General features: G+C 67.1%; 49 protein-coding genes and 1 riboswitch (1 of these 50 running past the window's edge). Of the genes, 18 read left to right on the top strand and 31 right to left on the bottom strand.

The window, feature by feature from the left end; genetic code table 11:
- A protein-coding gene (locus BUF17_RS22765) for a hypothetical protein (protein WP_139282622.1) crosses the window boundary here: on the bottom strand, positions 1–85 show its 5' portion. The gene continues 485 nt to the left of window position 1, outside the view; only the first 85 of its 570 coding nucleotides appear in the window; it begins with the start codon at positions 83–85; its stop codon lies off the left edge, out of view.
- Positions 85–825 (bottom strand): hypothetical protein, encoded by a 741-nt coding sequence (locus tag BUF17_RS20165; protein WP_073632122.1) that lies wholly within the window; start codon positions 823–825, stop codon positions 85–87. The genes BUF17_RS22765 and BUF17_RS20165 overlap by 1 nt, the downstream gene beginning before the upstream one ends.
- Before the next feature lie 430 nt (positions 826–1,255).
- On the opposite strand from BUF17_RS20165, the gene BUF17_RS20160 reads away from it, so the two are divergent.
- Complete coding sequence (locus BUF17_RS20160) at positions 1,256–2,767, top strand: MDR family MFS transporter (protein ID WP_073632120.1); 1,512 nt, start codon at positions 1,256–1,258, stop codon at positions 2,765–2,767.
- A gap of 32 nt (positions 2,768–2,799) precedes the next feature.
- Here BUF17_RS20160 and BUF17_RS20155 read toward each other — a convergent pair whose 3' ends face one another.
- From BUF17_RS20155 to BUF17_RS20110, 10 genes are all read right to left on the bottom strand, one after another.
- Positions 2,800–4,038 carry a threonine ammonia-lyase gene (locus BUF17_RS20155; protein WP_073632118.1) on the bottom strand — a complete coding sequence of 413 codons (1,239 nt, stop codon included), beginning with the start codon at positions 4,036–4,038 and terminating at the stop codon, positions 2,800–2,802.
- 173 nt (positions 4,039–4,211) lie between these two features.
- Positions 4,212–4,694 (bottom strand): 6,7-dimethyl-8-ribityllumazine synthase, encoded by a 483-nt coding sequence (locus tag BUF17_RS20150; RefSeq protein WP_073632116.1) that lies wholly within the window; start codon positions 4,692–4,694, stop codon positions 4,212–4,214.
- 83 nt (positions 4,695–4,777) lie between these two features.
- A riboswitch (FMN riboswitch) is annotated at positions 4,778–4,930 on the bottom strand.
- A 97-nt stretch (positions 4,931–5,027) separates the two neighbouring features.
- The gene (locus BUF17_RS20145; protein ID WP_073632114.1) at positions 5,028–6,500 is read right to left on the bottom strand and encodes an FGGY family carbohydrate kinase; all 1,473 of its coding nucleotides are present in this window, start codon (positions 6,498–6,500) and stop codon (positions 5,028–5,030) included.
- Positions 6,501–6,504: 4 nt separating this feature from the next.
- On the bottom strand, positions 6,505–7,458 hold the full coding sequence (locus tag BUF17_RS20140; RefSeq protein WP_073632112.1) for a transketolase family protein: 954 nt from the start codon (positions 7,456–7,458) through the stop codon (positions 6,505–6,507).
- Complete coding sequence (locus BUF17_RS20135) at positions 7,455–8,282, bottom strand: transketolase (protein ID WP_428977668.1); 828 nt, start codon at positions 8,280–8,282, stop codon at positions 7,455–7,457. Before BUF17_RS20135 ends, BUF17_RS20140 begins: the two co-directional genes overlap by 4 nt.
- Positions 8,283–8,737: 455 nt before the next feature.
- Positions 8,738–9,676 (bottom strand): D-ribose ABC transporter substrate-binding protein, encoded by a 939-nt coding sequence (locus BUF17_RS20130; protein ID WP_073632110.1) that lies wholly within the window; start codon positions 9,674–9,676, stop codon positions 8,738–8,740.
- A gap of 358 nt (positions 9,677–10,034) precedes the next feature.
- A complete protein-coding gene (locus tag BUF17_RS20125) occupies positions 10,035–10,886 on the bottom strand; it encodes a DeoR/GlpR family DNA-binding transcription regulator (RefSeq protein WP_210215481.1) in 852 nt (283 codons plus the stop codon).
- Positions 10,887–10,912: 26 nt separating this feature from the next.
- Positions 10,913–11,956 (bottom strand): ABC transporter permease, encoded by a 1,044-nt coding sequence (locus tag BUF17_RS20120; RefSeq protein WP_073632108.1) that lies wholly within the window; start codon positions 11,954–11,956, stop codon positions 10,913–10,915.
- 12 nt (positions 11,957–11,968) lie between these two features.
- A complete protein-coding gene (locus BUF17_RS20115; protein WP_073632106.1) occupies positions 11,969–13,507 on the bottom strand; it encodes a sugar ABC transporter ATP-binding protein in 1,539 nt (512 codons plus the stop codon).
- Complete coding sequence (locus tag BUF17_RS20110) at positions 13,504–14,127, bottom strand: DUF2291 family protein (RefSeq protein WP_073632104.1); 624 nt, start codon at positions 14,125–14,127, stop codon at positions 13,504–13,506. Before BUF17_RS20110 ends, BUF17_RS20115 begins: the two co-directional genes overlap by 4 nt.
- Positions 14,128–14,418: 291 nt before the next feature.
- Between BUF17_RS20110 and BUF17_RS20105 the strand changes: the two genes are divergently transcribed.
- Complete coding sequence (locus tag BUF17_RS20105; RefSeq protein WP_073632102.1) at positions 14,419–15,882, top strand: L-fucose/L-arabinose isomerase family protein; 1,464 nt, start codon at positions 14,419–14,421, stop codon at positions 15,880–15,882.
- Positions 15,883–16,000: 118 nt separating this feature from the next.
- Here BUF17_RS20105 and BUF17_RS20100 read toward each other — a convergent pair whose 3' ends face one another.
- The 5 genes from BUF17_RS20100 to BUF17_RS20080 all read right to left on the bottom strand — a co-directional run bounded on the left by BUF17_RS20100 (position 16,001) and on the right by BUF17_RS20080 (position 21,860).
- Positions 16,001–17,350, bottom strand: a complete 1,350-nt coding sequence (locus BUF17_RS20100) for an acetoin dehydrogenase dihydrolipoyllysine-residue acetyltransferase subunit (RefSeq protein WP_073632099.1) — start codon at positions 17,348–17,350, stop codon at positions 16,001–16,003.
- Positions 17,350–18,348, bottom strand: a complete 999-nt coding sequence (locus tag BUF17_RS20095) for an alpha-ketoacid dehydrogenase subunit beta (protein ID WP_073632097.1) — start codon at positions 18,346–18,348, stop codon at positions 17,350–17,352. The genes BUF17_RS20100 and BUF17_RS20095 overlap by 1 nt, the downstream gene beginning before the upstream one ends.
- 5 nt (positions 18,349–18,353) lie before the next feature.
- Positions 18,354–19,451: a thiamine pyrophosphate-dependent dehydrogenase E1 component subunit alpha gene (locus BUF17_RS20090; RefSeq protein WP_280163651.1), complete on the bottom strand. Its 1,098-nt coding sequence runs from the start codon at positions 19,449–19,451 to the stop codon at positions 18,354–18,356.
- Positions 19,452–19,598: 147 nt separating this feature from the next.
- Positions 19,599–20,924, bottom strand: coding sequence for an NAD(P)H-dependent oxidoreductase (locus tag BUF17_RS20085; protein WP_073632095.1), 1,326 nt, complete (start codon positions 20,922–20,924; stop codon positions 19,599–19,601).
- A gap of 156 nt (positions 20,925–21,080) precedes the next feature.
- Positions 21,081–21,860, bottom strand: a complete 780-nt coding sequence (locus tag BUF17_RS20080; RefSeq protein WP_073632092.1) for a hypothetical protein — start codon at positions 21,858–21,860, stop codon at positions 21,081–21,083.
- A gap of 328 nt (positions 21,861–22,188) precedes the next feature.
- On the opposite strand from BUF17_RS20080, the gene BUF17_RS20075 reads away from it, so the two are divergent.
- The 7 genes from BUF17_RS20075 (at position 22,189) to BUF17_RS20045 (ending at position 28,786) form a co-directional block, all read left to right on the top strand.
- Positions 22,189–22,650, top strand: a complete 462-nt coding sequence (locus tag BUF17_RS20075; protein ID WP_073632090.1) for a transcriptional regulator GutM — start codon at positions 22,189–22,191, stop codon at positions 22,648–22,650.
- A 70-nt stretch (positions 22,651–22,720) separates the two neighbouring features.
- Positions 22,721–23,530, top strand: a complete 810-nt coding sequence (gene srlA / locus BUF17_RS20070; protein ID WP_139282621.1) for a PTS glucitol/sorbitol transporter subunit IIC — start codon at positions 22,721–22,723, stop codon at positions 23,528–23,530.
- Between the two features lie 30 nt (positions 23,531–23,560).
- Positions 23,561–24,580 (top strand): PTS glucitol/sorbitol transporter subunit IIB, encoded by a 1,020-nt coding sequence (gene srlE / locus BUF17_RS20065; protein WP_073632087.1) that lies wholly within the window; start codon positions 23,561–23,563, stop codon positions 24,578–24,580.
- A 14-nt stretch (positions 24,581–24,594) separates the two neighbouring features.
- On the top strand, positions 24,595–24,975 hold the full coding sequence (locus BUF17_RS20060) for a PTS glucitol/sorbitol transporter subunit IIA (RefSeq protein ID WP_073632085.1): 381 nt from the start codon (positions 24,595–24,597) through the stop codon (positions 24,973–24,975).
- 317 nt (positions 24,976–25,292) lie between these two features.
- Entirely contained in the window at positions 25,293–27,263 is a 1,971-nt protein-coding gene (ptsP, locus tag BUF17_RS20055) for a phosphoenolpyruvate--protein phosphotransferase (protein WP_342186312.1), read from the top strand.
- 97 nt (positions 27,264–27,360) lie between these two features.
- On the top strand, positions 27,361–28,011 hold the full coding sequence (locus BUF17_RS20050) for an HAD family hydrolase (RefSeq protein WP_073632204.1): 651 nt from the start codon (positions 27,361–27,363) through the stop codon (positions 28,009–28,011).
- Between the two features lie 34 nt (positions 28,012–28,045).
- Positions 28,046–28,786, top strand: coding sequence for a hypothetical protein (locus BUF17_RS20045; protein ID WP_073632082.1), 741 nt, complete (start codon positions 28,046–28,048; stop codon positions 28,784–28,786).
- Between the two features lie 43 nt (positions 28,787–28,829).
- Here the strand turns inward: BUF17_RS20045 and BUF17_RS20040 are convergent, their stop codons facing one another.
- Complete coding sequence (locus BUF17_RS20040; protein ID WP_073632080.1) at positions 28,830–29,867, bottom strand: sugar-binding transcriptional regulator; 1,038 nt, start codon at positions 29,865–29,867, stop codon at positions 28,830–28,832.
- Positions 29,868–30,271: 404 nt separating this feature from the next.
- On the opposite strand from BUF17_RS20040, the gene BUF17_RS20035 reads away from it, so the two are divergent.
- From BUF17_RS20035 to BUF17_RS20020, 4 genes are all read left to right on the top strand, one after another.
- Entirely contained in the window at positions 30,272–32,125 is a 1,854-nt protein-coding gene (locus BUF17_RS20035; RefSeq protein WP_084565010.1) for a PHA/PHB synthase family protein, read from the top strand.
- A 233-nt stretch (positions 32,126–32,358) separates the two neighbouring features.
- Positions 32,359–33,123 (top strand): polysaccharide biosynthesis/export family protein, encoded by a 765-nt coding sequence (locus BUF17_RS20030; protein ID WP_175563762.1) that lies wholly within the window; start codon positions 32,359–32,361, stop codon positions 33,121–33,123.
- A gap of 47 nt (positions 33,124–33,170) precedes the next feature.
- Positions 33,171–35,483 (top strand): GumC family protein, encoded by a 2,313-nt coding sequence (locus BUF17_RS20025; protein ID WP_073632076.1) that lies wholly within the window; start codon positions 33,171–33,173, stop codon positions 35,481–35,483.
- On the top strand, positions 35,480–36,181 hold the full coding sequence (locus BUF17_RS20020) for a J domain-containing protein (RefSeq protein WP_073632074.1): 702 nt from the start codon (positions 35,480–35,482) through the stop codon (positions 36,179–36,181). Before BUF17_RS20025 ends, BUF17_RS20020 begins: the two co-directional genes overlap by 4 nt.
- Positions 36,182–36,237: 56 nt before the next feature.
- Here BUF17_RS20020 and BUF17_RS20015 read toward each other — a convergent pair whose 3' ends face one another.
- The 3 genes from BUF17_RS20015 to BUF17_RS20005 all read right to left on the bottom strand — a co-directional run bounded on the left by BUF17_RS20015 (position 36,238) and on the right by BUF17_RS20005 (position 39,626).
- Entirely contained in the window at positions 36,238–37,707 is a 1,470-nt protein-coding gene (locus BUF17_RS20015; protein WP_244530970.1) for an FAD/NAD(P)-binding protein, read from the bottom strand.
- Positions 37,708–38,114: 407 nt separating this feature from the next.
- A complete protein-coding gene (locus tag BUF17_RS20010; RefSeq protein ID WP_073632072.1) occupies positions 38,115–38,993 on the bottom strand; it encodes an oxidoreductase in 879 nt (292 codons plus the stop codon).
- Between the two features lie 63 nt (positions 38,994–39,056).
- Positions 39,057–39,626 carry a TetR/AcrR family transcriptional regulator gene (locus tag BUF17_RS20005; RefSeq protein ID WP_073632070.1) on the bottom strand — a complete coding sequence of 190 codons (570 nt, stop codon included), beginning with the start codon at positions 39,624–39,626 and terminating at the stop codon, positions 39,057–39,059.
- 173 nt (positions 39,627–39,799) lie between these two features.
- On the opposite strand from BUF17_RS20005, the gene BUF17_RS20000 reads away from it, so the two are divergent.
- From BUF17_RS20000 to BUF17_RS19990, 3 genes are all read left to right on the top strand, one after another.
- Positions 39,800–40,258, top strand: coding sequence for a MarR family winged helix-turn-helix transcriptional regulator (locus BUF17_RS20000; protein WP_244530969.1), 459 nt, complete (start codon positions 39,800–39,802; stop codon positions 40,256–40,258).
- Complete coding sequence (locus BUF17_RS19995) at positions 40,255–41,523, top strand: multidrug effflux MFS transporter (RefSeq protein ID WP_244530968.1); 1,269 nt, start codon at positions 40,255–40,257, stop codon at positions 41,521–41,523. Before BUF17_RS20000 ends, BUF17_RS19995 begins: the two co-directional genes overlap by 4 nt.
- Positions 41,524–41,604: 81 nt before the next feature.
- The gene (locus tag BUF17_RS19990; RefSeq protein WP_073632194.1) at positions 41,605–42,513 is read left to right on the top strand and encodes a ketopantoate reductase family protein; all 909 of its coding nucleotides are present in this window, start codon (positions 41,605–41,607) and stop codon (positions 42,511–42,513) included.
- A gap of 157 nt (positions 42,514–42,670) precedes the next feature.
- On the opposite strand, the gene BUF17_RS19985 is transcribed toward BUF17_RS19990, so the two are convergent.
- Entirely contained in the window at positions 42,671–43,567 is an 897-nt protein-coding gene (locus tag BUF17_RS19985) for an AraC family transcriptional regulator (protein WP_073632068.1), read from the bottom strand.
- A gap of 163 nt (positions 43,568–43,730) precedes the next feature.
- Here BUF17_RS19985 and BUF17_RS19980 point away from each other — a divergent pair, with 163 nt between their 5' ends.
- Positions 43,731–44,510 (top strand): SDR family NAD(P)-dependent oxidoreductase, encoded by a 780-nt coding sequence (locus BUF17_RS19980; RefSeq protein WP_073632066.1) that lies wholly within the window; start codon positions 43,731–43,733, stop codon positions 44,508–44,510.
- A 250-nt stretch (positions 44,511–44,760) separates the two neighbouring features.
- Here the strand turns inward: BUF17_RS19980 and BUF17_RS19975 are convergent, their stop codons facing one another.
- The 6 genes from BUF17_RS19975 to BUF17_RS19950 form a co-directional block, all read right to left on the bottom strand.
- Entirely contained in the window at positions 44,761–45,873 is a 1,113-nt protein-coding gene (locus BUF17_RS19975; protein ID WP_073632064.1) for a branched-chain amino acid aminotransferase, read from the bottom strand.
- A 384-nt stretch (positions 45,874–46,257) separates the two neighbouring features.
- A complete protein-coding gene (locus BUF17_RS19970; protein WP_073632062.1) occupies positions 46,258–47,370 on the bottom strand; it encodes an acetoin dehydrogenase dihydrolipoyllysine-residue acetyltransferase subunit in 1,113 nt (370 codons plus the stop codon).
- 13 nt (positions 47,371–47,383) lie between these two features.
- Complete coding sequence (locus tag BUF17_RS19965; RefSeq protein WP_073632061.1) at positions 47,384–48,403, bottom strand: alpha-ketoacid dehydrogenase subunit beta; 1,020 nt, start codon at positions 48,401–48,403, stop codon at positions 47,384–47,386.
- Positions 48,404–48,437: 34 nt separating this feature from the next.
- Positions 48,438–49,421: a thiamine pyrophosphate-dependent dehydrogenase E1 component subunit alpha gene (locus BUF17_RS19960; RefSeq protein WP_073632059.1), complete on the bottom strand. Its 984-nt coding sequence runs from the start codon at positions 49,419–49,421 to the stop codon at positions 48,438–48,440.
- A gap of 62 nt (positions 49,422–49,483) precedes the next feature.
- Positions 49,484–50,524, bottom strand: coding sequence for an ATP-NAD kinase family protein (locus BUF17_RS19955; protein ID WP_073632058.1), 1,041 nt, complete (start codon positions 50,522–50,524; stop codon positions 49,484–49,486).
- 186 nt (positions 50,525–50,710) lie between these two features.
- Positions 50,711–52,714, bottom strand: a complete 2,004-nt coding sequence (locus tag BUF17_RS19950) for a sigma-54-dependent Fis family transcriptional regulator (protein ID WP_073632056.1) — start codon at positions 52,712–52,714, stop codon at positions 50,711–50,713.
- Positions 52,715–52,838: 124 nt separating this feature from the next.
- On the opposite strand from BUF17_RS19950, the gene BUF17_RS19945 reads away from it, so the two are divergent.
- Positions 52,839–53,591, top strand: a complete 753-nt coding sequence (locus tag BUF17_RS19945) for an MBL fold metallo-hydrolase (RefSeq protein WP_073632053.1) — start codon at positions 52,839–52,841, stop codon at positions 53,589–53,591.
- Between the two features lie 72 nt (positions 53,592–53,663).
- Here the strand turns inward: BUF17_RS19945 and BUF17_RS19940 are convergent, their stop codons facing one another.
- The 3 genes from BUF17_RS19940 to BUF17_RS19930 all read right to left on the bottom strand — a co-directional run.
- The gene (locus BUF17_RS19940; protein WP_139282619.1) at positions 53,664–55,334 is read right to left on the bottom strand and encodes a methyl-accepting chemotaxis protein; all 1,671 of its coding nucleotides are present in this window, start codon (positions 55,332–55,334) and stop codon (positions 53,664–53,666) included.
- A gap of 164 nt (positions 55,335–55,498) precedes the next feature.
- Positions 55,499–56,350 (bottom strand): dimethylarginine dimethylaminohydrolase family protein, encoded by an 852-nt coding sequence (locus BUF17_RS19935; RefSeq protein ID WP_073632049.1) that lies wholly within the window; start codon positions 56,348–56,350, stop codon positions 55,499–55,501.
- A gap of 130 nt (positions 56,351–56,480) precedes the next feature.
- Positions 56,481–57,080: methyl-accepting chemotaxis protein (locus BUF17_RS19930; protein ID WP_244530967.1), on the bottom strand; the 600-nt coding region annotated here is incomplete at its 5' end.

Here is a 57,080-nt window from a genome sequence, read left to right as displayed (position 1 = left end):
AAACAGGATTCCCGTTCGAATCCCGTGGTGCGCTCGCATCCGGCGCGAGCAGCAACAGCAAAGTAGTCGCATCGAAGACGACCATTAGTGGACCTCGTCGTCTCCTCGCAGTTCCTGGAGCTCATCCCACGTGTCTCTGGTCCATTCAGCGCCGCGTATGGCCCGAAGTTCGCTGACCACACGATCCAAAGGCGTGGTGTCCAGAGGCTCGAAACTTTGGATCTCGAACACTTTCAAAGACCAGCTTCCATGCTCGTCCCGAGTCCAGGTTCCGACGCCGGCAAAGCGAAGGTCCGCGCCGAAAATGTGCTGGCCCAAGTGTTTCGCAATATCGCGGCTGGTAGAGCAGCGGTGGATGGTGTCGCCATCCTGAACTCTGACAGGCACCGTATTGTCCCTGCCACCAAGACTTATAACGACGCCGTCGATCGTTCCTGGTTGCTTGATCGGCGCAATAACGCGAGATTCCGGCGGGTACCTTCCGGAGAACTCAAGCAGCTCTCCACCTTGATTATCATCGAACAGGCCGCCAACGGCATTGTCGTCCTTGAGACGCTTATTGATGGATCGAAAAGCATCCATGTAAACGACGTCTGCGATGCCCTGGCGGACACGATCCACACGGCTCAAGACAGTTGGATAGGCTTCATAATCGACCTTATGGACGATCTCGGTGCTGCCTTCCTTCAACTCCACAAAATGCACGGCGCTTTGCTCGCCAAGCATCGCCGCCAGGTCGCTCATATATTGAGCGAGGCGTTCCATCGGGATGGTATCTGGCGTGTAGGCGCCGATCTTGAAGCGCAGTTTCAGCTTTTCGTCCATCTGCCTGAACCTGACCGGTGCGAACCTTGCGTTCGTGCCGCGATTGAGTTCGGATCGTTCGATCTTTGCCCGCAAAGCCGTTCAAAAATGGGTCGAACCGCACAAATCTGTGCAGCTATCGGCTGTAATGATGATCATAGCGGATTTCGAACGCCGCTGCAGGGCAGTAAGGCCCGTTATTTCCAACGTTCGGAACAGCCATTCGCTTCGTCGTGCTTGAGTACGAGCCCTTGAGTGTCTGCCCCCAAAAATTCCCCACCCCCTTGCAACGTTTTCCCGCGATCGGGCGTATAAGCATCCGACACGACGCACGAAGGTGCGGGCCGCCGGCCCGCCCGCTCCGGACGCGCCGGCGCCTCCCGAAGCCTTGATGTCCCGGCGTCCGTGAAATCCGCCCCGACGTCCGAAGCCGGCCCGATCCGATCCTCCGATGTCCCTGTCACGCAAGTCCGGAAAGACGGTCCGCTGGGTTGTGCTCGCGACCGTGATGCTGTCGATGTCCATGGTGGCGTTCGAGGCCACCATCGTCGCGACCGCGATGCCCCAGATCGTCGCCGATCTCGGCGGCCTGTCGCTCTACAGCTGGGTGTTCTCCTCCTATCTCCTCACCCAGACCGCGCTGACGGTGGTGTTCGGCAAGCTCGCCGATCTCTTTGGCCGCAAGCCGGTGGTGGTCACGGGCATCGCCATCTTCCTCCTTGGCTCGGTGCTGGCCGGGTTCGCGTGGTCGATGGTGTCGCTGGTGGCGTTCCGCCTGATCCAGGGCATCGGCGCCGGCGCGCTCCAGCCGGCGGCGATGACGGTGATCGCCGACCTCTATCCCGTCCGCGAGCGCGGCAAGATTCAGGGCTGGCTCGCCAGCGTCTGGGCGGTGTCGGCGGTGATCGGGCCACTGCTCGGCGGCATCATCGTCCACAATATGAACTGGGCGTGGATCTTCTGGATCAACGTGCCCATCGGCATCGCCGCGGTGCTGGGCTACACCCTGTTCCTGCACGAGGAGGTCGCGCTGAAACGCGGCTCGGTCGATCTCGCCGGCGCCATTCTCGCCGCGCTGTCCATCGGCGCGCTGATGCTGCTGTTGACGGAAGCGAGCAGCGCCGGCCTCGGCTTCGAACTCGGCGCGGCGGCGGTGTGCGTCGTCGCCTCCGTGCTGTTCGTGATGCAGGAGCGCCGGGCGCGCGACCCGATGATCTCGTTCGAGCTGTGGCGCTACCGCCCGCTCGCCTCGGCCAACGCGCTGACGCTGCTCGCCAACATGGCGCTGATGGGCCTCACCACCTTCCTGCCGATCTACGTGCAGGGCGTGCTCGGCCAATCCGCTCTCGTCGCCGGCTTCGCGCTGACCGCGGTGATGATCGGCTGGCCGGCCGGCGCCACCATCGCGGCGCGGATCAACCATCGCATCAGCGCGCGCCGGCTGACGCTGATCGGCAGCGTGCTGTTGCCCGCCGGCGCCGCCGTCTTCGTGCTGATGGGCGCCGGCAGTTCGGCGAAGCTCGCCGGCCTCGCCTCCATGGTCATGGGCTTCGGGATGGGCCTCATCAGCGTCACGTCGCTGCTTTTGATCCAGGGCAGCGTCGAGGCCCACGAGCGCGGCGCCGGCACCGCCTCCAACATGTTCGCCCGCAATCTCGGCAGCACGCTCGGCGCGGCGGTGCTGGGGGCGATCCTCAATTTCGGGCTGCTCAGGGATCCGAGCGGCGTCAAGGCGGACCAGCTTCGCGACCTGCTCGCCGGCACCGGCGCCTTGACGGTCACCGACGATACGGTGCGCGCGGCGCTCGGCCACGCCGTTCACCTCACCTTCGTGGCGATGTTCGTGATGACGCTCGGCTGCATCTTCATCGCGCTGTTCATCCCGCGCGCGCAGGCGGTGCGCCGCTCCGCCCCGTCCGCCGAGCTGCCCGCCCGCGAGGAGCGCGACCGCGGCGCGGCGTGAACCGGCCGGCCCGGCCCTCCGACACGGGCCGGTCAGAACTCCTCGCGCCGCACCAGGAAGTTCTCGGCCGTCATGTCCTGCATCATCAGGCCGAGATCGGCGGGATCGCGCAGCTCGATATCGACCGAGACCGCGCTTTCCTTGGCGCGGCTGGTGGCGGCGAAGCGCTCGTGGCGCAGCTCGTAGATGTTGCCGCCGTGGGCGGCGACGATGGTGGTGAGGCGGGCGAGCGAGCCCGGATTGTCCGGCAGCTCGGCGCGGATGCGCACCATCCGGCCGACGCGCGTCAGGTGGCGCTGCAGCACGGTCACGAGCACGCGGGTATCGATGTTGCCGCCGGAAAGGATCACGCCGACCGTGCGGCCGGCGAACAGTTCTGGCCGGGCCGTCATCGCCGCGATGCCGGCGGCGCCGGCGCCCTCGCACAGGGTCTTCTCCACGCCCAGCAGCAATGCCACGGCTTCCTCGATGGCATCCTCGCCCACGACCGCGATGTGGTCGACATGGGAGGCCACGATCCGCCGGGTGATCTGCCCGGGATCGCTGACCGCGATGCCCTCGGCGACCGACGAGCCGGAGGCCGCCGCGCCGTCGAACTGCCCGGCGGCGCGCGCCATGCCGGGAAAGATCGCCGATTGCACGCCGACGATGCGGATGTCGGGCTTCAGGGCGCGGGCGACCAGCGCCGCGCCGGCTATCAGCCCGCCGCCGCCGATGGGAATGGCCAGCGTGTCGATCGCGGGTTCCGCCTCCAGCATCTCCAGCGTCGCGGTGCCCTGGCCGGCGATCACGGCCGGGTCGTCGAACGGGTGCACCACGGTCAGGCCCTCGGCCTCGGCGCGGCGGTGCATCTCGGCGGCGGCCTCGGCGAAGGTGGCGCCGTGCAGGATCACGCGGGCGCCGTGCTCGCGCACGCGCTCCACCTTCACGTTCGGCGTCGTCAGCGGCATCACGATGGTGGCGGCGACGCCGGTGCGGGCGGCGTGGTAGGCGACGCCCTGGGCGTGGTTGCCGGCCGAGGCGGCGATCACGCCCCGGCTGCGCTCGTCCGCCGACAGCGTCAGAAGCTTGTTGAGCGCGCCGCGCTCCTTGAACGAGGCGGTGAACTGCAGGTTCTCGAACTTCAGCCACACCGTGGCGCCGAGCACCTTCGACAGCGTCCGCGATTGCAGGAACGGCGTTCGGGCGATCGAGCCCTCGATGCGGGCGGCGGCGGCGCGCACGTCGTCGAGGGTCGGCAGCGGCTCAGGCGGTCTTGCGGTGTGGTTCACGGAAAAGTCCTGTCACCCGGAAGCGGGACCGGTCGTCCCGGTCCGCCGCAGCATAGCGCCGCCAGGCCGATTTCTCCGCTGCGAATGCGCCTGCCGGTCGCCATGGCGGCGGGGAGGGGAAACCAGGCCGGCAACGCCGCGTGGCCTCACGCGGCATCGCCGGCAGGTGTCGCTCAGCCCACGGTCTCGTTCAGCGCCAGCACGGCGTGGCAGGCTTCGGCGAGTTCGCGGCCCTTCACCCGGAAGTGCTCGCGGAAGAACGTGCGGTGTTCCTCGTGCTCGTGGAAGCGGATCGGCGTCAGCACGGCGGAAAGCACCGGCACGCCGGTATCGAGCTGCACGCGCATCAGCCCGTCGATCACCGCGGTCGAGACGAATTCGTGGCGGTAGATGCCGCCATCGACGACGAAGCCGGACGCGGCGATGGCGCCGTAGCGGCCGGTCTTCGCGAGCCGCTGGGCCTGCAGCGGGATTTCGAACACGCCCGGCACCTCGACGATGTCGACGAGGTCCGCGGCGAGGCCCTTTTCCGCCAGCCCGTCGAGGAAGCCCTCGCGGGCGCGGTCGACGATGTCGCGATGCCAGCAGGCCTGCACGAAGGCGACGCGCTGCAGCGGAGAGGAGGTGGTGCGGCGGGTATCGAGTATCTGATTCATGGATGTCTCCAATGACAAGACCAGAATCAGGGCCGTCAAAAACCGGCTTTCACCCGCGTCGTGCGACGCCGGTGGCCGGTATCCGACATTCTCTTCCATCCGGACTGTGACCGTCGGCTCCGGGATCGCACCGGATCTGCTGACCTTCCCCGCCGGGAGAGCGGGGAAGCGCTCGCGGGCTCGGCCTCTCGGCCATCACCGCCGGTGGGGACTTTCACCCCGCCCTGAGAATTCACCGGGGCGCAAGCCCCAGCCTTCCGGATCTAGCAAGCGCGCTGCGCTGCCGCAAGCTCCCGCAGGCGCCAATCTCTCGCAAGTGCGAAGAAATGCGGATCAGCTCCGCGAACGGGCCACGGCCCGCCGCCATCGGGCGCGCTTGTCCTCCCGCGCCTCCGGTCCGAGGCGCGGCTCGAACAGCGTCGCGCCCCGGTCGAAATCCGCGAGCGCCTGCCGGTCGAACACGCCCGCCGTGAGCCCGGCGAGATGGGCGACGCCGAGGGCGGAAAGTTCCTCCGTGCCGGAACGGGCGACCGTGACCCCCGTCATGTCGGCCTCGAACCCCATCAGCTGGGCGTTGCGCGTCGGCCCGCCGTCGACGTGGAGCCGCTCGACGCTCACCCCGCTCGCCCGCACGGAATCGAGCACGTCGGCGATCTGGTGCGCGAGCGAATCGAGCGCCGCCCGCGCCACCGCGGCGCGACTGCCGCCGAGGTCCATGCCGGAAAGCGTGGCGACCGCACCCGCATCCCACCACGGCGCGCCAAGCCCGTTGAAGCCCGGCACGAGGTGCACATTGCCGGCATCCTCCACCGTCGCGGCGAGCTCGGCCAGCCCGGCGGCGTCGATGCCGAGCAGGTCCGCCGCCCACAGCAGCGTCGAGCCGAACGAGCGCACATTGCCCTCGAAGGCGAGCACCGGCTCGTCCAGCCACCATGCCACCGTCACGCACAGGCCGGGGTCGAGCGTCGCGCCGTCCCGCGTCGCCGCCCGGTCCATAAGGCCCATGATCGACGAGCCCGTGCCGTGGGTCGCCTTCACCGGGCCGGGCGCGAAGGCGCCATGGGCGAACAGCGCCGCGTGGCTGTCGGCCATCACCGCGTGCAGGGGAACGCCGTCGGGCAGCGGGGCAAGGCCGCGCACGGTGGGAAACGGCCCGACGGAGGGGCGGATGTCCGGAAGCGCGGCGCGCGGAATGCCGAGCAGCTCCAGAAGTTCCGGCGCATAATCCGCCCGCACGACGTCGACGAGCTGCGTGCGCGAGGCGTTGCCCGCCTCCACCACCGGCTCGCCGCCGAACCGCGACATCAGGAAGCTGTCGATGGTGCCCACCACCAGCGCCCCGGCTCGCGCCTTCGCGCGCTCCGGGTCGATGCGGTCGAGCAGCCACGCCGCCTTCGCGGCCGAGAACATCGGGTCGAGCGGCAGGCCGCTGATCCGCCGCACGGTGTCGCCGTGGCCGGCGGCGCGCAGCCGCGCGCACAAGGGCTCGGTCCGCTGGTCCTGCCACGAGAGCACCGGCGTCAGGGCCTCGCCGGTGTGGCGGTCCCAGATCACGCAGCTTTCGCGCTGGGTCGAAAGCCCGACCGACACCACATCGCCCGCCCGGTCCTCCGGCACCGCGGCGGCCACGGCCCGGCGCACGCTGTCCCAGATCTCCGCCGGGTCCTGCTGCACCCAGCCCGGTTCCGGGGTGGACTGGCCGACCGGCGCCTGTCCCCGCCCCACGATCCGCCCGCCGTCGTCGACGAGCAGGCACTTGGTGGAACTGGACCCCTGGTCGATGGCGAGCAACAGCGGGCGGCCCATGGCGTCAGCCCTTCAGTTCGCTGGCGGCGGCGGCGATGCCGGCGCGGTTCAGGCCGAAATGGTCGAGCAGGAAGGCCGTCGAACCTGTCGGGGCGAAGCCCGGCACGCCCAGAAGCCGCATCGGCACCGGGTGCGTCCGCACCACCACTTCGGCGACGGCCGCGCCGAGGCCGCCGCTGACGACGCCTTCCTCGATCGTCACGATGCCGCCCGTCTCCCGCGCCGCGGCGATGATCTCCGCCTCGTCGAGCGGCACGATGGTGGCGATGTTGAGAACGCGGGCCTCGATGCCCCGCGCCGCGAGATCCTCCGCCGCCTCCAGCGCGCGCGACACCATCGTTCCCGTGGCGACGAGTGTCACGTCGCGGCCCTCGCGCAGGCGGTTGGCCTTGCCGAACGCGAAGGCCTCGCCCTGTCCGCCGCTGACCGAGGGCACCTTGAAGCGCCCGATGCGCAGGAACGAGGGTTTGCCGGCGGCATGCGCCCAGCGCACCGCGGCCTCGGTCTGGGCCGGATCGGCCGGCACCACCACGGCAAGATCCGTGATCGCGCGCAGCCACGACAGGTCCTCGATGGAATGGTGGGTCGGCCCGAGTTCGCCGTAGGACATGCCCGGGCTCATGCCGCACAGCACCACATGATACCCGTTATAGGCGATATCGGCCTTCACCTGTTCCAGCGCGCGGCCGGTCAGAAAGGGCGAGGCGCAGCACACGAACGGCACGAACCCGCCGTTGGCGAGCCCGGCGGCGACGCCGACCATGTTCTGCTCGGCGATGCCGACATTGACGACGCGGTCGGGAAATTCCTTCTGGAACGCCGTCAGGTTGGAGGAGCCGACGCTGTCATTGCACACCGCGACCACGCGGGCATCGGCGCGCGCCAGCGCGATCAGCGTCTCGGCGAACGCGACCCGGCAATCGAAGGTCTCGGATGCGGGGGGCATGTGCGCGTTCATCGGGCAAGTTCCTCGAGTGCAAGGGCGACCTGGTCGGCCGAGGGCACCTTGTGGTGCCATTCGACCCGGTCTTCGATGAAGGAAACACCCTTGCCCTTCAGCGTGTTGGCGATCACGGCGAGCGGCCGGCCGGTGCGCGGCCGGGTGAACAGGTCATAGAGCGCGGCATGGTCGTGGCCGTCGATCTCCACGGCCTCCCACCCGAACGCGGCCCACTTCTCCGGCAGCGGATCGAGCCGGTTGGTGTCCTCCGTCCGCGCGCCCTGCTGCAGGCGGTTACGGTCGACGATCGCGCACAGCGTGTCGAGCCCGCGGTGCCCGGCGGCCATGGCGGCTTCCCAGTTCGATCCCTCCTGCATCTCGCCGTCGCCGAGCACCACGAAGGTGCGCCAGCCGCCGCCGCACAGGCGCGAGGCGATGGCGCTGCCAACGGCGATGGGCAGGCCGTGGCCGAGCGGGCCGGTATTGGCCTCCACGCCTGCCACTTTGCGGCGGTTCGGATGGCCGTTCAGCACCGAGAGCGGCTTCATGAAGCTGTCGAGCAGCGCGGGATCGATGAAGCCGCGCAGTGCCAGCACCGAATAGAGCGCGGCGGCGCAATGGCCCTTGGACAGAATGAAGCGGTCGCGGTCGGCGGCCAGCGGATTGGCGGGATCGAGCTTCAGCACCCCGAAATAGAGCGTGGTGAGGATGTCCGTGACCGAAAGATCGCCGCCGATGTGGCCGGCGCGGGCGGCATCGATCATGCGCACGATGGAGCGGCGGACGGCATTGGCCGTCTCTTTCAGACGGCGCGCCCGCTCGTCCCGCGATGCCGCGGCGATCTCGGACGGAAGGGGAGGTTGGGTCAGGTCGAGTGTCACCGTCGTCTCCGGATGGTCGGGGTGGCCGCAAGTCGCGTCACAAGTCGCGTTACAAGTCGCGCCGGACATCGCGCCGGGGCTCGCGTCAGGGGGCGAGCCAGATGTTGCGTTCGATTTCGCGCCCGAATGTCGTGCTCGCGGCGTGGCGCCTCGGCGCCGGCGGTTCCCGGTACGGCTTGGGGCGTCCGGGAGGGGGGAAGGCGCGGCCCGCCGCCGCCGTTCCCCGTGTCGTCGTCTGGCGTCTTCGCGTGTTGCGTGTCGGCGTCGTTTCGTCTCTTCGGCGTCTTCCCCCGCGGTGGGGCCGGGGAAGACATCGTCCGGTGCGGCCGGGGCTTCCGGCGCTTCGGTCGTTGGGGTGGAAGGGCGCCGCCCGGCGAACGGTGCCGGACGGCGTTCCCCCGCCCCCGCGTCGGATGTCAGTTCTTGATCTGGAAGTTGTCGAGCTTGGCGGCGTTGTCCTTGTCGATCAGCACGCAATCCATCGAGATCTTCTCGTCGACGCCGGTCTTGCCGTCCTTGAGGTAGGTGTCGGCGAGTTCGACCGCATATTGCGCCTGCCGGTAGGCCGGCTGCAGGGCCGTCGCGACGATCTTGCCCGCCAGGATGGCGTCGCGCACGTCGTTGGAACCGTCGAAGCCGACCACCTTCACGTCCTTGCGGCCGGCGGCTTCCAGCGCCGCGAGCGCGCCCATCGCCATGGTGTCGTTACCGGCGATCACGCCGGCGATGTCCGGGTTGGCCTGCAGGATGGACTCCATCTTGGAATAGGCCTCGGTCTGGCTCCAGTTCGCCGACTGGCGGGCGACCATCTTCAGGTCCGGATACTGGTCGATGACGTCGTGGAAGCCCTTGGAGCGGATGCCGGCGTTGGTGTCGGATTCCTTGCCGGTCAGCTCGACATAGTTGCCCTTCTCGCCGAGCGACGACACGAAGGCCTCGGCGGCCAGCGTGGCGCCCTGGTAGTTGTTGGAGACGATCTGCACTTCCGCGACGCCCTTGGCGTTGATCTCGCGGTCGATCAGGAACGACGGGATGCCCGCGTCCTTCGCCTTCTGCACGGCGGTCACCGAAGCGTCGGCGCCGGCATTGTCGAGGATGATCGCGGCCGCCTTGGCGGCGATGGCGGCGTCGACGAGGTCGTTCTGCTTGTTGGCGTCGTCGTCGTGCGAATAGGTCTTGGTGGCGTAGCCGAGTTCCTTGGCGCGCGCCTCGGCACCCATCGCCTCGGCGGCGAAGAACGGGTTGTCGTGGCTCGGCGTGATGATGACGATGAGCTTTTCCGCAGCGTGGGCGGCGGAGCCCGACAGGGCGAGCGCGCCGATGGCGACGGCGGCGAGGAACCGCGAGAACTTCATGTTGCCTTCTCCGTTTGGGCTTGGATTTCCGTCCCGATATCGACCAGTCACTTTCGACTGATTGCGATTTTTTTTGTTTTTTGACGATTACAGATCGATCCGTCGCGAGTCAATCTGAACGCGGCGGATTTTCGTCGTTCAAGCGAACATGAGCGCGCATTTCGGGGCGATGGAGCGCGAATTCCGGGCTTGAGGCGCGCATGAAGCGCACATGGGCGCGCAGGCGCGCACACGGCACGCGGGCGGGCGATGGTCGGAAAAACGGCAGAAATGCTGGCGATCCGCGCGCTCAGGAACGCGAATCTCGGTCGCTATCGATTTTTTGCGAAATGCTGCGAAACGCCGCTTATCCCCGCAATCAGCGGGCGACGATCACCTCGATGCCGCGCCGCTCGAACTCGGCCTTGTCGTCGGCCGAGATGCCGTCGTCGGTGATGAGGCAGTGGATCAGGCTCACCGGGCCGAGGGACGAGAACGAGTTGCGGCCGATCTTGGTGGAATCCGCCAGGAGATAGATCCGGGAGGCCGCCTTCACCATCGCCCGCTTGATGTGCAGGTCCGCGAGGGCGGGGAAGGTCAGCCCGGCCTCGAACGACACCGCGGCCGTCGCCAGGAACAGCTTTTCGGCGAAGATGCCCTGGAAGAACTCGACGGACTTCTCGCCAGTCAGCGACAGCGTCGGCGCCTTGAACTGGCCGCCGGGCATGTGGACCGTCATGCTCGGCAGCGCGCCGAGCGTCAGTGCGATGTTGAGCGCGTTGGTGATGACGTTGAGATGCTCGTGTTCGACCAGGCTCTTCGCCATTTCCGTGACGGTGGAGCCGGAATCGAGGATGATCGTCTCGCCGTTCGCCACCTGCGCGGCGGCGGTGCGACCGATCATCTTCTTGCGGTCCATGTTCACGAGGTGCTGCAGCGACATCGACTGCACCTGCTGCGGCACCGATTTCAGGTAAGCACCGCCGTGCTCGCGGACGATGAAACCGTCCGCTTCCAACCGCTCGAGGTCCTGGCGCACGGTTGCTTCCGAGACGCTGAAGGCGGCCGAGAGGTCGCGCACCCGGGCGCTGCCTTCCTCCTGAAGCCATTCGAGGATCTTCATGCGCCGCGGCTCGGCCAGCAGGTTCTGGCGGGGGGCGTCCGGTACCACCTTGCGCCGCCGGCCCTTCTGGCCGGCGGCGCCTGCGGTTGCGGTGGAAGGTTCGGCCATCGGTGCCCTGTTCCGTCGCCCCATGGTCAGCCCTGGCGGCTGCGGGCAGCGAGTCTGCGTTGAAGCTGATCAAGGACCACGGCCGCGATGATGACAAGGCCCTTGATCACCATTTGCCAGAATTCGCTGACCCCCATCATCACCAGTCCATCGCTCAGCACGCCGATGACGAAGGCGCCGATGATGGTGCCGCCGATGCGGCCGTGACCGCCGGACAGCGAGGTGCCGCCGAGAACCGCCGCGGCGATGGCATTGAGTTCGAACGAGGTTCCGGTCGCGGGATGCGAGGCGACGAGCTGCGACGATACGATGAGTCCGACCACGGCCGCGCAGAAGCCGGAAATCATGTAGACCGCGAGCTTCACCCGGTCGACCCGCACGCCCGAAAGCGCGGCCGCCCGCTCGTTGCCGCCGACGGCATAGACCCGGCGCCCGAACGGGGTGCGGGTGGCCACATAGGCCGCGATGAGCGCGAGCACCACGAGGATCAGCACGGAATACGGCACCCCGAACAGCGTGCCCGCGCCGATGACCGGGAACCCCTGGTTCTCGAGCTCCGGCTTGCCGACGAGGTTCGGGAACGTCGCGCCGCCCGAAAGCAGCAGCGCCGCGCCGCGGGCGACATAGAGCGTGCCGAGCGTCGCGATGAAGGGGGCGACCGAGAGCTTGGTGATAAGCAGGCCGTTGATGGCGCCGATGAACACGCCGACGGCGAGCGCGATCAGCACCACCTCGTACACGTTCGGATAGATGATGATGCCGAGGGCATCGATCCGCAGGCCGTAGGCGATCAGGCCGCCGGCGACCATGCCCGTGAGGCCGACGATGGAGCCGACCGAAAGGTCGATGCCGCCGGTCAGGATCACGTAGGTCATGCCGATGGCGAGGATCGCATTGATCGCGACGTGCTTGGAAATGATCACCGCATTGGCCACGGACACGAAGTTCGGTGCCATGAAGGCGAAGAACAGCGTGACCGCGATCAGCGCAATGAACGTGCGCAGCTTCAGGATCAGCAGCAGGATCGACTGGTTGCCGGAGGGCGCGGGAAGAGCGGAAGTGATCGACATCGTCGCGTGTCCTCAGGCTGCGGCCGGCGCAGCCGACGGATGTTTGTGGGTGGAGGCCAGCACGATCGCCTCGTCGCTGGCGGCGTCGGCCGGGAAGTCGGCCGTGATGCGGCCATAGGCCATGACCAGGATCCGGTCGGCCACCGCATGGGTCTCCTTGAGATCGGACGTGGTGTAGACCACCGCGAGGCCCGCATCCGCCAGGTCGCGCATGGTGCTGAACACCTCCGCCTTGGCGCCGATGTCGATGCCGCGGCTCGGCTCGTCGAGCAGCAGCACGGTGGGTCTGGTCAGCAGCGTCCGCCCGATCACCACCTTCTGCTGGTTGCCGCCCGAGAGCGACGTGATCGGCGCGTCGACGCCGGCCGTCTTGATGTGGAGCCGCTTCACCATGTCCTTCAGAAGCGGCGCCTCGTCAGTCTTGGAGATCGACAGGAACCGGGTGAAGCGTCGCAGGCTCGACAGCCCGAGATTGCCGCCGACCGAGAGGTTCTGCACCAGTCCGTCGCGCTGGCGGTCTTCCGGCACCAGGATGATGCCGGCCTTCAGCCGGTCGCTGACGGCAAGGCCGCCGATCTCGCGCCCGTTGAGCGTGACCGAGCCGCTGCCGGCCTGCCGGACGCCGTAAAGCGTCTCGAACAGCTCCGTGCGGCCGGCACCGAGCAGGCCGTAGATGGCCGTGATCTCGCCGGCGCGGAACGAAACCGTGACGTCCTCCACCGCCAGGCCGCCCCTCCGGGGCACGCTGAGCCCCTCGACCCGCAGCACCGCCTCGCCGGGCGCGATCGCAGGCGGCCGCTTGGCGATGACGTTGTCGGCGCCCAGCATCTGGCGGATGATCCAGGGAATCGAGACATCCGCCTTGGGCGCGGCAGCCTGCAGGCGGCCGTCCCTAAGAACGGTGAAATGGTCGCCGATGCGGATCAGCTCTTCCAGCCGGTGGGAGATGTAGATGATCGAGACGCCCGAGCGCTTGAGATCCTCGATCACCCGGAACAGCACCTCGACTTCCGACACCGACAGGGCCGAGGTCGGCTCGTCCATGATGAGCACCCGCGCATCCTCGGCGAGCGCCTTGGCGATCTCGACAATCTGCTGCTGCCCGATCATCAGGTCGCCGACCAGGGTGTCGGGATCGATGTCGGCCTCCAGGCGCTTCAGGAGCGCGCTCGTCCGGGCGCGCTGGGCCACGCGGTCGATGTGGAAGCCGGCCACGGTAAGGTCGCGGCCGAGGAAGATGTTGTCCGTCACCGACAGGTTCGGGCAGAGGTTCAGTTCCTGGAACACGATGCCGATGCCCTTTCGGGCGGCGTCGTGCACGGAGGCGAAGCTCACCGGCTGACCCTCGAGCGTGATGGTACCGGAGGTCGGCCGCTCCACGCCGGCAAGGATCTTCATCAGCGTCGACTTGCCGGCGCCGTTCTCGCCGATCAGCACGTTCACCGCACCGGCATGAACGGTGAAGTCGACGTCCTTCAGCGCCACCGTGCCCGGAAAGGTCTTGGTGATGCGCTCGGCGCGCAGGATCGCCTGCGGTTCGCTCGCGCTCATGTGCCGGCCTTCAGGGAAACCGGGGTGATCAGCACCTTCTCGGATGAGGAGGAGAGGCTGATGACGCCGACGAAATCGACCTTGCCGCCAGCCTCCAGCGTGGCCGCCGGCCCCTCGATCGCCTTCAGGGCCTCGGCGTTGAGCGCCTTGCCCATGTCGGCGTAGTCGAGCTGGTTCTCGAAGTCCTTGAACGAGATGAACGGCAGGCTGTCGCGCACCGCGTTGCCCCGTACCACAGGGCCGATCTGCAGCGTGACGTCGGTCGCCGGGTCCGCGCCGTCGAGCGTCACCACCAGGGTGCCGGCGCGGGACTGCGTGTTCTTGGCCTTCACCGTGCCGGAGCCGGAGACGACGAAGGTCCAGGGCGCGCCCTCCGCGGCCTGGCGGTATCCGTAGGTGCGCCCGGCGTCGTCGAGATTCGCCCTGATCGCCGGCAGCACCTCGGTCACGGGTTTCGCCGCCTTCGCGAAATACGCCGCCCCCTCGCCGGTCCAGGCCTGCGCCGCGCGGCCGGTTATCCCCGCGCCCTTGGCCTGCTCGGCCGCAGTCTCGTCTGCGATGGAGATGATCTTGCACCCCTGCAGCGTCGCGCAGGTCACGGCAAGAACGAGGGCCGCCATTGCGGCCCGGCTCGATATCACCGTCATATCCTCCCCTAAGCGCCTTTTCGAACGCTAGCGATTTTTTTTGATTTGATCACCCATGCCCGAGAAATCCGACGCTGTCAACGTTGGGCGGCGTGGGTCGAAAGTGGCATAAATTATTGATATAAAATGATAAAATTCAAACAATAATGGGTCTTTAAAAACGAAAGATTTCGTTATTGCCGCGAGGCGATGCGCTGGCTAGATTGATTCCAACACGAAGCGCCGCAGCCCACTGAGGCCCGTCGCACCCCCGGAGGAACCCATATGAGGCCCATGAACAAGACGATCACGCTCGGTCTGATCGTCTCCAGCCGCGCTTTCTTCAACGCGGCTTATGCCCCCCAGGCGAGGGCCGATCTGATCGCCCAGTGCGAAAAGCTCGGGATCGGCTACCGCATTCTCCCGGCCGATGCGACTCCGAACGGTGCGGTGGAGACCCGTGACGATGCCCGCAAATATGCGCGATTTTTCAGGGAAAATCGCGACGAGATCGACGGTCTCGTGGTGTCGCTTCCGAATTTCGGCGACGAGATCGCCGTGGTCGAGACCATCGCCATGGCCGAGCTCGGCGTGCCGGTGCTGCTGCAGGCGTGCAACGACACGGTGGACAAGGTCGATCTCAAGGGCCGCCGGGATGCCTTCTGCGGCAAGATCTCCGTCACCAGCAACCTCTATCAATATGGCATCGCCTTCACCGACACGACGTCGCACACGAGCGATCTGGACGGTGCCGAGTTCGCCGCCGACCTCGATCGCTTCGTGCGGGTCTGCCGCACGGTGCGCGGATTGAAGCGTGCCCGGATCGGTGCCATCGGCGCCCGAACCGCGCCGTTCCAGACGATGCGCTTCTCAGAGAAGCTGCTGCAGGCGAGCGGCATTTCGGTGGTCACGGTCGATCTTTCGGAGATCATCGCCAGCGCGGCGAAGCTCGGTGATCAGGATGCGGAGGTGAAGTCCCGGCTGGAGGAGATCTTCGCCTACGGCCGCATTCCATCCTACATCGCCCGTGAGAATATCGTCCGGCAGGCCTCTTTCGGCGTGGCGGTCGATCGCTGGATGGCGGAGAACGAATGCGACGCGTCATCGATCCAGTGCTGGACGTCGATGCAGGACAATTTCGGCTGCGCCACCTGCCTGTCCATGTCGATGATGGGAGAGAAGCTGCAGCCGAGCGCCTGCGAGGTAGACGTCGCCGGTGCGATCTCGATGTACGCTCTGGCGCTTGCAGCCGGAACGCCGCCCGCGCTGCTCGACTGGAACAACAATTACGGAGACGTGCGCGACAAGTGCGTCTGCACGCATTGCGGCAACTTTCCGAAAAGCTTCATCGGCGAGGAGCCTGAGATTTCCAATCTCGGCGTCATCGGCACCGTGGTCGGGCCGGAAAAGTGCTTCGGTGCCGTGAAGGGCAAGGTCCAGCCGGGGCCGCTGACCTATTTCCGCCTGTCCACCGACGACCGGCGCGGCGCCCTGAAGACCTATGTGGGAGAAGGTGATTTCACCGACGATCCGTTCGGCATGGACGGCGGCATCGCGGTGACGCAGGTGCCGCGGCTGCGCGAACTCCTGACGTTCATCTCACGCAACGGATTCGAGCATCACGTCGCCATGGTGCGCGGCCATCACGCCGCCGTGGTCGAGGAAGCCGTAGGGCGCTATCTCGGGTGGCAGTGCTACCACCACGAGGAGGTGGCTTCCTTCGCGCCGCCGGCACCGTTCCTGCGTTGAACGGTGCGGCTGCGGACGGGCCGGCGTTTAGAGCGATTTCCGATCTGATGGACTCATCAGATCGGAAAGAATCGCTCCAGATTCAAAAGCTGGAGCAGATCCGTGCCGCGCGCGGCGCTCAGTTCGCCCTGATCTGTTCGGCGAGGATGCGGCCGACGTCCGTCTTGATCTCGATGTGCGGCATGTGGCCGACATTCGCGAAGAAGTGCAGCGCGATGTTGCCCGGCAGCCCGCTCGCATGGCGTGACGGGATGATGGCGTCGTCGAGCCCGAACACGATACGGGTCGGCATCTGCAGCCGGGACAAGGTCGGCCGGATCGAGAAGGCTTGCGTGCCGTCGGGGAAGAGGGAGGCGGCGACGGCGGCCTGCTGGCCCGCAAGCCGTCCATCCGCGCGAGCGGCAGCAGTTGCGCGCACGAAGCCCGGCGAAAGGCCTTCCGCATCGGAGACCAAAAGCCTCAGCCACGGCGCCAGGCTTTCCTCGCCGCGCGCTCGGGCAAGCCCATCCAGGAATGCGCCGTTGATATCGGGACCGAGGCCAGCCGGCGAGAGCAGCAGCAGCGAGAGTGCATCGAACCCGCTGTCCGCCAGCGTCGCCGCAACGGCACCGCCGAGCGAATGCCCGACCACATGGGCTCGCGAAACGCCTTCTTCGGCGAGCGTCTGCGCGACGGCAGCGGCGAAGTCTTCGACCGAATTGCGGGCGAGCAGGGGGGAGAGGCCGTGCCCCGGCAGGTCGACGGCGAGGACGGGCCGACCGGTCGGATTGGCGGCGACGAACGGCCGCCAGCCGCCGAGATCGGCAGCGAAGCCGTGGATCAGAACCAGCGGATCGCCTTCGCCTCGCCGAAGCCACGCGCGATGAAGCACGGCTTCGCCGGAGGTGTTCGCGGCCGGTTGCGGCTGCGCGCATCTGGCCCGCGCGGGAACGGTTTTTCCCACGGGCGCGTCAGCGTCCGTCTCCGCCGGGGCGAGGGCATGGGCTGGGGCGGCGGCCTCGTCCGGGATGTCGGCCGCCTGGATTCGCCCGCGCGGGCCGGAACCGGTGACGGTGGCGAGATCGATGCCCTGCGACCGCGCCAGCCGCCGGGCGAGCGGCGTCGCCCGGATTTCGCCGTTCGACGGCTCGGCGCGGGGTGACGACGGGGACACCGGCGCCGGCTCTGCCGCCGTCTCCGCGGCCTCTGCCGGCACCACGCCTTCGGCGGCGGCCTTCTTCGGCGGCTCTTCGCCGGCAGCCAGAATCCAGCCGACGATGGCGCCGACCGGAATGTCCTGCGCCGTCTCGGCCTCGATCCGGAGGATCCCCGAGGCCGGCGCCTCGATCTCCATCGCTGCCTTATCGGTCTCGATCTCGAACAGGGGATCGCCCTGGGCGATGCTGGCGCCGTCCTCCACGTACCACCGAGCGATCTTGCCCGAGGCCATGTCCATGTCGACGCGGGGCAGGAAAACTTCCGTCGCCATCAGATCCGTCCCTTCGCCAGCCCGCGCGCCGCAGCCACGATATCCGGCACCTGCGGCACGGCCGCCTTTTCGAGATCGGGATTGTAGGGCAGGGGAGACTCGGCGCCGCCGAGACGAACGATCGGCGCATCGAGGAAGTCGAAAGCCTCGCTCTCCGCGATGGCGGCGCTGATTTCAGCGCCAACGCCGAGCGTCTTCACGCCCTCGTAGACGCACATCAGGCGACCGGTGCGCTTCACGCTGTCGATGATGGTAGCAGTGTCCATCGGGCGCAGGCTGCGCAGGTCGATGATTTCCGCATCGATGCCTTCCGCGGCAAGCGCGTCGGCGGCTTCGAGCGCCTTGACGGCCATGATGGACGTGCCGACGATGGTCAGGTCACGCCCCGGCCGCGTCACCGCCGCCTTGCCGATCGGCACGGTATAGTACCCCTCCGGCACGGGCCCCTTCGCCTTGTAGAGCAGCTTGTGCTCGAAGAACATCACCGGATCCGGGTCGGCGATGGCCGCCAGCAGGAGGCCCTTGGCGTCGTGCGGGGTGGAGGGCTGAACCACCTTGAGTCCCGGCACGTGCCCGAGCCATGCTTCCAGACTCTGGCTGTGCTGGGCCGCGGCTCCGGTCCCGGAGCCCGCGGGGAAGCGCATCACCAGAGGCACCGAAACGGCGCCGCCGAGCATGAAGCGGATCTTGGCGGCCTGGTTGACGATCTGTTCCATCGCCAGCGCGGCGAAATCCGAGAACTGGAACTCGAACACGGGGCGCAGCCCCGTCAGCGCCGCGCCGACAGCAACGCCGGCACCGCCGAGTTCGGAGATCGGCGTATCCATCACGCGCTCTTCGCCGAAACGGTGCACGAGATCGCCCGTCACCTGGAAGGCGCCGCCATAGACGCCGATGTCCTCGCCCATGAGGAACACGCGGTCGTCCTGCTCCATGGCGATGGCGAGGGCTTCCTGTATCGCCTGCGAATAGCTGAGTTCGCGAACCGGCGCTTCCATCCCGATCAGACCTTGTTTTCTTCTGTGTAGACAAACCGCGTCAGCTCGGAGACCGACGGGGCGGGGCTTTCGGTTGCGAACCGGATCGCCTCGGCGATTTCGGTCTCGACACCGGCGTGGACCGCCGCGATGTCGTCGGCGCCGAGGAGGCCGAACTCGGTGAGCTCTGCTTCGAACAGCGCGATGGGATCGCGCTGCTGCCAGCTTTCGATCTCTTCCTTGGTGCGATAGCGGTTCCGGTCCGAACGCGAGTGGCCGCGAATGCGGTAGGTCTTGCTCTCGATCAGGGTCGGTCCGCCGCCGGCCCGCGCGCGGTCGACCGCCTCGAAGGTGGCCGTTGCGACGTCGGCGAAACGGTTGCCGTCGACGATCACGCCCGGCATCGCGTAGGCCGACGCGCGGTCGGCGATGTTCGGCACGGCTGTCGATCGCTCGGTGGAGGTCGACATGCCGTAGCGGTTGTTCTCGCAGAAGAACACCACGGGCAGCTTCCAGACGGACGCCATGTTCAGCGCCTCGTGGAAGGCGCCTTCGTTGTTGGCGCCGTCTCCGAAGAACGAGATGACGACATTGTCCGTGCCGCGTTTCTTCGCCGAGAGGGCCGCGCCGACCGCGATCGGAATGCCGCCGCCGACGATGCCGTTCGCACCGAGATTGCCCTTGGAGGGATCGGCGATGTGCATGGAGCCGCCGCGGCCGCGGCAATAGCCGTCCTCCTTGCCGAAGAACTCCGCAAACATCCGCTTCACATCGGCGCCCTTGCCGATGCAATGGCCATGGCCGCGGTGAGTCGAGGTGATGTAGTCGGCATCGGTGAGCGGCGTGCAGGCGCCGACGGCACTTGCCTCCTGACCGATCGAAAGGTGCATGGTGCCGTGGATGAGGCCCCTCATGTAGGCCTGCTCGGCACCTTCCTCGAACCGGCGGATGAGGTGCATCTTGTAGAGCGCATCGCGAAGCTGGGCGGCGCTCAGGCGCCGGTAGACCGCCGGCAGATTGGGCACGGCGCCAGACGCCGCCGGGGCGGCGGAACCGGGGCCGGCAACGTTCCGGGCCGAAGCCTCGGGGGCCAGAGCTTTCGATGCTGCGGGCATCTGGGCCATGGTTCACCTCCTGGATTGGAGAGAGTCGACCCCATCAAGCCCGGCCGCGTCCCGCGGCCGGCTCCGGGGCAGGCGTCTGCGTTCGCCCGTCGCCGGGCGTTCGATCCCCGCGTCCCGAAGCGCCGGGACGCTGCGGGGGCGTCGAAATCAGGCGGCGAGGAACCGTGCGTCGGACTGGTCGAGCCGGCGACGGATCTGCGTCACGAGCAGCGAGTCGTCCGGTGCGCAGTTCTCGTAGGTCAGGCGCTCACCGGCCTTGATCGGCCGCAGAACCCGCGCCCGCTCCGCAAGGCCGAGCGGCAGCGCGCCACCGTCACGGGCACCTTCCCAAGTCATCGCGAAGCCGCGATAATCGTACTCGCCGATCTTGCCCAAGGTCTGGCCCGGCGTGAGATCGCGCTTGGCGACGGCCGCGCATTCGGCGACGGGACGGTCCACCGGCTCCATATCCGGACGGCGCGACATCACCGAGCGGATCGCCGAAAGCGGCACTTCCAGGCTGGTCAGGTGATAGGGGCGCAGGATCGTGTAGCAGGGGCCGGGGCCGACCTTGAGGTCGGTCATGCGCTCCAGCACCCGGGGGTGACGGGGCTTCACCACGCAGAACACGCCGGGCGCGACGCCCTTGCCGATGGAATAGTCGACCACGCCGGACCGGCTGAGGATGCCGCCGTCTTCCTTGGTGCAGAGCACCTGCGCGAGCTCCTCGCGCGTGGCGGCAGGCCCGTGCATGCCCGGAACGTCGGGCACCAGGCCGGTGGCGTTGGCGACCGCGACCATCTCGATCATGGTCTTGGAGCCGTCGACGAACTCGACCAGCATCCGCGCGTTCATGTTGCGGCGGCGGGCTTCCTCCTCATAGGCGTCCGGCATCGCGTCGAACTTGAGGGGGTTGTTCTTGCCCTTGCCCGCGGCGACGATCTCGAAGCCGAGCGACTGCGCGAAGCCGATGATCTCCAGCGTCGCCGCCGGCTCGTCACCCGCCGCGCCAGTGTAGACGACACCGGCCTTGCGCGCCTCTTCCTTGAGGAAGCGGCCGATGGTGATGTCCGCCTCGACGTTCAGCATGACGACGTGCTTGCCGTTCGCCATGGCGTTGAGTGCGATTTCCGTTCCGATATTAGGATTGCCGGTGGCGTCGATCACGACGTCGATCAGGCCGGCGCCGCAGAGCGCCTTGTAGTCGCCGGTCAGCGCCACGCGGCCGCTTTCGATCGCCGCATCGATCGCCGTCGCGCTCGACACCTCGACGATGTCGGCGCGGCTGCGGCCGGACATCAGCAGCGCCTCGACGGCGGCCTCGCCGCGAACCTCGGACACCGCGCCGAGCCGGACGCCCGGAATCAGCGCCAGCTGGACCACGATGTCCGTGCCCATCTGGCCTGCACCGGCGAGCCCGATGGTCACCGGGCCGTTCCGCTCCGCATAGGCGGCGATTTCGGCTGCGAGGCCGACTTTCGTGATCAGGGACATTTCACCTCCCGAGGAGCCGTTGGACGCAGAACGCATGCCGGCTCATTTGGATCGTTACTCGATTAATGGATGAACTTTTGTATCGTTGTCAACGATTGTGTTCAAGCCCGTTGAGCGCACGAATGCACCGCGCCGGCCAGGCTGGCCGTCGCCGTGTCAGTTCAGGGCGGGATTGAGTGAAGAGGCGCCGCCTTGCAGGCGCTGCCGGATCGCCGGCCTGGCCCCAGCATTTGCCGGAGCCTCCCAATTCGGTTCGTTGCCGACGAACAGATCGAAATAGCCGATCGCCGCGCGGGGGTCCTCGGCCGCGTTCTCGCGGAACGACCACCATGTCCTCAGATCGTCGACGGTGTCGCCGACGACGACCGGTCGCGCAGCCTCCTGGCGCAGCACGGCCTCGAGAACCGCGACGCAATAGGCCGTCGTGGAAAAGCCCTCGGGCCAGAACGCGGCAATGTCGCCGATCGCAGCCGGCACCTCTGCGTTCCCGACACCTGCGACGGATGAGCTGGCGCCGCCTGTGTCGGCAGCGAGCCCTGAAGCCGAGGCCGAATTGATTCGCTGGGCGCTTCCAAGCCCGGCGGGGCGCGGACGGGGAGCCGCCGCAGACACGGCACGCTGCGCCAGCAGGTGCTCCAGCAGCAGCCCGGCGGAGAAAACGATATAATCACGCCGGTCGATGGCCGCGACGGCGCGCTGCCTGTTCACCGCGTCTCCCCAGTCGAGAAAGGCCGCAACGAGTCGGTTGCGGTCGACGGAGAGGGCAATGCCCGCCCGATCGGCGATGACCTTGATGGTGCGGCGGAAATGGGTCTCGAAGAATCGCAGGCTGCGGACGCGATGGACCAGATCGGGCATGGCCGAGAGGTCGCCGGCGAGGTCGTGCGCCAGTTCCTGCGTTCTCAGTTCCTGCGTCCGGACATCCAGCGTCTGCATGACCGCTCTCCGCTTGCGCGCGTGTTTCACTATAGCGGCGCGCCACGGTTTGGAAACGGCAGGCGCTCCGTTCGCTTGGGCGGCCGTGGCTGCCGTCGTTGTGGCCTTCGACAGAAATTAGCACAGAATGACTTTACGAGGAACAAAAGTTCCATCATGGTGAGTGCAAAGCCGGCTCTCCGAGTTCGATACCCGTCGCGACGGGCCAGAACGGAGGCACGGCTCGCGATGCTGCAGCACCGGAACAGTGGTGTGAACAGTCGGCGCGCGAGCCCCAAACGGTGATACGAACCGGCAGATCGAAAGCCGGACGAAGGAGTGGAACGCCATGGCCTATTGGCAAGAAGCGCTGCTGCTGCTTGCAGCCGTATGGGTGCTGCAGGCATACGGCACCTGGCGGCAGATGAAGCATTACCGAACGATGATGCGCGCGCTGTCGCAGGAATGGCCCGACGGCTGGATGGGCGCCGGGAATGCGCGGGGCGTGCTTGGCAAGGGCGTGATCGCCCTCGTCGTCGCCGCCCCGAACGGCACCGTGCGTGCAGTACGGCTGATGGAAGGGCGAAGCGTCTTCGCGAAGTTCCGCCCCTTCGATATCGGCATCGGCGACCGGCTGGACGAGTTCGCAGCCCGCGCCGAGGCCATGACCGGTTCCGCCAAGGGACGCGGGCAGGCGCTTTCAAAGGCCATCGACCAGATACGGCAGGCGCAGTCGCGTCAGGCCGAGAAGCAATCGCAGCAGCCATCAACATCCTACAACCCATCGCCCCTCGAAACGACGACCGCGTAAGCGGCACGACGAGACAGACAGCGGTAGGCAAACCGCCCGGGCGGTTTACGAGCAGGGAGGCTCGCAAGGCATGGCACTCATGTCACTGATGGCGCACGGGGCGGATCTTGCCGTCCACGGCGCCCAACTCGGCCAGATGGCGGTCGACGCGGTGGTGCATTCCACCGCTCACGCCGCAACGGCCACGGCGGACCAGGGCCACCACGGCCTGCTGGTGCTGGTGCAGGACAGCGGATCGGCGGCCACCACGGCGGCGCCCGATGCTGCCGCCACCGCCGAAAGTTATGCCGACAAGGTGAAGGCGCTTTCCGCCCATCCCCAGGAAGAACAGCTCGGCTGGCTGACGCTGATCGGCAAGCATTTCATCGGCATGTTCCAGAAGGGCGGCGAGGTCTTCGTCGGCTTCGTCACCGGCATCATCCCCACCCTCGTGGTGCTGATGACGGCTTTCTATGCCGTGACGGGCATGATCGGCGAGGAGCGCGTCCATGGCGTCGCCCGCTCTGCCGGCAAATATGCCATCACCCGCTACACCGTGCTGCCGGTGATCGCGGTGTTCTTCCTGACCAATCCGATGGCCTACACCTTCGGAACGTTCCTTGAAGAAAAGCACAAGCCGGCCTTCTACGATTCGGCAGTCTCCTTCGTGCATCCGATCCTCGGCCTCTTCCCCCATGCCAATCCCGGCGAGTATTTCGTCTGGGGCGGCGTGCTCGTTGCCATCCTCGAGCTCGAGAAGCGCGGTGTCGTGCCGGAAGGTTACCACATCACCCTGGCGATGTTCTATTTCGCCGTCGGCCTCGTGGTGATCCTCCTGAAGGGCATCGTCACCGAAAAGATCACACAGATCATGGTCCGCCGCGAAGGCGTGGAACTGTGACGCCGGGCACGGGCGCAGGGGAGGCAAATCATGGCTAAGCAGTTCAAGGCGGTCCGCGTCGGGTCGGGCCCGGGAGGCTGGGGCGGTCCGCTGGTGATCGCGCCGACCGAACAGAAGGACAAGATCGTCGCCGTTACCGGCGGTGGCATTCCGGCGGTCGCGCAGCGGCTGGCGGACATGACCGGGGCGACCGTCGTCGACGGGTTCCGCAATCCGCCGATCGAGAGCGAGATCGCGGCGGTGGTGGTGGATTGCGGCGGCACCGCGCGGTGCGGCGTCTATCCCCGCAAGCGCATCCCGACCATCAACCTCACGCCTGTCGGGCAGTCCGGTCCGCTCGCCCAGTTCATCACCGAGGACATCTATGTCTCCGGCGTGCGGGAAGCGAATCTCGCCTTCGCGGACGGTTCCGAGGCGCCCGCTGGCTCCGCGGCCGCGTCCCGGCCGGTTGACCCGACACCCGCCGACCTCGCCCGCGCCCATGCGGCGAAGGCCGGAAGCGGGCCGTCGTCCACCGGCGGGCTCGTCGGCGTCATCACCAGCGTCGGCCGGGTGATGGGCAAGGCCGTCGGCATCTTCTTCAATGCCGGCCGTCGCACCATCGATCAGGTCGTCCGCAACGTGCTGCCGTTCATGGCGTTCGTGACGATGCTGATCGGCATCATTCTCTATACCGGCATCGGCGACATGCTCGCCGCGCCGATGGGTCCGCTCGCCAACAACATCGTCGGCCTGCTCATCCTGTCGGCGATCTGCGGCCTGCCGTTCCTCTCGCCCATCCTCGGGCCAGGCGCGGTCATCGCCCAGGTCATCGGCGTCGCCATCATCGGCCCGCAGATCGCCAACGGCACCATCGCCCCGGCAATGGCGCTGCCGGCGCTGTTTGCCTACAACACCCAGGTCGGTTGCGACTTCGTCCCGGTCGGCCTGGCGCTCGGTGAAGCCAAGCCGAAGACCATCGAAATCGGCGTGCCGGCGGTGCTGATCAGCCGCCAGGTCATGGGTCCGGTCTCGGTGCTTATCGCCTGGGCTGCGAGCTTCCTGCTCTGAAACGAGGATCACTCATGGCCGTTTTCCTGCGTACCGTCGTCACGAAGGTCGGTCCCGAAGCCGGGGATCTGCTGTCGGAAGGTGTGTTGATCCTGTTCGCGGACGGCGCGCCGCCGGAGCTTGCCGAAATCTCCGTGCTGCATGCCGTCGCCGAGGGGCCGTCGCCCGAGGGGCCGGGGCCCGGCGCGGAGATCCGGATCGGCGAACTCTCCGCGATCCTCACCGGCGTCGGCTCGATGGCGTGGCAGAAGGTGCGTGAGATCGGCCATGTGGTGATCAACTTCAACGGCGAGGATAAGACGGAGCGGCCAGGCGAACTTTGCGCTTCGGCCGTGAACTCCGGCGAACTGATCGCGGCGCTGTCATCCGGCGCCGAGATCGTGATCGCCGAATAAGGGCCTCCACGCCCGATCCGCGCCGTGCCGGCATCGCCGGCCGATCGCTACGACGCACGTCTTCCCGACGGATCCCACGGCCGCCGGGAAGAACGAACAAGGCCTGTCGCCACCGGACCCAACCGGTCCGACCCGCGGCGGCACGGCCGGGAACTTGAAGCTGGAGCGAACGTCCGGTCGTTGAGCGATGCTAACCGGCCGGACGGGTTCCAAGCGGCCCTGCGCGGGCGGCGCGATCGGCGCCACGACGCGGGCCAGTGCCGCGCGGCTGCCGATGCTGTTCACGGCAGATCCGATCCGCGGTCATGGAGGAAACGATGCATATCGAGCGTACCGTGACCGTGCGCGTGCGGGATGGCCTGCACGCCCGGCCGGCGACCCACTTCGTCAAACTCGCCAAGACGTTCCAGTCGGACGTCGAAGTCGAGCGTTCGGGGCGCGCCGCCAATGCCAAGAGTTCCGTCAAGCTGATGCTGCTCGGCGTGAAGGAAGACGACGAGATTCTTCTGAAGGCCGATGGCGAGGATGCCGCGGCTGCGGTCGACGCCCTCGCCGCGTTCGTAGCCACGCCGGAGGCCGGGCAGGAAAATCCCAATGGCGGAGCCGCCGCCGATGCTCAGGTGCCTGCGGCGGCACCCGCAGCGCCCGTGGCGACTGCTTCGGGCTGCGACGCCGTATCGCCCGCCGGGATTCCGGCCAGCGAAGGCACGGCTTTCGGTCCCGTGTTCGCGTTCTTCCCCGAGGTGATTGCGGACGCACCCCGCGCCCTCGCTCCGGACGAAGTCGAGCCGGAGATCAACCGGCATCGCGCCGCGGTCAACGCGACTGCGCGCTCGCTGTTCGACCGCAAGGCGGCGCCGGATCTGACCGCCGAAGACGCCGCGATCATCGACGCGCTGATCGACGTCGCCCGCGATATCGACCTCATGAACGACATCCACGCCCGGATCGGGACCGGGCTCGATGCGGTGACCGCGACGCTGCGCGCCGGACAGGCGCTGTCCGCCTCCTTCGAGGAGATGGAGGATGCCTATATCCGCGCCCGCGCCGAGGACGTCCGCAGCCTGACGCGCAACGTCGCGCTCACGCTGCTCGGTCGCAAAGAGGTTTCGCTGGCCGATATGCCGGACGGCGCGATCGTCGTTGCCGACGAACTCGGCGCGTGGGATCTGGCCAAGGCCCGGCTTTCGTCCATCGGCGGCATCGTCTGCCGCAAGGGCACGCCGACGTCCCACGTCTCCATCATGGCCCGTGCCCACGGCATCCCCGCGGTGGTGGGCGCCTCCGTGGACGAGGCGACGCTGAAGGCCGCCGCCCGCGTTGCCGTCGACGGCCGGACCGGCCGCATCTGGGTCGATCCGGACGCCGCGGCAATCGCCGAGATCGAGGCGTCGATTGCCGCCGAGCGCGAGGCGAGGGCGGCTCTCGACGCCTATCGCGCGCTTGAACCGCACACTCGCGACGGACGGCGCATCGAGGTGGCTGCCAATCTCGGTTCGCTGAGGGAGATCGACGCGGCGAAGGCCAACGGCGCCATGGGCGTCGGACTTTTCCGCACGGAATTCCTGTTCATGGAACGCAAGGCGCTGCCGAGCGAGGACGAGCAGGCCGACGTCTACACCCGCCTCGCACAGGCCTTCGCGCCGCATCCCGTCGTGGTGCGCACGCTGGATGTGGGGGGAGACAAGCCGGTCGTCGGCATCAATTTCCCGAAGGAGGAAAACCCGTTCCTCGGCTGGCGCGGCGTGCGGATGTGCCTGGAGCGGCAGGACGTGTTCAAGCCGCAGCTCAAGGCCCTTCTTCGCGCGGCCGTCGTCGGCAACATCAAGGTCATGGTGCCGATGATCGCCGACCTCGACGAGATCCGCGCCGTGCGTGGACTGATCGCCGATTGCAGGGCGGAACTCGAAGCCGCTGGCACGCCACACGCGGATTTCGAACTCGGCATCATGATGGAGACACCGGCGGCTGCGCTGCTCGCGGATGCCTTCGCCCGTCAGGTGTCGTTCTTCTCCATCGGCACCAACGATCTCACGCAGTACATCATGGCCGTCGACCGCCTGAACCCGCGGGTGGCGACGCTGAACCGCACCGAGCATCCCGCCGTTATGAAGGCCATCGCGATGATCTGCGATGCCGCGAAAGAGGCTGGCATCTGGGTCGGCGTGTGCGGCGAGGCGGCTTCGCGCCCCGATCTCATCCCTGAATTCGTTCGTCTCGGCGTGACCGAACTCAGCATGAGCCCGGTCTCGATTCCCCGGGCGAAGCGGTGCATAACCGAGATCTGACGGTATCTTGCGGAACGAGACCTTGGAACACCACAGCAATGCCGCGGGCGCGGCCGATGGCGGCGCCCACCGCGCCGTCCGCGATGCGAATCCCGACATCGAACTCGTGATCTTCGACTGCGACGGCGTGCTGGTCGACAGCGAGCCGCTCGCCGCCGAGGCGATGGCGGCTGTGCTGGCGGAAGACGAGATCGCGGTGACGGCGGCCGACATCATGGCGTTCGTCGGCATGAAGCAGGCCGACATCTTCGCCGGATTGCAGCGCCTGAGCGGGCGGACGTTCGACGCTTCGGTCGGTCATCGGCTTTGGCCCGCCACCCGCGCCCTGTTCGCCGAGCGGCTTCAGCCGACGCCGGACATGGTGCGGTTCCTTGACGGGCTGTCTCTGCGCCGCTGCGTCGCCTCGTCCTCGTCGCTTGAGCGCATCCGCTTCAGCCTCGGCGTGACGGGTCTCGAGCGCTTCTTCGATCATGATGCCATCTTCAGCTCCGAGCAGGTTGCCCGCGGCAAGCCTGCGCCGGACCTCGTGCTTCACGCGGCGGGCACCATGGGCGTGCCGCCGGAAAGATGCGTCGTGATCGAGGACTCGAAATTCGGTATCATGGGGGCCGTTGCCGCCGGGATGAGGCCCGTCGGGTTCCTCGGCGGCGCACATGCGAGCGACGTGACGGCTTCTGCCCTGCGCGAGGCCGGCGCGGAGGTGGTGCTGGAGTCGTGGTCGGCCGTCGAGGACTGGCTGCGGCGCTGACGGCACCACGCGGCAGGTTAGGGAGATGGCGCGGATGGCTCACCTCCACCAGGATATCGCGACCCTTCTGAAAGACGGGCTGCGCGGCGCGCGCTATCTCGTGCGCAAGACCACGCGCGCCGGCGACGATGCCGATCCGCTGCGGCGGGGCGTGCACCACCTGACGAGCCTCGCCGACGCCGTTCTGAGCACGACCGAGGAGACGGTTTCGAGCCTGCTGCGCGGGGCGCCGGGCGACGAGGCGCGCTCCGATGCCGCCCTGATGCGGGCCTGCCGGCGTCTGTCCGGTCTTGCGGATGCCGATGCGTTCGAAACCCTGTTCACCCGCACGGTCTACCGGCTTGCGGAGACGCTGCTGACGCGGCGCGGCATCGACAATCTGTTCATCGCCGAGCACGACATCGCGGCCGCAGCCCGGGATCTCGTGCCCCCGGCAGTGCGTGACGGAACGGATCCGGCGCGGTTCTGGGCCGAGGCGGCGGTCGCGCTGGTGGCACGCAGGCCGATCCGCGACATCGAGACGGCGGAAAGCGCTTCGGCGGACGGCACAGGTTTTGCCACGGAGCCGAATGCCGCCGTCTTCCTGACGATTGCTCTCGCCGGGGCCGTCGCCGCGACGAAGGACCTCGATGCGGCCGGGCTTGGCGCCGTTCCCGACAGCGCCGCCGCCGTGATGGACGTGCGGTTCCGCCGCTTCGCCGACTGCCTCGACCGCCGCGATCCCGCGCACGCGCTCGCGACCGAGATCGCCTCCGTGCTGCCGTTCCTGCCGTAGGGAGGTCCGCCAGCTGGCCAGCCCCTCCGCGCCCGTGGCCGTGTCAGATCTCCGACGAAATCCCGCTGGAGGGAACCTCGACGCCGACACGGTTGAGGATCGCTTCGGCTGTCACCTCGTCGGTGATCAGCGTCGTCGGCTGCAACAGCCGGATCGCGCCCAGCACCGCTTCCACCTTGAAATTGCCGCCTGAGGTAAGGATGCGGTTCGGCGTGCGCCGGAGCTGCTCGATCGACGCGCTCATGGCGCGGCTGTTGATGGGGTGATCGACGATTTCGCCGCTTTCATCGTAGAAATTGTAGAGCACGTCCCCGACCGCGCCTTTTTCGATCAGCGTGGTGCGGTCGTTTTCGGTGAAGTAGTCGAACACGAACGAGGTCGAGTTGCGCGACATTTCGCCGACGCTGAGAAGCACGGCATCGAGAGCGTCGGACATCTGGAACACCGAGCCGAGGCCGCAGCGTTCGATGAGCGCGCGCTTGGTCTCGATGCTGTCGACCAGGGCGGGCGCCGCGATCAGGTAGCAGTCGGCGTTGAACAGCTGCGAGAAGCGCCAGGCGAATTCCGCCGGATTGTAGCGCCGCACCGCCGAGATGCCACCGAGGAGCGACACCACCGCGAGGCCCGGCACCGGCGCATCGTCGATGAAACTGAGCGTGTTGAGAAGGGTGCGGCCCCAGCCGACGCCGATCCGCATGTTGGGCTTGAGGAAGTCGGTGATGTAATGGCCCGTCGCGGCACCGATCGCCGGCATGGGATCGGCATTGTGCGACGACACCGGCGCGACCACCGCCTCGCGCAGACCGAACGTCTTCTGCAGCGTCATCTCCAGGCCGAGCAGGTCGGAGGCGTGCCGGCCGAGCGAGATCTTGACCTCGTGCAGCGCGCGGGCGTCGGCGAGTAGCCGAACCACGGTGACGCGGCCGATACCGAGTGCTTCGGCAATCGCGCTCTGGGTCATTTCCTCGACATAGTACATCCAGGCGGCGCGCAGACGGAGCCGTGCGGATCGGCGGCCGAGCGGCTCCGCTCCGGCGTCGTCGGCCGATGTCCGCGGTGTCGATTTGCGCCTGGTGGCCACGTCGTCCTCACCCCTTGCCGTGCGAAGCGATCGTCCCGCCGTGCCAGCCGGCGGTGCCGCGCCCGAGGATCGGGCTGAACGGCGCTCGCTCCGGCTGCTTCGTCGGCGAGGCCGATTCTCCGATCTCGTTTTCTTCAAAGCCCAAACGGCACGCTACGGATCCCGGACGCCGGCCGCAACAGGACGGCTGGCCGGGCACAGTGCCCGGTCGTTCCCGGACGGCGTTGATCGGGATCAACCGCGGCAGGCGATTGCGTGGTAGGAAAGACGGCGACGGAATGCAATGACCGGCGAGCGCTTCCGGGGCCGAACTCTGCGAGAGCAGCCCGACATCGGTGCTCTCACGTCGCCACCATGCCTCCCCACGGGGAAGGATGCGCGGTCGCCGCGGAAAGGCCGTTACGATGGATAGCCCCGCTTTCACGCCCGCTGCGGAAGAGCGCGCCAGCGCGCGCCCCGCTTCGGATTTTCCGACCGCTCCTCATATTCAGGCATCGGCGGCAAAGGCGACGCCGCACGTCGAGGATGCCGCCGAAGGCGAGGTCTTCCGTGCCATCGACCGGATTCGCGAGGCCCTGAACGCCCAGGTCACGGGAGGATTATCGCCCGCGGCCCTGGTCATGGCGATGTTCGACTGGTCGATCCATCTCGCGTCGGCGCCCGGCAAGCGCCTGGAGCTCGTCGCCAAGGCATGGCGCAAGGCGGCGCGGCTGACATCCTATGCCTCCGCGTCGGCCATCGAGCCCGATCTTCCGCCCTGTATCGAGCCGCTGCCGGGAGATTACCGCTTCAGCGCCGAGGGATGGCGAAAGCCGCCATTCAACATTCTGGCTCAGGGCTTTCTGCTCAATCAGCAGATGTGGCACAACATCACCCACGGCGTTCCCGGCGTCACGCCGCACCACGAGGACGTCGTTTCGTTCGCGGCGCGCCAGCTCTTGGACATGGCCTCGCCCTCAAACAACCCCTTCGCCAATCCCGAAGTGATCGAGAAGGCCTTCGCCACGGGCGGCCTCAACTTTTATGAGGGCTTCAGGAACTGGCTGGAGGATGTCGGTCGTCAGGCCAGCGGGCAGCCACCCGTGGGCGTCGAAAATTTCCGGCCGGGGCGGGAGGTGGCGATCACGCCCGGCAGGGTCGTGTTCCGCAATCATCTGATCGAGCTGATCCAGTATTCGCCGGCGACCGAGACCGTGTTCGCCGAGCCGGTTCTCATCGTGCCGGCCTGGATCATGAAATATTACATTCTCGACCTGTCGCCGCACAATTCTCTGGTGCGCTATCTCGTCGAGCGGGGCCACACGGTGTTCTGCATCTCGTGGCGCAACCCCGGGACGGAGGACCGGGATCTGACGCTCGACGACTACCGGCGCGCGGGTGTGATGGCCGCGCTCGATGCGGTCACGACGATCGTTCCGGACCGCAAGGTTCACGCCACCGGCTATTGCCTCGGCGGCACGCTGCTTTCGATCGCCGCGGCGGCAATGGCGAGGACAGGGGACGAGCGGATTGCGTCGCTCTCTTTGTTCGCAGCCCAGACGGATTTCTCCGAGCCCGGCGAACTGGCGCTGTTCATCGATCACAGTCAGCTCCATTTCCTCGAGAGCATGATGTGGAACCGGGGATATCTCTCGGCCGACCAGATGGCCGGCGCGTTCCAGCTTCTGCGCAGCAACGACCTGATCTGGTCGCGGCTCGTTCACGACTATCTCATGGGCGAGCGCACGCCGATGATCGATCTGATGGCGTGGAATGCCGATTCCACCCGGATGCCCTATCGGATGCACGCGGAATATCTGAAGCGGCTCTATCTCGATAACGAACTCGCCGGGGCGCGCTTCATGGTCGACGGGCGCGCCGCCGCTCTCCAGAACATCCGGGTGCCGCTGTTCGTGGTCGGAACCGAGCGGGATCACGTCGCGCCCTGGCGTTCGGTCTACAAGATCCATCAATTGAGCGATGGCGACGTGACGTTCGTGTTGACCAGCGGCGGCCACAATGCCGGCATCGTCAGCGAACCCGGCCACCCGAAGCGCCGCTTCCATATTGCACTGAAGCGGACCGACGATCCGTGCCTCGGCGCCGAGGAGTGGGTCGCGGCGGCAGAGGAACGGGAGGGCTCGTGGTGGATGGAATGGGCGGCCTGGCTCGCGTCGCAGTCGGCGGGCCGGCGCGTTCCGCCGCCTTCGATGGGCGCGCCCGAACGCGGGCTGCCTCCGCTTGAGGACGCACCGGGCACCTACGTGTTCCAGCGCTGACGTCCCGAACCGCCCGCAGCGCCCGACGAATCGCGGGGTCTCGCTGCGTCGCCTTATCCGCCGCGCCGGACTGCCGGGTTCGATTCCCGACGCGGTCCGCGATGATGCGGCAGATTTGGCACGGATGGTTAAGAATATGCGTGCAATTTGAATCGAACCGGACGTTCGCGGCCGACACAGCCGGTCCGGCTTCGGCCAAGGATTGGTCTCGACGGCGATTTCGTGTATGGCCCATGGAAATGGCGGCGCCGGACGGGCGCCACATTGCCAATCGGAAAAGGCAGGTCTTCATGCGGCGGGAAGCCACATGCGTGCTGTTGGTGCTGATGGTGGGCATGGCCGTATCCGGGTGCACGTCCAGCCAGCCGCAGCGGACGTCACCGACCGCGCAACTGCCGCCTTATGCCGCGGCCGCATTGCGCGGTGATGCCGCGCCCCAGCTCGCCGACGATTACAAGATCGGCCCGCTCGACAAGATTTCCGTTTCCGTGTTCCAGGTGCCGGATCTCGACACGACCGCCGAAGTCAACAAGAGCGGCTACATCACCTTTCCGCTGATCGGGCAGGTCATGGTGGCGGGCAAGACCGCGCCGCAGCTTGAGAAGGAAATCGCGGCAAAGCTCGGTGCCACCTATCTTCAGTCTCCGCAGGTGAGCGTGAAGGTGACGGACTATACGAGCCAGCGCGTGACCGTCGACGGCGCCGTGCAGAAGCCCGGCATCTTCCCGATGACTGGTTCAGTCTCCCTGCTACAGGCGGTTGCGTCGGCCCAGGGAGTGACGGAATATGCGGACCAGGGGTCGGTCTACGTTTTCAGGCTCGCGAACGGAAAACGCACGGCCTCCCACTACGATCTTTCGTCCATCAGGGCCGGCAGGAGTCCCGATCCTATCCTTCAGGGCGGCGATGTCGTGATCGTGGACGAATCCGGGGTGCGGACCACGCTGCGGGATCTGAAATATGTCTCGCCGCTCGCCGCGCTCGCGGCCGTTCTTTGAGACAGCGGGCCGGCGGCCCGTTTTGAAACGCTGAGGAAGCACGCGCCATGGGAAGTCAGGTCGGCGGCATGCCGGTTCCACAGCCGGAAGGCGGCGGCATTGCTCCTGTCCCCGGGCCCGGATATCCCGCGGTCCCGGGTTATGGCGGTTACGGCAGCCCGTTCCAGGCCGGCCGGCTGGATGATGACGGCGTCGATTTCCTCAAATATTTCTGGATTCTGGTCAAGCGCAGAAGGCTGATCTTCTTCACGGTCCTGGTTTTCTGCTTTGTCGCCGTCGTGGCGAACTTTCTGATCACACCGGTCTACCGCGCGGCGATCGTCCTGCAGATCGACCGCACCGCCTCGGGCGCACTCAATCTCGAAGGTCTGCAGACCGAAGAAACGCTGACGGGCACCGAATTCTACCAGACGCAGTACGAACTTCTGAAAAGCCGTTCGCTGGCCGAGCGCGTCGTGACCCAGCTCGGACTGGTGGGGGATCAGGCATTCCTGCCGGATACCGCGCCGTCGCTGTTCGCCCAGGCGAAGGAACTGCTGGCGCCGGTGCTCGGCAAGCCGACCGGCAACGAGGGCAAGAGCGAGGCCGAGATCCGTCGCGACAGGGTGATCAATGCGGTCCAGGACGGCATCCGCATCAATCCGGTCCGTGGCTCCCGACTGGTGAACGTGTCGTTCGACCACACCAATCCGGAGATCGCGCAGCGTGTCGCCGACGGATATGGCGACGCCTTCATCGCGGAGAATCTGGATCGCCGATACGACGCGGCATCCTATGCGCGCACATTCCTCGAGGACCGGCTGCAGCAGCTCAAGACCAAGATGGAGGATTCCGAAACGCAGCTTGTCGCCTACGCGCGCAAGGAAGGGATCTTCTCCGTCGGCGACCAGCAGCAGCGGAGCATCGCCGAAGCCAACCTGGACACCGTCAACTCGAGTCTCGTGCAGGCCCGCGCCGACCGCATCCGCCTCGAGGAGAAGTGGCGTCTCGCCCAGAGCACCACAGGCTATGGTCTGCCCGAAATCCTGGATGACAAGTCCATCCAGGAGAACCGGAAGCAGTACATGGCCCTGACGGCCGAGTATCAGCAGAAGCTTCGGCTCTACAAGCCAGCCTTCCCGGAAATGGTGCAGCTGAAGGCGCAGATCTCCGAATTGAACGCGCAGGCAAACGCGCAGATCGCGGCGATCAAGGAATCGATCGAACGGCAATATCAGGCCGCCAAGAGCAACGAAGTGGCCCTTCAGGCGCAGCTCGACTCGCTCAAGGCCGATACGCTGGCGATGCGCGATCGCAGCATCCAGTACAATTTCCTCAAGCGCGAGGTCGATACCAACCGGGCGCTCTATGACGGGCTGTTGCAGCGGTACAAGGAAATCGGCATCGCCGGCGGCATCGGAACGAACAACATCTCGTTCGTCGATCACGCCAAGCTGCCGGACAAGCCGGCCTTCCCGAAGCTGACGCTGAATCTCGCCATCGCCATCTTCGCGGGCCTTCTGGTCGGCTCGGCCGGCGCGCTGTTCCTCGAATATATGGACGACACCTTCAAGACGCCCGAGGACGTGGAAGCGCTGCTGTCCATTCCCGTGCTGGGGGTGATTCCGCGTCCCAAGGACAAGTCGGCTCCCCAGGACGAGCTGCAGGACCCCTGGTCGCCGATATCGGAGGCCTATCGGTCGCTGCGCACCACCGTGCAGTTCTCCACCGCCGACGGTGCGCCGCGGAACATGATCATCACCAGCGCGCGGCCGTCGGAGGGCAAGTCGACCACCGCGCTTGCGCTGGCGCGGAACTTCGCCCAGCTCAACAAGCGTGTGCTGCTGATCGAGGGCGACCTCCGCAATCCGGGCCTGCACAAGCAGCTCAACATGGTCAACAAGAACGGGCTCAGCAACTTCCTGGCCGGTCTGTCGACCCTTGACGAGGTGATCCTGCCGACCGGCATCGAGAACATGTCGCTGATCACCAGCGGGCCGCTGCCGCCGAACCCGGCGGAACTGCTCTCGGGGCCGAAGATGATGTCGCTGCTGACGGCAGGCGAGGAGCGCTTCGACATCGTCATCATCGACGCGCCGCCGGTGATGGGCCTCGCGGATGCGCCGCTGCTTTCCAGCATCGCGGTCGGAACGCTGTTCGTGATCGCGGCCGGCGAGACCCGGCAGCACGCGGTGCGCCTTGCGGTGAAGCAGCTGCAATTCGCCCGCGGCCGCCTGATCGGCGTGCTCCTGTCGAAGTTCGATGCCGAGAAGGCGACCTACGGCTATGGTTACGGCTATGGCTACGGTTACGGCTACTATTCCTACGGCGCCCAGGCGTTGACCCACGACGCGCAGAAGAGCGAGCAGAGCGGGGCATGAGCGAGGCGAACGCGGTCGAGGCGGCAATCGGACTTGTCAGGATGCCGACCCTCGTCGGCGTCATGCGGGAGAAGCCCGTCCCGTCCGACGTGCTCGTTCTGATCCGCATCGCGGCGGGTTCGGAGGCCGACATCGCGGAGGTCCTCCGGTTGTTCGCCCGGGAAGTTCCGCACGCCGCGTTCATTCGCGAGGCGGCCGAATTCTATCTCCAGCACGTGATCATGTTCCCGGGTGCGGACTGCTACCGGGTCCTCGGCCTCAGGCCCGGCGCTGGCGCGGATGCCGTCCGCGATCACAAGCGCTGGCTGGTGAAGTGGCTTCATCCCGACCGCAATCCGGATCCGCTGCGGGAAACGTTGTTTCATCGGCTGATGACGGCGGTCGCCGAAATCGAGTCCGGCCGGCCGATCGTTCACCCGACGGAGCCGGCTGGCGCCGGGCACCGCGCGAGCGGCAGAGGACGGCGGAGGCGCCGCCTCGCCGGACAAATCCGGTGGGTCGCGATGCCGGTCCGCTCGCGGCGTGCCGCGTCGCATCCGCTGCTGCGCCTTGCCGCCGTGTGCGCGGTGGTGGCTGTCGGAATTGCCGCGTTCGTCTATGGCGGCAAGCTCACCGGGACCGACGACGTGCCTGCGCCCGGCGACAGCAGCCGGGAAGCCCAGCTTCAGTTCAATCGGCTGTCGGAAAAGAGCTTCTGATCGGCGGTCCGGCGGGCGTCCGCCGCCGTCCGCCCCGACGCTCGGGCGTCCGGCTCTCAGGGTAGGCTCGCCGGCTCCTGCGGCCGGTTCGCGAAGCCCGCGATCGGCGGATGCGCCGCCAGACGGTGTCTCACCTGCGCGGCGATGAACGCGGCATAAGCAGCGACTTCCGGCAGTCCCATCAGTTCTCCGAACGTCCCGCGCGCCAGTGGTCCGGCGACGAACAGATTGTCGACGACGCTGCCGTCGCCGGGCCGGCGCGCCCTGCCGTTCTCGCTTGTCCAGAGACCGAGGCCTGTTGGATCGAGGCCGACCACCCCGTCGTCGGCGAGGCCGGCGATCATCGGCTCCGTGCGGACGATCTCCGCATGGGCCGGTCCCGTGGTGACGATCACGGCGTCGAAGCGTTGCCGCTCGACGTCTCGCCCGCCACGGCGTCGAATGGCGATCTCAAGGCCGCCCGCCGGTGCGGCGCAGGCCGCGATCACACGGGCGGCGGCGATCCCAAGCGTGCCGTCCGCCACGCGCCTGTCCAGCGCCGCCTCCACCTGCGGCGCGATCCGGAAGCGGTGGATGTCCCAGAACGTGCGCAGATGGCGGACGAGGCGCAGACGTTCCGGAAGCGGCAGGGCTTGCCAGATCGCAGGCCCCTGCTGGCGGACGCGATCCAGCACCGCCTGCCAGGGCACCCCGAATTGCGCCGCTTCGGTGACCGAGCGTCTCACCCTGCGCAGGAGGTCTCCGGCCGTCTCTGCCGGGTAGAGGGCGAACTCACCGAAGGCATCGACGGCCTCGGTGCTGTGTCCGAGCGAGCGCAGCCCATGGCGCGACAGCGCGAGAATGCGTCCGCGGTGGCCGCGGGCGCTCAGGGACGCGACGATGTCGGCCATGGTGAGGCCGGTCCCGACGATCAGTACGCTTTCATCCGGACCGATGCGTTCGAGTGCGTCACGGTCGTAAGGGTCGCCGTAGAAGCCCGGGCGGCCGGCCACAGCCCGCAACGGCTCGGGGATCGCCGGTGCGGGATGCGAGGCGGCAAGCACGAGGGTGGAGGTGCGCACCGCGATGCCGTCGTCCAGAACGACGCGATAGCCACCCTCGGCCGCCGTCGCCCGGACTGCACGGGCACGCAGATGCCGGACGCAGCCGGCCGCCAACAGCGGGGCGAGATGAGCGGCGACATAGCGGCCGAAGACGGCCCGGGCGGGAAAGCGTTCGCCCCCGAGCGCGTATTCGTCCGCATCGCCGTGGGGGCTCGTGTTGGAGGCGAGCCAGTCGGCGAAGTGCGCCGGTTCGGATGTGTCGAGGCTCATGCGACGCGCGGGAACGTTGATGCGGTGTGTGGGATCGTCCGTGCTGTAGGCGAGGCCTGCTCCGAGCGCGCTTCTTGGCTCGACCACGGCGATGCGCAGCGAGGGAGAAGGGGCGGATCGCGCCAAATGGAAGGCGACCGCCGCGCCGGTGAACCCGCCTCCGATGATGAGGATGTCCGTCTCCATCGGGTCCGGGCTGAAAGACGTCTTCATGTCGCTTGCCTCGCCTGCCTCCGGCACCACGTCACTGCGGCTCCGAAAGCCGGTGCTTGCAGATGCGTTGACATCATTTATACATAAGATCTATAAAATAAATAGACAAATGAGCCATCAAGCGAACTTATGGCGCGCTACTTCGGTGCTTTACCAGGCCGGAGCCTCCGGGCCAGGCATTCTCCGCCCAGCCTGCCGAGTGCGTCTTCGTCGGCGCGCCGATCAAGCCGCTCCTCAAGACCGACCGCGAGGCCGGGCTGGCCGAGAATGCCCACGACCGCCGCGTCACCGCGTGGAGAACATCCCGCTCGGATCGAACCGATCTGAACGACACGAAATCTCTCCAGACGGGAAAACGGCCGGCCCGGCCGACGTGCGGGCGGACCGGCCGTCTCACCGAGCGGGGCTCACTCCTCCGGCAGCGCCGGAAGCGCGTCTGGTCCGGCAAAGTCGGTGAACCGGCTGATGGCCCGCCAGCGTTCGTCGGAAGCGATCCGGGCAGCCTCGACACGGCCGAAATAGTGAAGTGCGTCGCTGCCGAGCAGGAGGTGCAGCGGCGGCTTCGGGTGATTGGCGATGGCAAGCACCACCTGGGCGACCCGTGCGGGATCGCCGGCCTCGTTGCCGATCATCGGATCCAGAAGCGCCTTCAGGGCGTCGAACGCAGGCTTGTAGTCGGGAAGGGGCTCGACCGGATCGCTGTGCCGCGCGCGGACGGCCCAGTTCGTCCGCATGCCGCCGGGTTCCAGCGTGCAGACCTTGATCCCGATCGATGCCACCTCCTGCGCGAGCGACTCGCTGAAGCCGCCGACAGCCCATTTCGCCGCCTGATAGGCCGACAGGCCGGGCGTGCTCATGCGGCCACCGACCGAGGAAATCTGGATGATGTGACCCGAACGCTGCCGTCGCATCGTCGGCAGGACGGCACGGCTCAGATTCACCACGCCGAAGAAGTTGGTTTCGATCTGATCGCGGAAGTCCGCCGCGTTCATCTGCTCGAACGGGGCGAGATGGCCGTATCCGGCGTTGTTCACGAGGACGTCGATGCGTCCGAACCTTTCGATGGCGGCTTCGACCGTGGCCTCGGCGGCGGCGCTATCGGTGACGTCGAGGGCGAGAGGGAGCACGCGGTTGCCATGCGATGTCGCGAGGTCCGCCAGCCTGTCGGGATCGCGCGCGGTTGCGACCACCATGTTGCCGGCCTTCAAGGCGGCTTCGGCGATGTCGCGGCCGAGACCGGCCGCGCTGCCGGTGACGAGCCAGATCTTGGATGCAGGATCGGTCATATCGGAACTCCATCAGTTCTATGAATGAGCAATCACTCATAATGGGGGTAAATAAAAAACCGTTCACTCGTGAACGGCGTTCCATAGGGCCTCAAACCCGGCCACGCTGTACTCGGCCGAGCGAGAGGGATCGGTGATGATGGCGTCCATCGTCGCGTCTGCGATGGCGGCGAACACGCTGCCCGGATAGGAGGCGGGCATGGTCCGTACGGCGGGGCGCGTAACGCATTCCGACAGGATGATGGTGACTTCGGCGAACATCGCCAGTCCCCGCGCCTTGTTGCCAGCGGAGATGCGCTCGGAAACGCTCAGTTGCGCCATGGCCTTGCGCTTGGATGGGTTGGAAACGCCCCAGGCGACATAGCCCTGCCAGACGTGATGCGCCCGCGCCTTCAGATCGCCGCGCTCGGGGAAGCCGGACAGGATGGCGTTGATCAGGTCTCGTTTGAGATCGAGGTAGATCTGGTTGAGGAGATCGTCCTTGGTCTCGAAATAGGTGAAGATCGAGCCTTCGGCGACTCCCGCGCTCTTGGCGATGCTGGCGGTGCTGGCGCCCGTCCCCTGTTGCGCGACGAGCTCCACCGTCGCGGAGAGAATCGCACTGCGCCGATCGTCGCTTTTGAGACGCGCCATGAGCGCTTCGATCCTGACATTTAAAGACTGAGTGCTTACTCATTACAGCGTACCCATGACGCTGTCAATCCGGACGGGGCCGGCGGCTCTCCCGAAACCCATCGCGATTGCATTCTTCGCGTCGGCGAATTAAATGATATGTCATCTAATGACCTATCATCGAAAATGGCGCCATGATGTCGGACAGCGATTGCTCACCAAGCAGGTTCGGCCCGCTGCTGGCATTGGCCGCCCGGCAGTGGCGGCGCGCCGTCGATCGCAGCCTTCAGCCGTTCGGGCTGACGGAGGCGACGTGGCTGCCGTTGATCCGGCTTGCGCGGACTCCCGAAACGCTGCGCCAGAAGGAACTCGCTGCCTCGCTCTCGCTCGACAGTTCCGCGGTTGTCCGCCTGCTTGATTCCCTTCAGGAAGCCGGCCTCGTCGAGCGGCGTGAGCAGGACGGCGACCGCAGGGCGAAGACCGTCGTGCTGACCCCGGCGGGGCAGGAGATGGTCCGGCACGTCGAGGAAAGTGCCCGCACGGTCCGCGACGACGCTCTCGCAGGCGTGTCGCAGGCCGACCTGGCGACGACCATGCGCGTGCTGAGGCATGTCTGCGACGTTCTCGCCGCGCCGGAGGGTTCGCAGACGTGAGCGGCTCCCGGGAGGCGCTCGCCCGCATGTCGTCGTCCACGGCGCCGGCGGAAGCTCAGCCCGCGCCTGCCGTGCGCCCGCCCCATGTTCCGCTCGCGCTGGTGGCACTGCTGACGTTCAGCGGCACCTTCGCGATGCACATCTTCGTTCCGGCGCTTCCCTCGGCCGCCGCGGACCTGTTCGTCGGTCCGTCCTCGATGCAGCTGACCATCAGCCTCTATATCCTCGGCCTCGCGGTCGGCCAACTGATCTACGGGCCGGTATCGGACCGGTTCGGCCGCCGCCCGACCTTGATGGTCGGGCTCGCGATCTACGCATTGGCGGGGCTCGCGGCGGCCTTCGCAGGCAACATCCATGTGCTGATCGTGGCGCGCCTGCTCCAGGCGTTCGGCGGTTGTGCCGGACTGGTGCTCGGCCGTGCGATCGTGCGGGACACGGCCGGGCCGGACAACGCGGCGCGGCGGCTGGCGCTGCTCAACCTGATGGTGACCCTGGGGCCGGGAATGGCGCCGCTCGCCGGGGCGCTTCTTGCCGGCGTCGCCGGCTGGCGCGCCATCTTTCTCGTGCTCACGGGCCTTGGCGTCGTCAACCTGCTGCTGACGTGGCGGCTGCTGCCAGAGACGGCCGTACCGGCCTCCGGCGGCGGCGGCGCGGTCGCGCGCAACTATCGCCGGCTGATGCTCTCGCCTGCCTTCCTCGGCTTTGCGATCGGGGGTGGCTGCGCGACCACGTCGATGTATGCGTTCATCGCGGCGGCACCGTTCATCTTCGTGGAAGAACTGCACCGGCCGGCCGGGCAGGTCGGCACCTACCTCGCGGTGCTCATTCTCGGCGTCTGGGTCGGCAGTGTGCTCGCCAGCCGGCTCGTCGGGCGGATGCCGATCCGGCGCCTGCTGGTCGGGGCGAACGCCATCAGCGTGGTCGCGGCGCTCCTGCTGCTCGTCACGGTCGTATCCGGGCATCTCTCCGCGGGGCTCGCTGTCGGGCTGATGTTCGTCTTCACCCTCGGTGTCGGCACCGCCGCGCCTGCGGCTCTGACGGAAGCCGTCAGCGTCGATCCGCACGTCATCGGATCCGCGTCCGGCCTCTACGGATTTTCACAGATGGCGGTCGGTGCGCTGTGCACGTCTCTTGTCGGGTTCGGCAGCAACCCCGCCCTTGCGTCGGCCGTTGTCCTGACGGGTGCGGGCATCGTCGCCCAACTCGCGTTCCTGGTCGCGGCGCGCTTCCAGGGTCGCGCGACAGATGCGAAGGCCATCGCCTGATCGCCTGATCGCCTGATCGCCCGTGCGGCCGGTGGGTGTGAGCAGGGATCGCGAGGAGGAAATGCCATGAAGATGGCTGCCATGAAGATCGCAGTCATGGGGGCCGGTGCCGTCGGCTGCTATTTCGGAGCGCTGCTTGCACGGGCCGGGCACGACGTGACGCTGATCGGCCGGCTCGGCCATGTCGAGGCGATCGGCCACCGTGGCCTTCTGCTGGATATGGGTGGCCGCCGTCACACGGTTCCGGTCGCCGCCACGGAAGCCCCGGCCGGCGTGGCGGGCGCGGATCTGGTGCTCGTCTGCGTGAAGTCGAATGACACCGAGGAAGCCGGTCGCCAGATGGCCCCTCATCTCGCACCGGAATGCGCGGTCTGGAGCCTGCAGAACGGTGTGGACAATGCCGAGCGGCTCCAGGCGGTGCTCGGTCGCGAGGTGGTGCCGGTCGTGGTCTATGTGGCCGCGGAGATGGCCGGACCGGGTCACGTTCGCCACCACGGGCGCGGTGACCTCGTCGTCGGGCCGTCCGGGGCGAGCGAAGGGCTGGCGGCCCGCTTGACGGAGGCGGGCATTCCCGCGCGCGTCTCCGCGGACGCACTCACGGCTCTCTGGACCAAGCTGATCGTCAACTGTGCCTACAATGCGGTGTCGGCGATTACGGGGCAGGCCTATGGCGAACTCCTGCCGGTGCCCGGCCTTCAGGAGGTCATGCAGGATGCGGTGCAGGAATGCACGGCGGTCGCCCTGCGCCTGGGCGTCCCGTTGCCCGCCGACATCTGGACGACGGTGCTTGATGTCGGCGTGGCGATGCCTGGCCAGCGCTCCTCCACCGCACAGGATCTGGCGCGAGGACGCCGCACCGAGATCGATCACCTCAACGGCTACATCGTCCGCAAGGGTCTGGAGTTCGGCGTGCCGACGCCAGTAAACCGGGCGATGCACAGCCTCGTGCGGGCGCTGGAAACCAGGAGTGCCGCCTCCGCAGGTGGCTGATGAAGCAGCGACTTCATTGATGACGGCCTTGAGGTGAGGCCGCCTAGAGCGCTTTCCGATCTGATGGAATCATCAGATCGACAAGAAATCGCTCCAGATTCAGAAGCTTGAGCATATCCTTATCGTTCAGATCTGTTCAATCTGAACGGGATATGCTCTAAGCCAATGCCGGGGGGGCTCCCAATTTCCTGATGTCGCGCCTGGGCGGCGCGCCAAACATGCGGGAATATTCGCGGCTGAACTGCGAGGGACTTTCGTAGCCGACCTCGAACGCCGCCGTCTCTACGTTGACGTCCTTCGAAACGATCAGGCGCCGTGCCTCCAGCAGACGAAGCTGCTTCTGATATTGCAGCGGGGTGATGGATGTCAGCGCCTTGAACTGGCGGTGGAAGGCCGACGGGCTCATCTGTGCGATCGCGGCCAGCTCGTCGATCCGGATCGCTTCCGTGAAGCGCGCACGCAGGCAGTGGATGGCGCCGATCACGCGCTGGGCATAGCTGTTCGCCAGCGTCATCCCGGCGATATCGCCGCCGCGCGGCCCCGCCAGCAGCCAGTAGCAAATCTCGCGCGTGATCAGGGGATGGAGCGCCGGGATCGCATCCGGCGTGTCGAGCAGGCGGATCAGCCGCAACACGCAATCTGCCAGTGGCCCTTCGAAGTCCGTCACGAACACGCCGCGGCCGACCGTCCCGCTGGTTTTGAGCGGCGCGTCCATGTGCTCCATCACATCGCGCATGATCGCAGGGGTGAATTCGATCACCGCACCGAGGAAGGGTTCGCGCGGGCTTGCCGCGACGATCCGGCCGACAGACGGCATCTCGATGCCGACCACCAGCGCCTGCCCGGCCTTGTATTCGAAGCGCTGCTTGCCGAACGTCGACCACTTCTCGCCCTGCGCGACGACGCAAAGCGCAGGTCTGATGATGGTGTGCGTCGGCGCCCGCTCGTGGTCCGAGCGCAGGATGGTCAGCCCCTCGATGGCGGTGATGAACGGGCTCTGCCCGACCTGCCGGTCGGTATAGTGGGTCAGCGCCTCAGCCAGTCCGTTTGCCATGTGGTTCTGCCATGTCGCCTCGCCATGTCGTTCTTTTGCCGCGGGCGATCCATCACGATAGGCTGGCGAGCAGGAATAGGCAAGAATCTGCGGGGTTCCGGCATTCAAGTCGCAGGCAGGCGGCTTCTATGATGCCCACATCGCTCCAGCAAGGAACCCGCATATGTCGACGGAAACCTCTTTCGGATCAAAGCGAAAAGTCGCGATCATCACGGGCGGCAGTCGCGGATTGGGCCGCAGCACGGTGCTCAATCTCGCCGCCCGCGGCGTGGCCTCGATCTTTACCTACAATTCCAATCGGGCAGAAGCCGAGAAGGTCATCGGTGCGGTTGCCGAAGCCGGCGCCGAAGCGGTGGCGTTGCAACTCGATACTGGCGACACGGGGCGTTTCGATGGCTTCGTGCAGGAGGTGAGGCAGGCGCTTTCCAGGCTCGGAGCAGAACGCTTCGACTATCTCGTCAACAATGCCGGCACCTCGCATCACAACGGCATCGAGCAGACGACGGAGGCGGAACTGGACATGCTCTACAATGTCCACTTCAAGGGCGTGTTCTTCCTGACCCAGAAGCTGCTGCCGCTCATCAACGATGGGGGGCGCATCGTCAATGTCTCGTCCGGTCTGACCCGGTTCGCCTTCCCCGGCAGCGCTTCCTACGCCTCGATGAAGGGGGCTGTGGAGGTGCTGACCCGTTATATGGCGAAGGAGCTGGGGCCGAGGCGGATCACCGCCAATGTGGTCGCACCGGGTGCCATCGCCACCGATTTCAGCGGCGGCATGGTGCGCGACAATCCCGATATCAATGCGCGTGTCGCCGAGGCGACGGCGCTCGGCCGCGCCGGCGTACCCGAAGATGTCGGCCCGATGATCGCGTCCCTGCTTTCGGAAGACAATCGCTGGGTCAATGCCCAGCGCATCGAGGTATCGGGCGGCATGCTCATCTAGAGAGCTTACCGATCGGATGGAATCATCCGATCGAGAAGAAATCGCCCCAGATTCAATGGCTTGCGCATATCGTTGTCGTTCAGATCGGTTCGATCTGAACGGGATATGCTCTCGAACGCAGTCCGCGGAAGCCGCACTGCGTTCGAGAGCGTAAGCATGCCTGCCGTCCCGACCGGTTCCGCCACGGCGGACTGTCCGAGACCGGAATCCGGCGGCCAAGAGCCGCCGGCCCGCGTCTGCCCGCCTGAAATCAGGCGATCTGCTTCTCGGCGGCCGCCGGAACGTCCACCACGCTCGTCCAGCCGTGGGTGTCGGCCTCCCGGCCATACTGGATGCCGGTGATGTGGTCGTAGAGCCGCTGGGTCAGCGCGCCGGTCCCGCCGTTGCCGATGAAGACCTTGTCGTCCTTGTAGCCGAGTTCGCCGACCGGCGAGACGACGGCTGCGGTGCCCGTGCCCCACATCTCGCGCAGCGTGCCGTCATGGCCCGCCTGCATCACTTCGTCGATGGTGATGCGGCGCTCGGACACCGTGTAGCCCCAGTCGTTGAGGAGCGTCATGACGGAGTTGCGCGTGACGCCGTCGAGGATCGTTCCCTCGAGCGGCGGAGTGACCACCTCGTCCCCGATGAGCATCCAGATGTTCATGGTGCCGACTTCGTCGATATATTTCCGCTCGACGCCGTCGAGCCAGAGGACCTGAGTGTAGCCCTTGTCCTCGGCTTCCTGCTGGCCGGAAAGCGAGGCGGCATAGTTCGCCGCCGTCTTCGCCTCGCCGAGGCCGCCCTTCACCGCGCGGACGTACTTGTCCGACGCAAGGATGCGCACCGGCTTGACGCCTTCCTTGTAGTAGGCGCCGACCGGCGAGCAGATCACGAAGTAGATATAGTTGGTCGCCGGATGCACGCCGAGGGCGACGTCGGTGGCGATGATCGTCGGCCGGACATAGAGCGACGTGCCCGGTGCGGACGGAACCCATTCATTGTCGACGCCGACGATGGCCTCGAACGAGCGGCGGACGAGATCGACGTCGAGAGTGGGGATGCAGAGCGCCGCACACGACTTGTTCAGACGCTCGGCGTGGCGCTGCGCGCGGAAAAGACGAATCTTGCCGTCGGCGCCGCGGAAGGCCTTCAGGCCGTCGAAGATCGCCTGGCCGTAATGCAGCACCGACGTCGCTGGGTCGAGGCTGAGCTTCCCGTAGGGCACCACGCGGGGGTCATGCCAACCCTTGTCCGCATTGTAGTTCATGATGAACATGTGGTCGGTGAAGACCTTGCCGAACGAAAGTGCATTGTCGGCCGGCCGCGCATGCGGCGTCTCGGTCCGAGTGATGCTGATCGGGGTCTTGAGCGGGTCACTCATAATCTACACTCGTAATCCTAGCGGTTGAGCGTCTTTATCAGTGTCATCTTGTTCGCATGAGCAATGACGGAGTCTTGAATTATTGCAGATGCACAATATTGGCACTTCACGTCGGATCGGCAGAAAGGACGTGCGGCGCGGAGGCGAGCGTTGGCGAGGCCAGCACACCGCAGATCCATTTGATGCTGTCGTTCGGCTATCGGGCGATTGAAGCCAGATGTCAACGGCGGAAACGTGGCGATTTCCGCGATCGTGCCGGGGCGGGCGGGAAGCGGCCGCTCGGAAGGGGCACGGGGGCTTCGTCCGCGCGGGTCCGCACGAAAAAAGGGCCCCGCGCCCGAAGGTGCGGAGCCCGCGTGTCGGGTACCTGATCTGGCGCCGCGATCAGCCCGCGATGTGGCCGAGGATCAGTTCGTTCACCCGGTTCGCCTTCTCCATCTGAACCATGTGCCCGGCACCTTCGATTACCTCCGCCTTCGCAGCAGGCCCGAGGACGCCTGCATGGGCCGCGGGAATGATGCGGTCGCCGGCGCCCCAGATCACCAGCGTCGACGGTCCATCCTTCAGCCGGGCCGACAGCACCTCGGCCTGCCGCCCGTTCGGAAACACGGCCCCGGAGATGGCGGCAAGGGCGGTTTCGACGCCGTCGAGGCGCTTATATTTCAGCACATCGTCGACGAGCTGGCGGCTGACGAGGCCCGGGTCCTCGAACAGCCGCTCCAGCAGCGGCTTCAGGTCGCGCCGCGAGTTCGCCTGAGCGAACCCGGCGACATAGTCACCGTCGATCTCCTCTCCGAGTCCGGCCGAGCCGATCAGCGTCAGCGAGCGAACCCGCTCCGGATGGTCGAGCGCGGTTCGGATCGCGATGGCGCCGCCCATGGAGTGGCCGACGAGATGGGCGTTCGCGATGCCCACCGTGTCCATGAAGCCGACGAGTGCCTGGGACAGGCCGCCGAGATCCGGCGTCTTCACGGTCTTGTCGGACTGGCCATGACCGGGCAGGTCGAGCGCATAGACGGTGGCCTTCCCGGCGAGCGCGTCGATGTTGAACAGCCAGTTGTCGAGATCGCCGCCGAAGCCGTGGATCAGGATGACCGTCTCCGCGCCGTCGCCCTTGCGTGCGTAGCGGATGCGGCCTGCGGGCGTTTCCGCGAACTCGTAGCGCGGGCCGGCCTCCTCGCCGCCCTCGTCGTCCTCGGCGGGGGTGACGTAGCCGGCGACGAAGGCGTCGATCTCGTCGTCCGGCACGTCCTCGTCCGCGACGACGCCGATCAGCGCCTTCACCGGGTAGACGGTGTTCGGCTCGCCGAGAATGCGGCGCAGCTGCCCCGCATCCCCGGCTTCCACCACGCCCGCGATCTTGTCCGTCTCCACCTCGACGATTTCGTCGCCGACGGCGATCCGCGCCCCCGGCTTCTTCAGCCAGCCGGTGACCTTGCCTTCCGACATCGACAGGCCCCACTTCGGCATGACGATGGGCTTGATACGCTCGTTCATGGTCTGCTTCCGATCAGGCGTGTTCGCGCACGACAGTTTTCGCCACGGCAGCGGCGATGATGTCGGCGGAGGGGATGTAGAGGTCTTCGAGGGCCGGCGAGAACGGCACCGGCGTGTGGGGCGCCGTCACCATCTGCGGCGCGGCCTTGAGCGCCGAGAAGGCCTGCTGCGCCACGGTCGCGGCCACGTCGCAGGCGATGGAACACCGCGGGTTGGCCTCGTCCACAACGACGAGCCGGCCGGTTCCCTCCACGCTCTCGATCACGGTGTCCCAGTCGATGGGCGACAGCGTCCGCAGGTCGATCACCTCGGCCTCGATCCGCTTCTCCTTGGCGAGCTTCTCCGCTGCGTCGAGCGCGCGATGCACCATCAGGCCGTAGGCGACGATCGTGACGTCCTTGCCTTCGCGCACCACGTTCGCCTCGCCGAACGGGATGGCGTAGGACTCGGCCGGCACGTCGGTCTCGTGGCCGTAGAGGTTCTTGTGCTCGCAGAAGATCACGGGATCGTCGTCGCGGATCGACTGGATCAGCAGTCCCTTGGCGTCATACGCGTTGGAGGGGCAGACGACCTTCAGCCCCGGGACGTGGGTGAACATCGGCGTCAGCATCTGCGAATGCTGCGCGGCGGCCCTGAAGCCGGCGCCGACCATGGCGCGGATCACCACCGGCGTGCGGGCTTTGCCGCCGAACATGTAGCGGAACTTGGCCGCCTGGTTCAGGATCTGGTCGAAGCAGACGCCCATGAAGTCCAGGAACATCAGCTCCGCGACCGGGCGCATGCCGCAGGCCGCCGCGCCGATGGCCGCGCCGATATAGGCCGATTCAGACAGCGGCGTGTCGAGCAGGCGGCCGGGGTGCTTCGCGTTGAGCCCCTTGGTCACGCCGAGCACGCCGCCCCACGCATCCGTCTCGCCGGGCGCGCCGGCGCCGCCGACGATGTCCTCGCCCATGAGGATCACGGTCGGGTCGCGGCGCATTTCGAGGTCGAGCGCCTCGTTGATCGCCAGCTTGTAGCTGAGCTTGCGGGCCATGATGGTTTCCTCCGGTTGTCTTGTTCTGGCGGCGTCAGTAGGCGACGTAGACGTCGGTGGTGAGTTCGCGCGGCGTCGGCAGGCTGGCGCCCTTGGCGCTTTCCACCGCATCGTCGATCAGTTGCGCGACCTCCCGGTCGATCAGCGCCAGATCGGCGTCGGAGAGCACGCCCGCGGACGACACGCGCTCCGCGAACAGCTTCAGGCAGTCGCGGCTGGCGCGGTTGGCGTCGTTCTCGCCCTTCGCCTTGTAGGTCTGGGCGTCGCCCTCGAAATGGCCGAAGAAGCGCACCGTCTTGCATTCGAGCAGGGCCGGGCCGCCGCCCTCGCGCGCGCGCCGGATCATCTCGCCGGCCGCCTCGTGCACCGCGAAGAAGTCGGTGCCGTCGACGGTCACGCCCGGCAGGCCGAAGCCGGTCGCCCGGTCGACATAGGAATCGACGGCCGTCGCATATTCGACGGAAGTCGATTCCGCGTAGCCGTTGTTCTCCACCACGAAGATCACCGGCAGGTTCCAGATCGCGGCGAGGTTCATGCTTTCCAGCACGGTGCCCTGGTTGGCGGCGCCGTCGCCGAAGAAGGTGATGCCGACGCCGCCGTCGCCGCGGAACTTCGCCGCAAGCCCCGCGCCGCAGATCAGCGGCGCGCCGGCGCCGAGAATGCCGTTCGCCCCCATCATGCCCTTGGAGAGATCGGCGATGTGCATCGAGCCGCCCTTGCCGCGGCACGAGCCGTTCGACTTGCCGTAGATCTCGGCCATCATCTCGTGGACATCGACGCCCTTGGCGATGCAGTGACCATGGCCGCGGTGGGTGGAGGCGATGCGGTCGACATCGTTCAGATGCATCATGATGCCGGTCGCGCAGGCCTCCTCGCCGGCATAGAGGTGTACGAAGCCGGGAATGTCGCCGCGGGCGAATTCGACATGCAGCCGCTCCTCGAACTCGCGGATGGTCCGCATGGTGCGATAGGCCTGCGCCAGTTCCGCCTCGGAAAGCGGGAAGGGATTGTTGGTCATCGTTTCCTCCTTGTTGTTTTGATGGGATTTATCTTGAAGAGCCAGTGTCCCTCGCGGTCGCGTCAGCAGGCCGCCTCCGCCGGGTGACCGGTGCGCATCAGCCCCCGCGCCGCGGCGAACCGCATCACCGACGCGACGTCGACGGTTCGGAACGCGTTGTCGTGGAGAACGACGGAAACGGTCTGGTGGGCGTCGAAGAACAGCTCGCGCTCACCGTCGAGCGCGATGGCGCCGGCCGGCAGGCTGGGGGCGAACGGCACGCCCGCCGGCATCCGTCGCCAGTCCTCGATGCCGATCGGCTCGATCAGGCCAGGGGCGATCGGTGCTCGAACCTCCATCGGCGCAAGATCGGCCGGGCACAGCCGCACCATCATGCCGCCCGGTTCGGTCCGGCCGATCGGTTCGATCAGCCCGGCGATGGACGCCATTCCGATCACCTCCGGGTCGGCGAAGGTGACGAACAGCTCGCGGAACGTCGCCGTGCGCCACAGTGCGCGCGCGCCCACCCAGCGGTCGGTCACGAACGCGACGTCCACCAGCGCCACTTCCGGCGGGGCGTCGTCGGTGCGGACCTCGATGAGCTTGTTGGCCATGAAGGCGATCGCCTTCGGCACCCGCCCCGAAACGGCGAGACCCGTCGCGAGGCCGGTGATCGTCGGCTCGCGGTGCTCGGGAAATGCGTTGTTGGTTCCGGTCGAGATGCCGGCGACGGGTACGTCGCCGCATTCCGCCACGACGGCGCGATGGGTGCCGTCGCCGCCGAGCACGATGATCGCCGCGACACCCGATGCCGCCATCATGCGCGCGGCGCGGCGCGTGTCGTCTACGGTTCCGGCGGGCTTCATGTCGAGGAACGAGACGCGCGGAAAGCGGCCCTCGCCCAGGTGCGCGGAGCGGTCGAGCCCGCGCACGACGTGACCGCGGATGCCGCCGGCATCCGGCATCATCACGACGTGCTCGATCCCGGTGGCGCAAAGCGCCGCCAGAGCTCGGAGCACGATATTGGCCCTGTCGGCGAGCTGCAGGCTGGACGCGTTGGCGACGACGCGGCGGATGTCGCGCGCGGAAACCGGATTGGCGATGATGCCCACCAGCGGCGACATCGGCTTCCTCCTTCGTTGTTCTTGTTGCCAAAGAAGGAGAGCAAGCACGATGCCAGATGGGCTATATTTCTAAGCCCTTGTTCTTGAATTAGAAAAGCACCAGGTCACGGGCGGTGGTCCGCAACCGCGGCGCCGCACCTGTGGCGTAGCGTGCAACAGGTGTGGCGAGGCGACGCCGCACTTTCGTCAGTTGCGCCTGTTCGGCGGCACGATGCCGAAGCGGCGCATCTGGCGATGAATGGTGGTGCGATCGACGTTGAGGGCGCGTGCGGCCGCCGAGACGTTCCAGTGATGGGTCCGCAGCACCGCCTGCAACTGCTGCGCCGGGTCGCCGTCCCGTGCCGCGACGGAGAAGGGGTGCACCTCCGGCCGCGCGGGGGCCGCGTGCGGACCCGGCTGAAGCCAGCCATCGGCATCCGCGGCCATGGCGATGTGCTCGGGCAGGTCGCCAAGGTCGATGACGGGCCCGCCTGCGACGGCGCACGCATAATCGAGGGCGTTGACGAGTTCCCGGATGTTGCCCGGCCAGGCATAGGCTTTCAGGGCGTTCAGCGCCGTCTGCGACAGCGGCTTCGGCGGCTCCCTGCCGCCTTCGCCCGCATGGCTTGCGGCGAGCAGCCGCCCGATCAGCCATTCGAGGTCAGCGCGCTGGCGCAGGGGCGGTAGGGTCAGCACCGCGCCGTTCAGGCGGAAATAGAGGTCGTCGCGGAAGCGGCCGGCCTTCACTTCTTCCACCAGATCGCGGTGGGTGGCGGCGATCACGCGGATATTGACCGGCACGGGCCGGGTCCGGCCGACCGGCAGCACCTCCCGTTCGGCGAGCACGCGCAGCAGGCGCGTCTGCGAGGCGAGCGGCATGTCGCCGATCTCGTCCAGGAACAGGGTGCCGCCGTCGGCCTCCAGCACAAGCCCGCGGCGCCCCTTCGCGGAGGCACCGGTGAACGCGCCGGGCTCGTAGCCGAACAGCTCGGCCTCGATCAGCGTATCCGGCAACGCCGCGCAGTTCACCGCGACGAAGGGCTTGCCCGCGCGGGCGCCCGCCGCGTGGAGCGCCTTGGCGAGGTGCTCCTTGCCGGTGCCGGTCTCGCCGTGGATCAGCAGGCTCATCTGCGCGTTGACGAGCTTCGCGGCGCGGCCGACGACATCGCGCATCGCCGTGTCGCCGCCGCACAGCTCGCGAAGCGGCGGCGGCAGGCTCGGCGGCGCAGCGGACTGTCGCTGCACTGGCGGCGGGGGTGGCAGGGCCTCGGCAAAGAGCATGGTTCCGCTCGCGGCGAGCCTCACCACCCGTTCGGTCGTCGGCTGCGAGTGCGTGAAGCGCGGCAGGTCGTCCGCGCTGAAATCGAACACTTCGTCGAGCCGGCGGCCGAGCAGAGAGGCATTCCGGCGCGCGGGCGGGCGTCCTTCCGGCCCCGCCACGGGTTCGCGGCCGATCAATTGCCGCGCACGGTTGTTGAAGCCGATGATCCGGCCGCCCGCATCGACCGCCAGCACATAGTCCGGGTCGATGTCGGCGAATTCGAGCGATGCCGAAAGCTTCAGGATCCAGTCGCGGCGGAAGCGGTTGAGGAGGTGGGCGATCTCGATCTTGTGGGCGAACGACTTTACCAGCTGCAACGCCAGAAACTGGCTCTGCTTCGGCTCAGGCGACTTCAGCGCCGAGATGTCGAGCACGGCGGCGAGTTCTCCCGTCGGGTCGAACACCGGTGCGGCGGTGCAGGTCAGCGGAATATGCGTTGCGTCGAAGTGATCGGTCAGATGCACCGTGAGCGCCTCACCGGTGGCGATGCAGGTGCCGACCGCGCAGGTGCCCATCTGCGGTTCGCTCCACATCGCGCCGAGATAGAGCCCCGCTTGCCGCAGCATGTTGTTGAAGGTCAGGTCGCCGATGAAGTCGACTGTGACGCCCTTGGCGTCGGTCAAAAGCAGCACGTAGCCGAGGCCGGAGATCTGCCGGTAGAGCATCTCCAGCCCGAAGCGGGCGGTATGCAGGAAGTCGTCGAGCGCGTCGCGATGTTCGCGCAGCCGGCCTTCCGTCAGGATCCTCGCCTCGCGCAGCACCTCCGGGTCGAGCTTGTGCTCGTCGACGCATCGGCGCCAGGAGGCATGGATGATCGCGTCCCGTGCTGTCCGCTCGCCGATGGCGACGCGCACGAGTTCGTCGATGTGGGCGGCTTGCGCTTGCCTCACGGCCGTGCTCCTCCCGCCAGCGTTTGTCGCTGTTGTGTTTGACGGCGAGTGTCGCGCCACGGCAAAGGATAATCAAGGGCACGCTGATCAACGCGGCGTGGCACGCGCGGGGAGTCGAAGGGCCATGGTGCAACTTGCCGTCATCGAGCCCAGCCGTTGGTACGAGACCCGGTTGCAGGCGGACGGCATCACGCTGATCCACGAACCCTGGATCAAGCCGTTCTATCGCTGCAACATGTGGCATGTCCGCGGGCGGGACCGCGACCTGCTGCTCGATACCGGTCTCGGTGCGGTGCCGCTGCGGCGCCACGTTGCGCTTTTGACCGGTCGGCCGATCCTGTGCGTGGCGAGCCACACCCATTTCGATCACATCGGCGGGCATCACGAGTTCGCCGACCGCTGCGTGCATTGTGCCGAAGCGGCGATTCTCGCTGATCCGCGGCCCGCTCTCACGGTCGCCGATCGCTATGCCACCGAGGACATGTTCGACGCCTTGCCGGAGGGTTGGGACACCGCGGGCTACCGCGTGACCGCCGCACCGGCCGGCCATCTGCTCCAGGACGGCGATATCCTCGACCTCGGCGACCGGGCGTTCGAGGTCATTCACACGCCGGGCCATTCACCCGGTGGGATAGCGCTCTGGGAGGCGAAAACCGCCACGCTGCTTGCCGGCGATATCGTCTATGACGGGCCGTTGATCGACGATGCCTATCACTCCAACCCGGACGACTATGTCGCGTCTCTGGAGCGGCTGCTGCGGCTTCCCGTCGAGACCGTTCATGGCGGCCATTTCCCGAGCTTCGGCCGGGCACGTCTCGATGCCATCGTGCGGGATTATCTGGCAGGCCGGCGCAAGGCCGGCTGCCATCTGGGTTGATCTTCTGCTGTCGACACGACAAGGCCCCGCATAGGCAGGGCTCGACGCCCGGCCTATGCGGGGCTTCGCGCGTCACGCGGCGGCGAGATCGCTCACGAACCGCTCCACGACCTGACGCAGGTCGGTCGCCTGGTCCGACAGCCCGACGGAGAGGGAGAGCAACTGGGCGGATGCGGATCCGGTCAGTTCCGCGGCTTCGCCGACGCTGCCGATATTGACGGTCACCTGCTGCGCGCCGACGGCGGCGTGCTGGCAGTTCTGCGCGATCTCCTGGGTCGCTGCACCCTGCTGTTCGACCGCGCTCGCGATGGTGGAGGAAATCTGCTTGATGTCGCCGACGACGCGGATGATCTCGGTCATCGACGAGACGGTGCCTTGGGTGGCGGTCTGGATCTCCGCGATCTTGGCGGCGATTTCCTCCGTTGCCCGGCCCGTCTGGCTGGCGAGCTGCTTCACTTCCGAGGCGACCACGGCGAAGCCCCTGCCGGCCTCGCCCGCGCGGGCGGATTCGATCGTGGCGTTGAGGGCGAGCAGGTTGGTCTGATCGGCGATACCCTTGATGAGCGAGATCACGTTGCCGATCGCCGTCGCCACCTGCGAAAGCTCGGCGATCCTGTCGTTGGAGGCGGCGGCCTCCCGGAACGCGAGGTCCGCCACGCTCGCCGCGTGACTGACCTGCTGCGTGATTTCGTGGACCGAGGTCGCGAGTTCCTCCGACGCGGATGCCACCGTCTGCACGCTGCTTGCCGCCTGCTCGGTGGCGGCCGCGACCGCCTGGGCCTGCCGTGAGGTCTCTTCCGCGGTGGCCGACAGGTCGCGCGCGGATCCCGCCACGTCGTTGGACGACTGGGCGAAGCTCGCCGACAGGTCCCGCATCCGGAAGACGAACGTCTCGGCCAGGCTCTCGCGCAGTTTCAGCCGGTGGTTCTCCGCCTCTTCCCGCTTTGCCTGTTCCCGGCGGGCGTGCTCACCGGCTTCAAGCTGCTCGCGCAGCATTTCGAGGGCGCGGGCAAGCGCCCCGATCTCGTCCTTGCGCCGCACGGCCTCGGCGAGTTCGCTGTGTTCCAGATCGCCACCGGCCATCGCTTCCATGTTGCGGATGGCGGCGTTGATCGGGCGGACGATGTCCCGACGGACCAGCACGATCGCCAGCCCGATCACGGCGAGTGTCGCCACCGCGATCCCGCCCACGAGCATCACGGTCAGTGTGCGCACCCGGGCGGCGGCCTCGTCGCTCATGCGCACGGCATCGTCGAAGATGCCGTCGTCCAGGGTCACCGCTTCGGCGATGACCGCATCGACGGCAGGCCGGCACTCGCCCGCCATCCGGGCCGATGCCGCGCCGCTGTCGTTCTGCCGTGCGGCATTCAGCGTGCCGGAGCAGGATGCGTCCACGGCCGCCTTCAGCTTCCGGCCGACATCCTCGATTCGCGACGCATAGGCCGGCGCGAGCCTGGCCGCCTCCGCGATGTGCTCGTAGGTGGACGCCATGTGCTTCTGCTGCAGGGCGAGGTCCTCGGACGTCCCGCCCTCCGCGTCCGATGCGATCGCGACATAGACGTCGTTCAGCGACACGATGACCGCGCGCATCGCGCGGGCCATTTCAAGCGTCGCCGGCTGCGGCCCGCGAATGATCTCGTTGTAACGCGCATCGATCTCGATCAGCTCGGATCTGGCATAGATGCCCCCGCCGATGCTGACGATGCCGAGCGCGATCAGCAGGCAGGTCACTTTCCAGATCATCGGAAGATTGTTGTACGACATAGGCACAGCCCCGCATTTCAGTCCCTTCCGCGCGGCACCCCCCGCGCGGTCGGGGCAGAATAGGGACGGTTCCGCTCCGGGCGCTTTGCTTTGCCTCAGTTCGGGTTCGTCTTTGTGCCTAATTCCATCGTCTCATCCACCGCTCAGATGGCGTCCCGTCTCAGTGGCATCGTCATGCAGTGGACGCTGCCGCCGCCGGCGGCGAACAGATCGAGTTCGGGATCGAACACCGTGATGCCCTCGGCCCGCAGCGCGGCATTGATGCGCGCACTGTGGCGCGGCGAGATCACCCGGTCGCCACCGAGCGCGAGCAGGTTGCAGCTCATCGCCATCACCTCGCGATAGGTCGCCTCCACGATCCGGATGCCATGATCCTTGAGCCAGCTCTCGAAGTCGTCGCCGAGCACCTCGATGCAGGCGACCGCCAGCCCGTCGGCCGCCATGCAGAACAGCACGTCGAGATGCAGGAAGTGGTCCGGGAAGGCTTCGAGCCGGGTCTCCCAGCCCTTGTCGGCGAACCAGCCGGCGAACTGCGCCGCACCTGTCCGGTCGGTCCGTCCACCGGAATGGCCGACGAGCAAAAGGCCATCACGGATGATGTGGATGTCTCCGCCCTCAACGGTGCCGATGCTGCCGACGTTCCAGAAGCCTGTCGCCCCGTGGAATTTCAGGATGGCGGCGTATTCACCGCGCCGCTGGGGCATGGCGAGCGTCGTCAGCACCGGTCCCCACGGCGTGGTCTGGCTCGAATCGCGCGTGTAGACTTGATAGGGCAGGTGCCCTTCCAGCTCGACATAGTGGCGGGTTACGCCAGCGGAATCGAGCGCGCTCTCAAGTTCCCGATATTGCGCGCCGAGGCGCGCGAGATCGATGCGGCGTTCGCCGGCCAGCGTTTCGCGCGCGATCGAGTTGGTGGGAATCCACCGGTAATGCTCCGGCGCGCACAACAGCACGTCCCTGAGGACGCCGGTTTCAGACCCGACCGACCACTGCACGCTCGTCCCTCCCTGCTTTCACGCGCGAGTGTGCCCTTCCACCCGGCCCGAGAACAAGAGCGCCCGGATGCGCGCAAGGCGACATCCGGGCGAAGAGCCTCCCGCCGGCGGGGTTCGCCCCGCGATCAGATCATGCGGCTCTGATTGTGGAGAGGAAGGTCGCGACCTCGTGGGAGAGGCGCTCGGATTGTCTTGAGAGTTCGCCCGCGGAGGCAAGGACCTCTGCGGCGGCGGCGCCGGATTCGTCGGCGGCGGTGGCGACACCCTCGATGTTATGGGTGACCTGGCGGGTGCCGATGGCGGCCTGCTGGACGTTGCCGGCGATCTCGGCGGTGGTGGCCATCTGCTGCTCGACGGCGGCGGCGATGAGCGTGGTGACGCCGTTGATGTCGTCGATGCGGCGGTTGATGGCGGCCATGGCCTCGACGGATTCGCCGGTGGAGGCCTGGATGCGGGCGATCTGGCCGGCGATCTGCTGGGTGGCCTTTCCGGTCTGCTCGGCGAGGCTCTTGACCTCGGCGGCGACCACGGCGAAGCCCTTTCCGGCATCGCCGGCCCGCGCCGCCTCGATGGTGGCGTTGAGGGCGAGCAGGTTGGTCTGCTGGGCGATGGCGCTGATGAGATCGACGACGGCGCCGATGTCGCCGGCGGCGGCGGAGAGGGTCTGCATCTTGGCGGCGGTGTCGCCGGCATGGTCGGCGGCCTCGCGGGCCATGCGGGCGGATTCCTC

Origin of the sequence: Pseudoxanthobacter soli DSM 19599 (assembly GCF_900148505.1) — a bacterium.
GTDB classification, from domain to species: domain Bacteria; phylum Pseudomonadota; class Alphaproteobacteria; order Rhizobiales; family Segnochrobactraceae; genus Pseudoxanthobacter; species Pseudoxanthobacter soli.
The sequence above is the reverse complement of the archived record's forward strand: the minus strand, read 5'-3'. Positions and strand labels throughout refer to the sequence as shown.

What these genes read in the sequence shown, in the direction of transcription:
- BUF17_RS20000 (WP_244530969.1), top strand. Translation starts at nt 39,800, where the DNA reads ATGATGTCGGACAGCGATTGCTCACCAAGCAGGTTCGGCCCGCTGCTG.
- BUF17_RS20115 (WP_073632106.1), bottom strand. Translation starts at nt 13,507, where the DNA reads ATGAGCGCGAGCGAACCGCAGGCGATCCTGCGCGCCGAGCGCATCACC.
- srlE (WP_073632087.1), top strand. Translation starts at nt 23,561, where the DNA reads ATGGCTAAGCAGTTCAAGGCGGTCCGCGTCGGGTCGGGCCCGGGAGGC.
- ptsP (WP_342186312.1), top strand. Translation starts at nt 25,293, where the DNA reads ATGCATATCGAGCGTACCGTGACCGTGCGCGTGCGGGATGGCCTGCAC.
- BUF17_RS20165 (WP_073632122.1), bottom strand. Translation starts at nt 825, where the DNA reads ATGGACGAAAAGCTGAAACTGCGCTTCAAGATCGGCGCCTACACGCCA.
- BUF17_RS20080 (WP_073632092.1), bottom strand. Translation starts at nt 21,860, where the DNA reads ATGCAGACGCTGGATGTCCGGACGCAGGAACTGAGAACGCAGGAACTG.
- BUF17_RS20035 (WP_084565010.1), top strand. Translation starts at nt 30,272, where the DNA reads ATGGATAGCCCCGCTTTCACGCCCGCTGCGGAAGAGCGCGCCAGCGCG.
- BUF17_RS20010 (WP_073632072.1), bottom strand. Translation starts at nt 38,993, where the DNA reads ATGACCGATCCTGCATCCAAGATCTGGCTCGTCACCGGCAGCGCGGCC.
- BUF17_RS20140 (WP_073632112.1), bottom strand. Translation starts at nt 7,458, where the DNA reads ATGAACGCGCACATGCCCCCCGCATCCGAGACCTTCGATTGCCGGGTC.
- BUF17_RS20020 (WP_073632074.1), top strand. Translation starts at nt 35,480, where the DNA reads ATGAGCGAGGCGAACGCGGTCGAGGCGGCAATCGGACTTGTCAGGATG.
- BUF17_RS20160 (WP_073632120.1), top strand. Translation starts at nt 1,256, where the DNA reads ATGTCCCTGTCACGCAAGTCCGGAAAGACGGTCCGCTGGGTTGTGCTC.
- BUF17_RS19985 (WP_073632068.1), bottom strand. Translation starts at nt 43,567, where the DNA reads ATGGCAAACGGACTGGCTGAGGCGCTGACCCACTATACCGACCGGCAG.
- BUF17_RS20145 (WP_073632114.1), bottom strand. Translation starts at nt 6,500, where the DNA reads ATGGGCCGCCCGCTGTTGCTCGCCATCGACCAGGGGTCCAGTTCCACC.
- BUF17_RS20120 (WP_073632108.1), bottom strand. Translation starts at nt 11,956, where the DNA reads ATGTCGATCACTTCCGCTCTTCCCGCGCCCTCCGGCAACCAGTCGATC.
- BUF17_RS20125 (WP_210215481.1), bottom strand. Translation starts at nt 10,886, where the DNA reads ATGGCCGAACCTTCCACCGCAACCGCAGGCGCCGCCGGCCAGAAGGGC.
- BUF17_RS20090 (WP_280163651.1), bottom strand. Translation starts at nt 19,451, where the DNA reads ATGGCCCAGATGCCCGCAGCATCGAAAGCTCTGGCCCCCGAGGCTTCG.
- BUF17_RS20060 (WP_073632085.1), top strand. Translation starts at nt 24,595, where the DNA reads ATGGCCGTTTTCCTGCGTACCGTCGTCACGAAGGTCGGTCCCGAAGCC.
- BUF17_RS20030 (WP_175563762.1), top strand. Translation starts at nt 32,359, where the DNA reads ATGGAAATGGCGGCGCCGGACGGGCGCCACATTGCCAATCGGAAAAGG.
- BUF17_RS20105 (WP_073632102.1), top strand. Translation starts at nt 14,419, where the DNA reads ATGAGGCCCATGAACAAGACGATCACGCTCGGTCTGATCGTCTCCAGC.
- BUF17_RS20110 (WP_073632104.1), bottom strand. Translation starts at nt 14,127, where the DNA reads ATGGCGGCCCTCGTTCTTGCCGTGACCTGCGCGACGCTGCAGGGGTGC.
- BUF17_RS19945 (WP_073632053.1), top strand. Translation starts at nt 52,839, where the DNA reads ATGGTGCAACTTGCCGTCATCGAGCCCAGCCGTTGGTACGAGACCCGG.
- BUF17_RS19975 (WP_073632064.1), bottom strand. Translation starts at nt 45,873, where the DNA reads ATGAGTGACCCGCTCAAGACCCCGATCAGCATCACTCGGACCGAGACG.
- BUF17_RS20150 (WP_073632116.1), bottom strand. Translation starts at nt 4,694, where the DNA reads ATGAATCAGATACTCGATACCCGCCGCACCACCTCCTCTCCGCTGCAG.
- BUF17_RS20085 (WP_073632095.1), bottom strand. Translation starts at nt 20,924, where the DNA reads ATGTCCCTGATCACGAAAGTCGGCCTCGCAGCCGAAATCGCCGCCTAT.
- BUF17_RS20015 (WP_244530970.1), bottom strand. Translation starts at nt 37,707, where the DNA reads ATGAAGACGTCTTTCAGCCCGGACCCGATGGAGACGGACATCCTCATC.
- BUF17_RS19960 (WP_073632059.1), bottom strand. Translation starts at nt 49,421, where the DNA reads ATGACCAACAATCCCTTCCCGCTTTCCGAGGCGGAACTGGCGCAGGCC.
- srlA (WP_139282621.1), top strand. Translation starts at nt 22,721, where the DNA reads ATGGCACTCATGTCACTGATGGCGCACGGGGCGGATCTTGCCGTCCAC.
- BUF17_RS20075 (WP_073632090.1), top strand. Translation starts at nt 22,189, where the DNA reads ATGGCCTATTGGCAAGAAGCGCTGCTGCTGCTTGCAGCCGTATGGGTG.
- BUF17_RS19990 (WP_073632194.1), top strand. Translation starts at nt 41,605, where the DNA reads ATGAAGATCGCAGTCATGGGGGCCGGTGCCGTCGGCTGCTATTTCGGA.
- BUF17_RS19965 (WP_073632061.1), bottom strand. Translation starts at nt 48,403, where the DNA reads ATGGCCCGCAAGCTCAGCTACAAGCTGGCGATCAACGAGGCGCTCGAC.
- BUF17_RS20130 (WP_073632110.1), bottom strand. Translation starts at nt 9,676, where the DNA reads ATGAAGTTCTCGCGGTTCCTCGCCGCCGTCGCCATCGGCGCGCTCGCC.
- BUF17_RS19980 (WP_073632066.1), top strand. Translation starts at nt 43,731, where the DNA reads ATGTCGACGGAAACCTCTTTCGGATCAAAGCGAAAAGTCGCGATCATC.
- BUF17_RS19955 (WP_073632058.1), bottom strand. Translation starts at nt 50,524, where the DNA reads ATGTCGCCGCTGGTGGGCATCATCGCCAATCCGGTTTCCGCGCGCGAC.
- BUF17_RS19940 (WP_139282619.1), bottom strand. Translation starts at nt 55,334, where the DNA reads ATGATCTGGAAAGTGACCTGCCTGCTGATCGCGCTCGGCATCGTCAGC.
- BUF17_RS20100 (WP_073632099.1), bottom strand. Translation starts at nt 17,350, where the DNA reads ATGGCGACGGAAGTTTTCCTGCCCCGCGTCGACATGGACATGGCCTCG.
- BUF17_RS20005 (WP_073632070.1), bottom strand. Translation starts at nt 39,626, where the DNA reads ATGGCGCGTCTCAAAAGCGACGATCGGCGCAGTGCGATTCTCTCCGCG.
- BUF17_RS20045 (WP_073632082.1), top strand. Translation starts at nt 28,046, where the DNA reads ATGGCTCACCTCCACCAGGATATCGCGACCCTTCTGAAAGACGGGCTG.
- BUF17_RS19970 (WP_073632062.1), bottom strand. Translation starts at nt 47,370, where the DNA reads ATGAACGAGCGTATCAAGCCCATCGTCATGCCGAAGTGGGGCCTGTCG.
- BUF17_RS20025 (WP_073632076.1), top strand. Translation starts at nt 33,171, where the DNA reads ATGGGAAGTCAGGTCGGCGGCATGCCGGTTCCACAGCCGGAAGGCGGC.
- BUF17_RS20095 (WP_073632097.1), bottom strand. Translation starts at nt 18,348, where the DNA reads ATGGAAGCGCCGGTTCGCGAACTCAGCTATTCGCAGGCGATACAGGAA.